Source organism: Bradyrhizobium sp. Ses1 (genome assembly GCF_059512365.1).
This window is the reverse complement of record NZ_JCAMOQ010000001.1, coordinates 113,611-169,601: the sequence shown is the minus strand read 5'-3', so window position 1 is coordinate 169,601 and position 55,991 is coordinate 113,611. Positions and strand designations below refer to the sequence as shown.

At 64.8% G+C, this 55,991-nt stretch carries 54 protein-coding genes and 1 tRNA gene (2 of these 55 only partly in view); 31 read left to right on the top strand and 24 right to left on the bottom strand.

Translation table 11 applies throughout. The annotated features are described in order from the left end of the window. From AC5ZG5_RS00780 to AC5ZG5_RS00770, 3 genes are all read right to left on the bottom strand, one after another. Nucleotides 1–13: the start of an acetyl-CoA C-acetyltransferase gene (locus AC5ZG5_RS00780; RefSeq protein ID WP_282532448.1), read on the bottom strand. It extends 1,196 nt beyond the left edge of the window; 13 of the gene's 1,209 nt are visible here — the first part of the coding sequence; it begins with the start codon at nt 11–13; the stop codon falls past the left edge of the window. Between the two features lie 74 nt (nt 14–87). After that, entirely contained in the window at nt 88–1,878 is a 1,791-nt protein-coding gene (locus tag AC5ZG5_RS00775) for an acyl-CoA dehydrogenase C-terminal domain-containing protein (protein WP_456640725.1), read from the bottom strand. A gap of 126 nt (nt 1,879–2,004) precedes the next feature. Then, nucleotides 2,005–2,436 (bottom strand): nuclear transport factor 2 family protein, encoded by a 432-nt coding sequence (locus tag AC5ZG5_RS00770; protein WP_456640724.1) that lies wholly within the window; start codon nt 2,434–2,436, stop codon nt 2,005–2,007. 144 nt (nt 2,437–2,580) lie between these two features. On the opposite strand from AC5ZG5_RS00770, the gene AC5ZG5_RS00765 reads away from it, so the two are divergent. From AC5ZG5_RS00765 to AC5ZG5_RS00745, 5 genes are all read left to right on the top strand, one after another. Continuing rightward, nucleotides 2,581–3,168 (top strand): PadR family transcriptional regulator, encoded by a 588-nt coding sequence (locus AC5ZG5_RS00765; RefSeq protein ID WP_130227279.1) that lies wholly within the window; start codon nt 2,581–2,583, stop codon nt 3,166–3,168. A gap of 234 nt (nt 3,169–3,402) precedes the next feature. After that, entirely contained in the window at nt 3,403–6,816 is a 3,414-nt protein-coding gene (locus tag AC5ZG5_RS00760; RefSeq protein WP_456640723.1) for a hypothetical protein, read from the top strand. A 242-nt stretch (nt 6,817–7,058) separates the two neighbouring features. Next, nucleotides 7,059–7,727 (top strand): COG3904 family protein, encoded by a 669-nt coding sequence (locus AC5ZG5_RS00755; protein ID WP_456640722.1) that lies wholly within the window; start codon nt 7,059–7,061, stop codon nt 7,725–7,727. 196 nt (nt 7,728–7,923) lie between these two features. Next, nucleotides 7,924–8,853: a sulfite exporter TauE/SafE family protein gene (locus tag AC5ZG5_RS00750; RefSeq protein WP_455996943.1), complete on the top strand. Its 930-nt coding sequence runs from the start codon at nt 7,924–7,926 to the stop codon at nt 8,851–8,853. Further along, nucleotides 8,850–9,632 (top strand): TIGR02186 family protein, encoded by a 783-nt coding sequence (locus AC5ZG5_RS00745; RefSeq protein WP_130231339.1) that lies wholly within the window; start codon nt 8,850–8,852, stop codon nt 9,630–9,632. The genes AC5ZG5_RS00750 and AC5ZG5_RS00745 overlap by 4 nt, the downstream gene beginning before the upstream one ends. A gap of 2 nt (nt 9,633–9,634) precedes the next feature. Here the strand turns inward: AC5ZG5_RS00745 and AC5ZG5_RS00740 are convergent, their stop codons facing one another. Continuing rightward, nucleotides 9,635–10,975 carry an NRAMP family divalent metal transporter gene (locus tag AC5ZG5_RS00740; protein ID WP_456640721.1) on the bottom strand — a complete coding sequence of 447 codons (1,341 nt, stop codon included), beginning with the start codon at nt 10,973–10,975 and terminating at the stop codon, nt 9,635–9,637. 92 nt (nt 10,976–11,067) lie between these two features. Then, nucleotides 11,068–11,988 carry a DMT family transporter gene (locus tag AC5ZG5_RS00735; RefSeq protein WP_456640720.1) on the bottom strand — a complete coding sequence of 307 codons (921 nt, stop codon included), beginning with the start codon at nt 11,986–11,988 and terminating at the stop codon, nt 11,068–11,070. A gap of 97 nt (nt 11,989–12,085) precedes the next feature. Here AC5ZG5_RS00735 and AC5ZG5_RS00730 point away from each other — a divergent pair, with 97 nt between their 5' ends. Beyond that, entirely contained in the window at nt 12,086–12,949 is an 864-nt protein-coding gene (locus AC5ZG5_RS00730) for a LysR substrate-binding domain-containing protein (protein ID WP_456640719.1), read from the top strand. Nucleotides 12,950–13,805: 856 nt separating this feature from the next. On the opposite strand, the gene pdeM is transcribed toward AC5ZG5_RS00730, so the two are convergent. The 4 genes from pdeM to AC5ZG5_RS00710 form a co-directional block, all read right to left on the bottom strand. Then, the gene (gene pdeM, locus AC5ZG5_RS00725) at nt 13,806–14,504 is read right to left on the bottom strand and encodes a ligase-associated DNA damage response endonuclease PdeM (protein ID WP_456641007.1); all 699 of its coding nucleotides are present in this window, start codon (nt 14,502–14,504) and stop codon (nt 13,806–13,808) included. A 128-nt stretch (nt 14,505–14,632) separates the two neighbouring features. Continuing rightward, entirely contained in the window at nt 14,633–17,368 is a 2,736-nt protein-coding gene (locus AC5ZG5_RS00720) for a ligase-associated DNA damage response DEXH box helicase (protein ID WP_456640718.1), read from the bottom strand. 203 nt (nt 17,369–17,571) lie between these two features. Then, on the bottom strand, nt 17,572–18,798 hold the full coding sequence (locus AC5ZG5_RS00715; protein ID WP_028167657.1) for an ABC transporter substrate-binding protein: 1,227 nt from the start codon (nt 18,796–18,798) through the stop codon (nt 17,572–17,574). Between the two features lie 361 nt (nt 18,799–19,159). Beyond that, on the bottom strand, nt 19,160–20,086 hold the full coding sequence (locus tag AC5ZG5_RS00710; RefSeq protein WP_456641006.1) for a class I SAM-dependent DNA methyltransferase: 927 nt from the start codon (nt 20,084–20,086) through the stop codon (nt 19,160–19,162). A gap of 144 nt (nt 20,087–20,230) precedes the next feature. Between AC5ZG5_RS00710 and AC5ZG5_RS00705 the strand changes: the two genes are divergently transcribed. The 5 genes from AC5ZG5_RS00705 (at nt 20,231) to AC5ZG5_RS00685 (ending at nt 25,410) form a co-directional block, all read left to right on the top strand. Beyond that, nucleotides 20,231–21,271, top strand: coding sequence for a ligase-associated DNA damage response exonuclease (locus AC5ZG5_RS00705; protein ID WP_456640717.1), 1,041 nt, complete (start codon nt 20,231–20,233; stop codon nt 21,269–21,271). Next, nucleotides 21,268–22,920, top strand: coding sequence for an ATP-dependent DNA ligase (locus tag AC5ZG5_RS00700; RefSeq protein ID WP_456640716.1), 1,653 nt, complete (start codon nt 21,268–21,270; stop codon nt 22,918–22,920). The genes AC5ZG5_RS00705 and AC5ZG5_RS00700 overlap by 4 nt, the downstream gene beginning before the upstream one ends. A gap of 99 nt (nt 22,921–23,019) precedes the next feature. Further along, complete coding sequence (locus tag AC5ZG5_RS00695; RefSeq protein ID WP_456640715.1) at nt 23,020–23,325, top strand: DUF6460 domain-containing protein; 306 nt, start codon at nt 23,020–23,022, stop codon at nt 23,323–23,325. A gap of 18 nt (nt 23,326–23,343) precedes the next feature. Continuing rightward, complete coding sequence (locus AC5ZG5_RS00690; protein ID WP_456640714.1) at nt 23,344–24,078, top strand: MBL fold metallo-hydrolase; 735 nt, start codon at nt 23,344–23,346, stop codon at nt 24,076–24,078. A 3-nt stretch (nt 24,079–24,081) separates the two neighbouring features. Further along, the gene (locus tag AC5ZG5_RS00685; RefSeq protein ID WP_456640713.1) at nt 24,082–25,410 is read left to right on the top strand and encodes an MATE family efflux transporter; all 1,329 of its coding nucleotides are present in this window, start codon (nt 24,082–24,084) and stop codon (nt 25,408–25,410) included. A 118-nt stretch (nt 25,411–25,528) separates the two neighbouring features. Here the strand turns inward: AC5ZG5_RS00685 and AC5ZG5_RS00680 are convergent, their stop codons facing one another. Both AC5ZG5_RS00680 and AC5ZG5_RS00675 read right to left on the bottom strand, forming a co-directional pair. Continuing rightward, a complete protein-coding gene (locus AC5ZG5_RS00680) occupies nt 25,529–26,626 on the bottom strand; it encodes a quinone-dependent dihydroorotate dehydrogenase (protein WP_456640712.1) in 1,098 nt (365 codons plus the stop codon). After that, complete coding sequence (locus AC5ZG5_RS00675) at nt 26,623–26,967, bottom strand: DUF952 domain-containing protein (RefSeq protein WP_130227538.1); 345 nt, start codon at nt 26,965–26,967, stop codon at nt 26,623–26,625. The genes AC5ZG5_RS00680 and AC5ZG5_RS00675 overlap by 4 nt, the downstream gene beginning before the upstream one ends. Nucleotides 26,968–27,151: 184 nt before the next feature. On the opposite strand from AC5ZG5_RS00675, the gene AC5ZG5_RS00670 reads away from it, so the two are divergent. Then, nucleotides 27,152–27,808: a S24 family peptidase gene (locus AC5ZG5_RS00670; RefSeq protein WP_196237382.1), complete on the top strand. Its 657-nt coding sequence runs from the start codon at nt 27,152–27,154 to the stop codon at nt 27,806–27,808. Between the two features lie 54 nt (nt 27,809–27,862). Then, the gene (locus AC5ZG5_RS00665) at nt 27,863–29,074 is read left to right on the top strand and encodes an NAD(P)/FAD-dependent oxidoreductase (RefSeq protein WP_456640711.1); all 1,212 of its coding nucleotides are present in this window, start codon (nt 27,863–27,865) and stop codon (nt 29,072–29,074) included. A 294-nt stretch (nt 29,075–29,368) separates the two neighbouring features. Here AC5ZG5_RS00665 and AC5ZG5_RS00660 read toward each other — a convergent pair whose 3' ends face one another. Further along, a complete protein-coding gene (locus tag AC5ZG5_RS00660) occupies nt 29,369–30,151 on the bottom strand; it encodes a class II aldolase/adducin family protein (RefSeq protein WP_456640710.1) in 783 nt (260 codons plus the stop codon). Nucleotides 30,152–30,389: 238 nt separating this feature from the next. Here AC5ZG5_RS00660 and AC5ZG5_RS00655 point away from each other — a divergent pair, with 238 nt between their 5' ends. After that, on the top strand, nt 30,390–31,322 hold the full coding sequence (locus tag AC5ZG5_RS00655) for a 2-dehydropantoate 2-reductase (RefSeq protein WP_456640709.1): 933 nt from the start codon (nt 30,390–30,392) through the stop codon (nt 31,320–31,322). A 181-nt stretch (nt 31,323–31,503) separates the two neighbouring features. On the opposite strand, the gene AC5ZG5_RS00650 is transcribed toward AC5ZG5_RS00655, so the two are convergent. From AC5ZG5_RS00650 to AC5ZG5_RS00630, 5 genes are all read right to left on the bottom strand, one after another. Beyond that, on the bottom strand, nt 31,504–33,144 hold the full coding sequence (locus AC5ZG5_RS00650; protein ID WP_130227542.1) for a lysine--tRNA ligase: 1,641 nt from the start codon (nt 33,142–33,144) through the stop codon (nt 31,504–31,506). Between the two features lie 176 nt (nt 33,145–33,320). Next, nucleotides 33,321–34,238, bottom strand: coding sequence for an ABC transporter substrate-binding protein (locus AC5ZG5_RS00645; RefSeq protein ID WP_456640708.1), 918 nt, complete (start codon nt 34,236–34,238; stop codon nt 33,321–33,323). A gap of 68 nt (nt 34,239–34,306) precedes the next feature. Continuing rightward, nucleotides 34,307–34,897 (bottom strand): SCO family protein, encoded by a 591-nt coding sequence (locus AC5ZG5_RS00640; protein WP_028167642.1) that lies wholly within the window; start codon nt 34,895–34,897, stop codon nt 34,307–34,309. 21 nt (nt 34,898–34,918) lie between these two features. After that, entirely contained in the window at nt 34,919–35,083 is a 165-nt protein-coding gene (locus AC5ZG5_RS00635; RefSeq protein WP_456640707.1) for a hypothetical protein, read from the bottom strand. Between the two features lie 226 nt (nt 35,084–35,309). After that, nucleotides 35,310–35,774: a hypothetical protein gene (locus AC5ZG5_RS00630; protein WP_028163486.1), complete on the bottom strand. Its 465-nt coding sequence runs from the start codon at nt 35,772–35,774 to the stop codon at nt 35,310–35,312. Nucleotides 35,775–36,045: 271 nt separating this feature from the next. On the opposite strand from AC5ZG5_RS00630, the gene AC5ZG5_RS00625 reads away from it, so the two are divergent. Both AC5ZG5_RS00625 and AC5ZG5_RS00620 read left to right on the top strand, forming a co-directional pair. Further along, on the top strand, nt 36,046–37,704 hold the full coding sequence (locus AC5ZG5_RS00625; RefSeq protein WP_456640706.1) for an FAD-binding dehydrogenase: 1,659 nt from the start codon (nt 36,046–36,048) through the stop codon (nt 37,702–37,704). Between the two features lie 65 nt (nt 37,705–37,769). After that, nucleotides 37,770–38,120, top strand: a complete 351-nt coding sequence (locus AC5ZG5_RS00620; protein WP_208830444.1) for a RidA family protein — start codon at nt 37,770–37,772, stop codon at nt 38,118–38,120. Nucleotides 38,121–38,218: 98 nt separating this feature from the next. On the opposite strand, the gene glk is transcribed toward AC5ZG5_RS00620, so the two are convergent. Continuing rightward, nucleotides 38,219–39,187: a glucokinase gene (gene glk / locus AC5ZG5_RS00615; RefSeq protein WP_456640705.1), complete on the bottom strand. Its 969-nt coding sequence runs from the start codon at nt 39,185–39,187 to the stop codon at nt 38,219–38,221. A gap of 202 nt (nt 39,188–39,389) precedes the next feature. Beyond that, complete coding sequence (locus AC5ZG5_RS00610) at nt 39,390–39,845, bottom strand: CBS domain-containing protein (RefSeq protein WP_028163482.1); 456 nt, start codon at nt 39,843–39,845, stop codon at nt 39,390–39,392. 304 nt (nt 39,846–40,149) lie between these two features. Between AC5ZG5_RS00610 and AC5ZG5_RS00605 the strand changes: the two genes are divergently transcribed. The 3 genes from AC5ZG5_RS00605 to AC5ZG5_RS00595 all read left to right on the top strand — a co-directional run bounded on the left by AC5ZG5_RS00605 (nt 40,150) and on the right by AC5ZG5_RS00595 (nt 42,130). Continuing rightward, nucleotides 40,150–40,986 (top strand): universal stress protein, encoded by an 837-nt coding sequence (locus AC5ZG5_RS00605; RefSeq protein ID WP_456640704.1) that lies wholly within the window; start codon nt 40,150–40,152, stop codon nt 40,984–40,986. Between the two features lie 241 nt (nt 40,987–41,227). After that, complete coding sequence (locus tag AC5ZG5_RS00600) at nt 41,228–41,899, top strand: helix-turn-helix domain-containing protein (protein ID WP_456640703.1); 672 nt, start codon at nt 41,228–41,230, stop codon at nt 41,897–41,899. 27 nt (nt 41,900–41,926) lie between these two features. After that, nucleotides 41,927–42,130 (top strand): hypothetical protein, encoded by a 204-nt coding sequence (locus AC5ZG5_RS00595; protein WP_456640702.1) that lies wholly within the window; start codon nt 41,927–41,929, stop codon nt 42,128–42,130. Nucleotides 42,131–42,157: 27 nt separating this feature from the next. Here the strand turns inward: AC5ZG5_RS00595 and AC5ZG5_RS00590 are convergent, their stop codons facing one another. Beyond that, nucleotides 42,158–43,312: an alpha/beta fold hydrolase gene (locus AC5ZG5_RS00590; protein WP_456640701.1), complete on the bottom strand. Its 1,155-nt coding sequence runs from the start codon at nt 43,310–43,312 to the stop codon at nt 42,158–42,160. 130 nt (nt 43,313–43,442) lie between these two features. On the opposite strand from AC5ZG5_RS00590, the gene AC5ZG5_RS00585 reads away from it, so the two are divergent. From AC5ZG5_RS00585 to amaB, 4 genes are all read left to right on the top strand, one after another. Then, nucleotides 43,443–43,652: a ChaB family protein gene (locus AC5ZG5_RS00585; protein ID WP_456640700.1), complete on the top strand. Its 210-nt coding sequence runs from the start codon at nt 43,443–43,445 to the stop codon at nt 43,650–43,652. A 185-nt stretch (nt 43,653–43,837) separates the two neighbouring features. Further along, nucleotides 43,838–44,203 (top strand): nuclear transport factor 2 family protein, encoded by a 366-nt coding sequence (locus AC5ZG5_RS00580; RefSeq protein ID WP_456640699.1) that lies wholly within the window; start codon nt 43,838–43,840, stop codon nt 44,201–44,203. Between the two features lie 266 nt (nt 44,204–44,469). Next, a complete protein-coding gene (locus tag AC5ZG5_RS00575; protein ID WP_456640698.1) occupies nt 44,470–45,528 on the top strand; it encodes a class I SAM-dependent methyltransferase in 1,059 nt (352 codons plus the stop codon). A 133-nt stretch (nt 45,529–45,661) separates the two neighbouring features. After that, on the top strand, nt 45,662–47,194 hold the full coding sequence (amaB, locus tag AC5ZG5_RS00570) for an L-piperidine-6-carboxylate dehydrogenase (protein ID WP_456640697.1): 1,533 nt from the start codon (nt 45,662–45,664) through the stop codon (nt 47,192–47,194). 10 nt (nt 47,195–47,204) lie between these two features. Here the strand turns inward: amaB and AC5ZG5_RS00565 are convergent. After that, nucleotides 47,205–47,278 (bottom strand) — tRNA-Gly (locus AC5ZG5_RS00565). A 145-nt stretch (nt 47,279–47,423) separates the two neighbouring features. Here AC5ZG5_RS00565 and AC5ZG5_RS00560 point away from each other — a divergent pair. The 3 genes from AC5ZG5_RS00560 (at nt 47,424) to AC5ZG5_RS00550 (ending at nt 49,210) form a co-directional block, all read left to right on the top strand. Beyond that, on the top strand, nt 47,424–48,263 hold the full coding sequence (locus tag AC5ZG5_RS00560) for a helix-turn-helix transcriptional regulator (protein ID WP_456640696.1): 840 nt from the start codon (nt 47,424–47,426) through the stop codon (nt 48,261–48,263). A 57-nt stretch (nt 48,264–48,320) separates the two neighbouring features. Next, the gene (locus AC5ZG5_RS00555) at nt 48,321–48,680 is read left to right on the top strand and encodes a VOC family protein (protein ID WP_456640695.1); all 360 of its coding nucleotides are present in this window, start codon (nt 48,321–48,323) and stop codon (nt 48,678–48,680) included. Between the two features lie 128 nt (nt 48,681–48,808). After that, nucleotides 48,809–49,210, top strand: a complete 402-nt coding sequence (locus AC5ZG5_RS00550) for an SRPBCC family protein (protein ID WP_456640694.1) — start codon at nt 48,809–48,811, stop codon at nt 49,208–49,210. A 10-nt stretch (nt 49,211–49,220) separates the two neighbouring features. On the opposite strand, the gene AC5ZG5_RS00545 is transcribed toward AC5ZG5_RS00550, so the two are convergent. Beyond that, nucleotides 49,221–50,666, bottom strand: coding sequence for an MATE family efflux transporter (locus tag AC5ZG5_RS00545; RefSeq protein WP_456640693.1), 1,446 nt, complete (start codon nt 50,664–50,666; stop codon nt 49,221–49,223). Nucleotides 50,667–50,872: 206 nt separating this feature from the next. Here AC5ZG5_RS00545 and AC5ZG5_RS00540 point away from each other — a divergent pair, with 206 nt between their 5' ends. Both AC5ZG5_RS00540 and AC5ZG5_RS00535 read left to right on the top strand, forming a co-directional pair. Further along, complete coding sequence (locus tag AC5ZG5_RS00540) at nt 50,873–52,210, top strand: PQQ-dependent sugar dehydrogenase (RefSeq protein ID WP_456640692.1); 1,338 nt, start codon at nt 50,873–50,875, stop codon at nt 52,208–52,210. 158 nt (nt 52,211–52,368) lie between these two features. Beyond that, nucleotides 52,369–52,695, top strand: a complete 327-nt coding sequence (locus AC5ZG5_RS00535) for a hypothetical protein (protein ID WP_456640691.1) — start codon at nt 52,369–52,371, stop codon at nt 52,693–52,695. A 39-nt stretch (nt 52,696–52,734) separates the two neighbouring features. Here AC5ZG5_RS00535 and AC5ZG5_RS00530 read toward each other — a convergent pair whose 3' ends face one another. Further along, a complete protein-coding gene (locus tag AC5ZG5_RS00530) occupies nt 52,735–53,346 on the bottom strand; it encodes a TetR/AcrR family transcriptional regulator (RefSeq protein ID WP_456640690.1) in 612 nt (203 codons plus the stop codon). Between the two features lie 101 nt (nt 53,347–53,447). On the opposite strand from AC5ZG5_RS00530, the gene AC5ZG5_RS00525 reads away from it, so the two are divergent. From AC5ZG5_RS00525 to AC5ZG5_RS00515, 3 genes are all read left to right on the top strand, one after another. Then, nucleotides 53,448–54,188 carry an SDR family NAD(P)-dependent oxidoreductase gene (locus tag AC5ZG5_RS00525; protein ID WP_456640689.1) on the top strand — a complete coding sequence of 247 codons (741 nt, stop codon included), beginning with the start codon at nt 53,448–53,450 and terminating at the stop codon, nt 54,186–54,188. A 122-nt stretch (nt 54,189–54,310) separates the two neighbouring features. Further along, entirely contained in the window at nt 54,311–54,616 is a 306-nt protein-coding gene (locus AC5ZG5_RS00520; protein WP_456640688.1) for a hypothetical protein, read from the top strand. 229 nt (nt 54,617–54,845) lie between these two features. Continuing rightward, nucleotides 54,846–55,169 (top strand): hypothetical protein, encoded by a 324-nt coding sequence (locus tag AC5ZG5_RS00515; protein WP_456640687.1) that lies wholly within the window; start codon nt 54,846–54,848, stop codon nt 55,167–55,169. Between the two features lie 87 nt (nt 55,170–55,256). On the opposite strand, the gene AC5ZG5_RS00510 is transcribed toward AC5ZG5_RS00515, so the two are convergent. Continuing rightward, on the bottom strand, nt 55,257–55,991 hold the 3' portion of the coding sequence (locus AC5ZG5_RS00510; RefSeq protein ID WP_456640686.1) for an adenylate/guanylate cyclase domain-containing protein. It continues 678 nt past the right edge of the window; only the last 735 of its 1,413 coding nucleotides appear in the window; its start codon lies beyond the right edge, outside the window; it ends in the stop codon at nt 55,257–55,259.

Sequence of the window (55,991 nt, the reverse complement as noted above, 5' to 3'; positions counted from 1 at the left end):
ATGCCTCAGGCATGACGCCCTCCTTAGATGAGGATCATAATATATAGCCGAACCGGCCGAAGCCGCGAGCCAGCTGCCGAAGATTCTTCAGAATGCTTCGGCCGCCAATTCCATCGTGGTACCGCTGCCGCTCTGGATGCGCGCGAGATGCACGGCCGTCTCCGGCAACAGCTTCTCCATGAAGAAGCGGCCGGTCACGAGCTTGGTCGAGAGGTAAGACGTTGCGCCGCCGGCGGCGATCTTGTCCTGCGTCACCTTCGCCATCCGCGCCCACATGTAGCCGAGCGCAACCAGGCCGAACAATTTCATGTAGTCGGTCGCAGCGGCGCCGGCATTGTCGGGCTTGGTCATCGCATTCTGCATCAGCCAGCCGGTCGCCTGCTGCAGATGGCCGAGCGCGGCCGAGAGCGGGGTCACGAACGGCTTCATGGCCTCGTCCGCGCCGTGCTCCTTGGCGTAAGCGCCGACTTCGCCGAAGAACGCCATCACCGCGCGGCCGCCGTCACGCGGCAGCTTGCGGCCGACGAGATCGAGCGCCTGGATGCCATTGGCGCCCTCATAGATCATGGAGATGCGTGCATCGCGCACGAACTGCTCCATGCCCTGCTCGGCGATATAGCCGTGGCCGCCATACATCTGCTGCGCCAGCACCGTGTTGGCAAAGCCGGTGTCGGTGAGCACGCCTTTCAGCACCGGCGTCATCAGGCCCATGTGGTCGTCGGCCTCCTGGCGATCCTTGGGTTCGTTGGAGCGGTGGGCGACGTCGCTCTTCAGCGCGGTCCAGATCACCATGGCGCGCGCCGCCTCGTTGAAGGCGCGGATGGTCAGCAGCGTGCGGCGGACATCAGGATGCACGATGATCGGGTCGGCCGGCTTCTCCGGCTCCTTCGCGCCGGTCAGCGAGCGGCCCTGCAGGCGCTCGCGCGCATAAGCCACCGCGTTCTGGTAAGCGACCTCGGACTGCGCGAGCCCCTGCACGGCGACGCCGAGCCGGGCCTCGTTCATCATCACGAACATGCCCTGCATGCCCTTGTTCTCCTGGCCGATCAGCCAGCCGGTGGCATTGTCGTAATTCATCACGCAGGTGGAATTGCCGTGAATGCCCATCTTGTGCTCGATCGAGCCGCAGGTGACGCCGTTGCGTGCCCCGAGCGAGCCATCGGCATTGACCATGAATTTCGGCACGACGAACAGCGAGACGCCCTTGATGCCGGCGGGCGCGCCTTCGATGCGCGCGAGCACGAGGTGGATGATGTTGTCGGTAAGGTCGTGCTCGCCGGCCGAGATGAAGATCTTGGTGCCCGTGATCTTGAAGCTGCCGTCGGCCTGGCGCACGGCCTTGGTGCGCAGCAGGCCGAGGTCGGTGCCGCAATGCGGCTCGGTGAGGTTCATGGTGCCGGTCCATTCGCCCGCCACCATCTTCGGAACATAGGTCTTCTTCTGCTCGTCCGTGCCGTGCACCAACAACGCCGCGGTCGCGCCCATGGTGAGGCCGCCATACATGGAGAACGCCATGTTGGCCGAGATCTGGAATTCGTTGACCGCCTGGCTCAACGTCACCGGCAGGCCCTGCCCGCCATATTCCGTCGGCGCCGAGAGTCCGAGCCAGCCGCCTTCAGCCACCTGCCTGTAAGCTTCCTTGAAGCCTTTCGGCGTCGTCACCGAGCCGTCGTCATGGCGCTTGCAGCCTTCGAGGTCGCCGACGCGGTTGAGCGGCTGCAACACTTCTTCGGAAAGCTTCGCCGCCTCGCCCAGGATCGCCTCGCGCACGTCGGCCGATGCATCGGTGAAACCTGGCAGGTTGTCGTAGCGGTCGATCTGGAAGACATCGTTGAGCAGGAAACTCACATCTTCGACTGGGGCTTTGTAGATCGGCATGGTGTGCTCCGGCAGGCAGTTTTTGAAGTTGGCGCCGCAGGCAAAACCCTCGCGACGCTGCGACCACTAAAGGTTCCCGAAACAGACCTTAGACCTTTCGGCGTTCCGGGAAAGCGAATATCGGGATCAGGATGGCGACTTAGGCTGCGACTTGGCGGCGCTGGCCTCGCCGGCCTGCCGCATCAACTCTTCTCCCATCAGCCGGTGCAGCAGGTTGATCGCCTTCAGCGGGCGCACCATCACCTTGAAATGCGTGATCCGTCCCTCCGCATCGAAGGTGATGATATCGACGCCGTTGATCTTGATGCCCTCGACCTCGTTCTCGAATTCGAGCACCGCGCCGTTGTCGCTGCGCCATTCGCCGCGATACGTGAAGCCCGGGCCGCCCAGCACCTTTTCTGCGCTCGACAGATATTTGAAGGTGATGTCACGTCCGCGCTGCGGCGTGTGTACGACGGGGCTTTCAAATACGGCGTCGGGGTGAAGCAGGTCCCAGAGAGCTGCGCGACCATGGGACTTGATGTAGGCGTACCACTTGTCGAGGCCGGTCATTGTCAAAGACGTCTCCTCTTGGCGGAACGTGCAATGGCCCGATATTGGGGAGCCCGTTAGGTCCTGACCGTCGATATGCACATTGACGCATATGCGCCTATGTGCATAAAGTCAAGGATGGTCGAGGAGGTAGAAAAGGAGTGGCGACCAGTGGCGCTGGGTGACGCGATCCTCGCATGCCTGACCGAACGTCCGATGACGGGTTACGAGCTCGCCAAGACGTTCGATGCTTCCATCGGCTTCTTCTGGAAGGCCGACCACCAGCAGATCTATCGCGAGCTTTCCAAGCTGCGCGACCGCGGCCATGTCCAGGCCCGCGAAGTCGTCCAATCGGGCAAGCCCAACAAGCTCGTCTACACGCTAACGCCTGAAGGCAAGGCTGCGCTGCGGCACTGGGCCGCGCGGCCGAGCGTCCCGGCATCGATCAAGGACGATCTCCTGGTGCGGCTCTACGCGCTCGACAGCGTCGATATCGAACCGCTGCGCACCGACCTGATGGCGCGATTGGAACACCACCGCGACCGCTACGAGCGCTATGAGCGCCTGCTCAACAAGCGGTTCCCGCAAGGCGTGGCCTCGCCGGCCGATATGGGCAAGCTGCTCGGGCTTCGTATCGGCCTTCGCCATGAGCAGGTCGTGGCGGAGTGGTGTGAGGAGGCCATCGATGCCCTCTCCGCCCTGGCCAATCGGACGACGGTTCAGCCGCTCAAAGCGGGCCAAGGCGACGACAAGGCGTAAGGCCGAACCGCCTCCTTCGTCGTCCCGGGACGACGGGCATCGCGACGCGAGTTCCGCGCAGAGGTAACTTTAGAGCCCCGCAGCGCCGTTCCTTAACCCGTTCTTTACCCTAACGCGAAAAAGTCGACGGCTAAGGCAGACGCCTCGCGCGGAATTCGATTGTCTGGTCAATCGGGACGTACGGGGAGGCTGCAGGCGTGGGTGTGGACGCCTTAGTCGGGACCGGACGGAATCATGAATTCGCGCGTATCGTGGAGTGTTGACGGCATTGATCCATCCGTCCGCGAGAGAGCCGAGGCCGCGGCTCGCCGGGCCGGCATGTCGCTGAACGACTGGCTCAATTCCACCGTGGGCGAGCCGGCGCCGCCGGATCTCCGCAATGACCAGGCGCGGCCCGCGATGCCGAGCCAGGCAAGCCGGGACGTCGCCGACATTCATCAGCGGTTGGATGCGATCACCCAGCAGATCGATCGAATCGCGCGGCCCGCGCCGCGCAATGATGCCCCGCGCAACGACGCTGCGCGCGGCCAGTCCAACGTCGCGCGCCAGCTCAACGACGCGATCTCGCGGCTCGATGCTCGGCTGTCGCAGATCTCAAACCCCGCCGCGGCGCGCCAGCCCCAGATGGCTGCGGCGCAGCAGCCCCCGATGCCGGAGCGGCAGCGCCAGGCGGAAGCCGTCGAGCGTGCCGCCGCAAAGGTCTACCGTCCTTCGCCGCCGCTAAGTCCCGCCTCCTTCGATTCCGCAATCGCGGAGATCACCGCGCGCCAGAACGAACTCGATGGTCCGCCGCCGCGGCAGATGCCGCCGCGCCACGCTCAGCCAGCGGGTGCAGCTCAGCCGACGGGCCCAAGCGTTCCGCCAATGGCCGCGCATGCTCCTCCGGTTGCACCGGCACCTGCCGCGCCGGCACCGGCCGGCCCGGACTTCTCCTCGCTGGAGCGTTATCTGATCAAGATCACGAGCCAGATCGAGGCACTGCAACGGCCCGATCATATCGAGCAATCGATCGCCGCGTTCCGGAGCGAGCTTGCGGAAATCCGCGCCGCGCTCACCGAGGCGATGCCGCGCCGCGCGATCGAATCGCTCGAAGGCGAGATCCGCTTGCTGTCGCGGCGCATCGACGACAACCGGCAGAACGGTGCCGACGGCCAGGCGCTCTCCGGCATCGAGCGTGCGCTGTCCGAGATCCGCGAGGTGCTGCGCTCGCTTACGCCCGCCGAGCAGCTCGCGGGCTATGACGAGGCGATCCGCAATCTCGGCGCCAAGCTCGATCTGATCCTGCGCGCCAACGACGATCCCTCGACGGTGCATCAGCTCGAGAGCGCAATCGCCGCGCTCCGCGCGATCGTCTCCAACATCGCCTCCAACGACGCACTGGCGCGGCTCGCCGAGGATGTGCAGACGCTGTCGGCCAAGGTCGACGAGCTCGCGCGCGCCGGCAATCACGGCGATGCCTTTGCGGTCCTCGAACAGCGGATCGCCGCCCTGGCCGCGACCCTGGAAAGCCGCGAACGCCCGGCACCGACCGAACACTCGCAACATCTCGAAGACGCCCTGCGTGCGCTGTCGGAGCGCATCGACCGCATGCAGGTCGGCAATGACAGCGCCTCGGCATTCGCCCATCTCGAACAGCGTGTCTCCTACCTGCTCGAGCGCCTCGAAGCCTCTCCCAATCCTCAGTCCGGCAATTTTGGCCGCATCGAAGAAGGGCTGCAGGACATCCTGCGCCATCTCGAACGCCAGCACGCCAATCTGGTGTCACTGGCCGAGGCGAGCCGCAACGCAGGCGCACCGGCGCCGCAGCCGCTCGACCCTAGCCTCGTCGACATGGTCAAGCGCGAATTGTCCGATATCCGCTACAGCCAGTCGGAAACCGACCGCCGCACCCAGGATTCGCTCGAGACGGTGCACAATACCCTCGGCCACGTGGTCGATCGCCTTGCGCTGATCGAGAACGATCTGCGCGACGTTCGCTCCGCGCCGGCCCCGTCAGCGGCGTCGGCCGAGCCGCGCGCCTCGATGCCGCAGCCAATGGCGCCGCAGCCCGAATTGCCGAATCCGGCGATGCAGCAGCGCTTCACGGCGCAGGAGCACTTCGCCGCGGCGCCGCGCGACTTCCATGCGGCTACTCCGCCGGAGGCTGTACCCGTTCCGCCGCCGTTGCCGCCGCGCGCCATCAGCGAGATCTTGGAGCCACACGCCGCGGTCCGCACCGCGCTCGAGCCGGACCTGCCGCCGGATCATCCGCTCGAGCCGGGCACGCGCCCGACCGGACGGGTGTCGACGCCCACCGAGCGGATCGCCGCGTCGGAGAGCGCGATCAGCGAGATTTCGACAGACAAGAAAGAGCCGGTCTCTACGTCGAGCTTCATTGCCGCCGCACGCCGCGCCGCCCAGGCCGCGGCCGCCCAGGCTGCCAATGAGAAGGGCGGGCGCGGCGGGGCCAAGGCCGCAGCCAAGGCCAAGCCGGTCGACAAGGCTCAGGGCAAATCCGAGGGCAAGGAGCCCTCGACCATCACGTCAAAGATCCGCTCGCTGCTGGTCGGCGCGAGTGTGGTGGTCATCGTGCTCGGCGCCTTCAAGGTGGCGATGATCCTGCTCGACAGCGGCGCCTCGTCGCAGATGTCGATGGAGAGGTCGAGCGACGCTCCCGCCTTCGCACTGCCGCCGGCCGACAGTGCGGCCGTCGCACCCGCGCCAGCGCCGGCACCCGCGGCGCCCTTGATGACCTCGCCAACCCCGCTCGGCCGGCAATCCAACAACAGCACCGCGCCGAACATGCTCGACGGCTCGCAGGTGACGATCCCGCCGGCGCCCGTGCCTTCGCCATCGCCCGTCGCGAACAACGACATCACCGGCTCGATCCGCGTGCCGTCCGCCGCGCCGATCGGCGGCAGGCTCACGATGGTGCAGGTGCCACCGAGCGAGCGGCTGCCTGACGGCATCGGCGGCCCGGTGCTGCGCGCCGCCGCGCTGAGGGGCGATCCGGCCGCCGCCTACGAGGTTGGCGTGCGCTTCGCCGAAGGCAAGGGCGTTCCGATCAACTATGACGAGGCCGCAAAGTGGTACGAGCGCGCCGCGCAGGCCGGCGTGATCCCCGCGGTCTTCCGGCTCGGAACCTTCTATGAGAAGGGACTCAGCGTGAAGAAGGATGTCGACACCGCGCGGCGTTACTACGTGCAGGCCGCCGAGCGCGGCAACGCCAAGGCGATGCACAACCTCGCGGTGCTCGATGCCGATGGCGGCGGCAAGGGCGCCGACTACAAGGGCGCGGCACAGTGGTTCCGCAAGGCCGCCGATCGCGGTGTCGCCGACAGCCAGTTCAATCTCGGCATCCTTTATGCACGCGGCATCGGCGTCGAGCAGAACCTGGCCGAGTCCTTCAAATGGTTCAGCCTGGCCGCAGCCCAGGGCGACGCCGACGCGAGCCGCAAACGCGACGATGTTGCCAAGCGCCTCGACGCGCAATCGCTCGCAGCGGCCAAGCTCGCGATCCAGACCTTCACCGCCGAGCCGCAGCCCGACGACGCCGTCAACGCAGCGACCCCGCCCGGCGGTTGGGACGCGGCGACGGTGCCGCCCAATGCGGCCAAGCCCGCGGCCCGGGCAGCGTCGCCGAAGCGCACGGCCTCGATCGCGCATTAAAATTATGACAGATGCACGACGCCGCGGTGCTGCGTCGCCATATGTATCTCAGCGCTGAAGCTGTGTAGAAAGGCCGCGCCCCCGCGGGGGTAGCTGCCAGCGCCGAGAGAACCAGTTTGTCAGCCCAAGACCACGAAGGTCGCTACCGAAGCTCGCCGACCGGCCCCCGCGTAGCACCACCACGCCAGTCGGTCGATCAGCCCAAAGCGCGGCCGCCTCAGCGGCCCGCCTGGCGGTGGTCGATGTGGTCGATTGTCATATTCGCCCTCCTGATCTCCGGCGTCGGCATCCGCGCCTATCGGGACTTGTCGCGGCCCGACGCCTGGGCCTATTGGAGAGACCAGTATTTCTCGCCGAGCCTGAGTTCGAAACTGATCGGCAAGACCGATCTCGGCGGGCCTATCGGCTCGCGGCCCGCTTTGGCCATCAAGGGAGAGATCGGCCCAGCCGCCGCAAACTGGTTCCGCGACAGGCTGGATGAGGCCCATCTGGCGCCCGGCGACGTTGTCCTTCTGTCATCTCCGGGCGGCGACCTCAATCAGGCGCTCATCATCGGCGAAATGATCCGTTCCCGCGGGCTGACGACCACCGTCGGCGTTGCCGATGCTTCGGGACAGGTCCGCCCGGCCTATTGCGCCAGCGCCTGCGTCCTCGTCTATGCCGGTGGCACCACCCGCTACGGCCTCGAGGGCTCGATGCTGGGCGTCCACCGGTTCGTCACCACGGCGCCGGTTGCCGACCCCGTCGCCGACACCCAGCGCGTCACCGGTGCCGTGCTGCACTACATGACCAGGATGGGCGTATCCTCCACAATCGTCGAGGCGATGTCACAAACCAGGGACATCCGCTGGCTCGGCACCAAGGAAGCCGAAGCGATGAACCTGGTCACCGATCCCATCGGCCGGCCGTAAGGCGCGGGCGCGACAAAAAACCCCGCATCGGCGGATTCTATAGTCCCTCGTCGCGGCGATTTCGGTTATTCAAGGGGGCGGCAACCGATCCGCGTCCGCTTCCGCGCCGGATTCCGCTGCCCGCAAGCTCGATCAGAAAACCGCGCCGTGGGCTGGCCATGCGCCAGCCCCGCGGCATTATAAGAAGCGACCGCGCGTGCAGCTCTACCTCCCGATCGCCGATATTCCCGTCAATATCTTCCTCGTGCTGGCGATGGGCGCGGCGGTCGGTTTCGTCTCCGGCATGTTCGGTATCGGCGGCGGCTTCCTGATGACGCCGCTGCTGATCTTCATCGGCATCGCGCCGGCGGTGGCGGTTGCCTCGGTCGCCAGCCACATCGCGGCCTCCTCCTTCTCCGGCGCGCTCTCCTATTGGCGCCGCCGCGCCATCGATCCGGCGCTGGCGCTGATCCTGTTAAGCGGCGGCACGATCGGCACCGCGCTCGGGGTGTGGACCTTCACCTATCTGCGCTCGCTCGGTCAGCTCGACCTGATGATCGGGCTGTCCTACGTCGTGCTGCTCACCGCGGTCGGCACGGCGATGGCCTATGAGGGACTGCGCGCGATGCTGCGCACCCGCCGCGGCGGCGCCGCCACGCTGCGCCGCCCGGGCAGCCATGGCTGGATCCACGGCCTACCGCTGAAGATGCGCTTCAAGCGCTCCAAGATCTATCTCTCCATCATTCCCGTCATCTTCGTCGGCCTCGTGATCGGCTTCATCGGCGCCGTCATGGGCATCGGCGGCGGCTTCATCCTGGTGCCGCTGATGATCTACCTCTTGCGGGTTCCGACCTCGACCGTGATCGGCACCTCGATGGTGCTGACGCTGGTGACGATGATCTTTGCGACCCTGCTGCACGCGGTCACCAACCACCTGGTCGATGCGGTGTTGGCCCTGATCCTGATGGTCGGCGGCGTCACCGGAGCGCAGTTCGGCGCCCGCGCCGGCCAGAAGATCCGCGGCGAGCATCTGCGGCTGTTGCTCGGGCTCCTGGTGCTTGCGGTCGGCATCCGCTTTGCGGTCGAACTCGTGATCCGCCCCGCCGATCTCTTCACCATCCGCGAATCCGGCGGGGCAGCGCCATGACCGCCCGCGCACTCCTCGTTCTCGCCGGCCTGCTCGGTGCGATCCTCGCCACCAGCCCGGCCTGCGCGGAACGGCTGATCGTCTCGGTCTCCAACCACCGCGTCACGGTGACGCCGAATTATGCCGGCGAGGAACTGGTGCTGTTCGGCTCGGTCGAGAGGGATGCCGACACCCCACCCGGCCGCACCAATTACGACCTCGTGGTGACCGTGGTCGGACCGCGCGCCGACATGGTGACGCGGCGCAAGGAGCGCAGATTCGGCATCTGGATCAACAGCGACTATCGTCAGTTCCTGCAGGTGCCGACCTATCTCGCGCTGTTCTCCAATCGCCCCTTCGACCAGATCGCTTCGCCGGAGGTGCAACGGCGTCAGCAGCTCGGGCTCAACAACGTGCTGCTGATGCAGCGCGTCAGCGGCGACTATGCCGACGTCGTCCCCGACGACGTCTTCCGCAGCGCCTTCGTGCGGTTGCGCACCGAGCACGGGCTGTACCGCGAGGAGACCTCGGCAGTCACCTTCCTGACTCCGACCCTGTTCCGCACCACGATTCCGCTGCCGGCGGAGGTGCCGATCGGCACTTATAATGTTGAGATCAAATTGTTCACCGATGGTGCGCTGGTGACCAAGGCCAATACCGCGTTCGAGATCGTCAAGGTCGGTTTCGAGCAGTTCGTCGCCAATACCGCGCGGCAGAACGGCCTTGCCTACGGCCTCGTCACCGCCGCCATGGCGCTCATGACCGGCTGGATGGCCTCGATCGTGTTCCGGCGCGATTGACGTCACGACGCGAACAGTCCGACGCCCATCGCAACCACGCTCAGCAGCATCGCCACGGTCGACAGCCACCCGAGCCAATAGAGCGGACCGGTGATGATGTACCGGTCCATCACGTCATGGCGGCGCGCCATCACCATCAGCAGCTCCATCACGGGAACGGCGAGCACGCCGTTGATGACCGCGCTCCAGTACAGCGCCGAGATCGGGTTGATCGGCGTGAAATTCAGCGCGATGCCAAAACCGGCCGCCAGCGCCAGCACGGCATAGAATGCGATGGCCTCCTTCGGCTTGCGCGCCAGGCCCACCGGCCAGCGACGTCCCTCACCGACAGCATAGGCGGCTGAGCCTGCGAGCACGGGAATGGCGAGCAGTCCGGTGCCGACGATGCCGAGCGCGAAGATCGCTTCCGCGAACGGGCCCGCGATCGGACGCAGCGCCTCTGCGGCCTGCGCCGAGCTCTCGATGTCGGTCTTCCCCGCCTTATGCAAGGTCGCGGCGACCGTGACGATGATCGAGAGCGCGATCAGGTTCGAGAACGCCATGCCGACAACGGTGTCGGCGCGGATCCGCGAAAACTCCTTCCGCGCTCCATAGTGCTTTTCGATCAATGGCTGCTTTTTGGCATCGACGCGCTGGTCTTCGGCTTCCTGCGAGGCCTGCCAGAAGAACAGATAGGGCGAGATGGTGGTGCCGAAGATCGCGACGATGGTGGTGAAATAGTTGTCGTTCCAGGCGAGCCTCGGAATCAATATGCCGGCGAGCGCCTCGCCCCAGGAGATGCGGGCGAAGGCAAGGGCCGCAACATAGGCGAACAGGCTGAGCGTCAGCCATTTCAGCACCGCGACATAGCGCTTGTAATCGAGGATGATCTGAGCGGCCACCGAGGCCACCCCAAAAAACAGCACGTAAAGGATGGGATGCCCGCCGACCAGCAGCGTTGTCGCATCCGCCATGGCGCCGAGATCGGCCGCGATGTTGATCGTGTTGGCGATGAACAAGAGCGTGACCACGATGTTGAGCAGCCACAGCGGATAGTGCCGGCACACATTGCCAGAAATGCCCTGACCGGTAACACGGCCGACACGCGCCGAAATCTCCTGGATCGCCACCATCAGCGGAAAGGTGAACAGCATGGTCCAGCCGATCCCGTAGCCGAACTGCGCGCCGGCCTGGCTGTAGGTGCCGATCCCGGACGGGTCATCGTCGGAGGCGCCGGTGATCAGTCCGGGGCCGAGCGATTTCAGGAAGCGCTTGAGCTCGAAGGGCTGGCGCGGCTTGGCATTCGGGGCCGGCTTATTGCCGGGCTTTAGGTGATTGCCTGTCGATACCTTGTGTTGCGTCATACCCGGTCCAGTCGCCGCGACAACGAACCGGAGGTGGTTCGGTTCCCGGCACTGTATCTGGCTTGTCGGTATGGCACAGGCAAGACATGTCGTCAGGCACGCGATGCCGGCGCGGCGGTGGGACGGGTCACGAGATAGATGCCCAGCGCGACCGGGATGATGCCGAGCAGATCGCGGGACTCGACATGCTCGCCGAGCACGAGGAAGGCGAACAGCATGCCGAGCGGCGGCATCAGGAAGTGATAGGCGCTCGCGGCAGTAGCGCCACACACTTTGAGCAGGTGAAACCATAGCGCGTAGGCCAGGATCGATCCGCCGAATACCAGGAAGGCGAACGCGCCCAATAGCCGCGCGCTCGGCACGATGTCGGAGACGCTGGAGAGCGTGAACGCGAATGGCAACAGCACAAGCCCGCCTGCGAGATTCTGGATGCCATTGCCGACCCACAGGCTGCCCTTGGGAGACAGCAGCTTGAACAGGATGGTGCCGGTGACAATGGAGGCGAGCGAGGCCAGCGTGAACACGATGCCTTCCATATGCTCGGTGCCGACGGAGAGCCGATGCCAGACGATGAAGGCGACACCGGCAACGCCGAGCATGAGGCCCGCGACCTTGCGCCAGGTCAGGACTTCGCCGAGGAACAGCGCCGCCAGCACCGCCGTGAACACCGGATTGGCCGAGACGATCAATCCGCCGATGCCGGCCGAGACCGTCTTCAATCCGGTATAGCCAAGCCCGAGATAGAGCGCGTTGTTGGCAACGCCGAGCACCGAATAAACAGCGACATCGCGCCAGGAAAGCTGCCAGCGCTCGCGGCGCAGCGCCAGAAAGCCGAGGATCAGGATGCCCGCGAGCGAAAATCGCGCCGTGAGCAGGATCAGCGGCGGACAATCGGTGACGCCGATCTTGCCGGCGATGAAGGCGTAGCTCCAGAGCAGGCAGAACAAGGCAATCAATAGCGGCAGCGGGTTGAAGCCCTGTCGGGGAGCCGCGATCGAAGGGGCGAGCGACATGAGAATTCTCCTTGGCCCTTCCATCTAGGCCCTCGCCTTCCCATTTGGAAATTAAATGATAGACTGGCAGCCAGTGGATTTTTGAATAGGTGCTGCCATGTTCGATTTGGAACTGCTGCGCAGTTTCGTCTCGGTGGTCGATGCCGGCGGCTTCACCCGCGCCGGCGAGCGGGTCCACCGCACCCAATCCACCGTCAGCCAGCAGATCAAGCGGCTGGAGGAGGATGTCGGCCAGCCGCTGCTGATCCGCAACGGCAAGGATGTCACCCCGACCGAAGCCGGCGAACGGCTGCTGTCCTACGCGCGGCGGCTGCTCGCGCTTGCCGAAGAGGCGCGCGATGTCGTGACGCGGCCGACCTATCAGGGTGCGATCCGGCTCGGCATCCCCGAGGATTTCGCCGCCTATCGGCTGGCAAAGCTGCTCGGCGCGTTCTCGCGTTCGCATCCGATGCTGCGGCTCGACGTGCGCGCCGACCAGAGCATGCACCTGCAGCGCGATCTCAATCGCGGCGAGCTCGATCTGGCGCTGCTCAAGCGCACCGCCGGCGAGAAGGGCGCGATCGCGGCCTGGCCGGAACGGGTGCACTGGGTCACCAGCAAGACGCATCCGCGCGACACCCGCAGCGGCTCGGTGCCGCTGATCGGATTTCCCGCCGGCTGTCTCTACCGGGCCGGCGCGATCCATGCGCTGGAGAGCGCGGGCCGCCCCTGGCATATGGCCTATACGTCCTCGAGCCTCTCCGGCATCCAGGCCGCGGTCGCCGCCGGCATGGGCCTGAGCATCCTGTCGGAGATCGCGATCCAGGCCGATCACCGCGTGCTCACGGCAAAGGACGGTTTTGCGCCGATCGACAGGACCGAACTCGCCCTGCTCGCCTCCCCCGCCGCCAGCCCCGCCACCCTGCGGCTTGCCGACAGGCTCGCGGAATTCTGCGACACAGTGCAGGCGAAAGCGGCGTAGGAGCCGTAGGGCGTGCGCCGTAGGATGGGTAGAGCGAAGCGAAACCCATCGCGACGGAGTAAGCCGCACGAATGATGGGTTTCGCTGCGCTCTACCCATCCTACGATTCTACGATTCCGAGAGGAGAGATCACGATTCAAATTTCAAACAGCGTGAGGATGTGAGTTCGCGTTCTCGCGGCGAGTTACGCCCGAGCTATGCGTCACTTTCCACCCTCTTCGATAGCAGAGGGCGCAGGGAAAGCCGGGTGCTGGTTGCACCCATGGGTCCCGTGCAACAAAAAGCACGGGGGTAGGACCACAGGTTCAACCGAAGCATTCCGGCTTTCCCTGCGCGATGGTGTTACGGTTTCCTTCGCGCTCTCCCCGGTGACCGGGCTTTCTTGCCACCGTCGCCCTTAGGGATGTTTCCATCCCGCAAGGACTTAGCGCCAGCGTCGGGGCGCCAGGACCACACGACTTCGCCGTCCGCGTTACCTGCGCTCGTCAGTCGCACGCATCGCGTCCACCGCATCTCACCGCAACGTTCGTGACGATCGCGACCCGCCCCTCATCCGCGCTGAGACGCGCGGAGTTAAATCACTGATTTGCCCGACGGCGGAAGCGGAATGTTTTTTGTGCGAGGGCTGGACAGCGCAAATCAGGTTGAAATCGCTGGCGAATTTTTCTCCGTCATTCCGGGGCACGCGTAGCGTGAGCCCGGAATCCATTTCTCCGCCAGCGCAAGTGGACGAATGGATTCCGGGCTCGCGACTTCGTCGCGCCCCGGAATGACGGAGAGTGAGGAGTTCGTGGCCCATCCCTCGGGACGCCGCTTGCGCGGCTTCTCGGGATAAGGGGGGCGCTTGTGGCAGCAATCAATAACAGCGGGAGGCGGCGATGGTGTGGAGCTTGGTGTCGCCGATGAGGTGGGCGGTGAAGGCGACCGTGCCGAAGAGTTTTGCGAAGGCGGCGTCGCGGATGCTGAGGCCACCGGCGTAGGCGCCGAAGGCGGGCATCACGGCGCGCTCGCCGTCGCTGGCGAAGCAGCGGCGTTCGACCGCGCGGCCGCGGGTCGAGATGCGGGCCTTGGGATGCAGATGGCCGGCGATCTCGCCGATGGCGCCGGTCGGCTCATGGCGGAATCTGATGCGGCCGATCGCGACTTCAGTGGCAACCATGCCGCCGAGATCGGACGGCAGGGCCGGATCGTGATTACCCGAAATCCAGATCCAGTCGCGCCGGGCCTGCAGCGCGGTGATGGCGTCGCGATCCTGCGCGCTCATCCGCTCGTGCGCACGCCGATCATGAAAGCTGTCGCCGAGCGCGATCACCATGCGCGGGTCATGACGGGCGATCACGGCGGCCAAACGACCGAGGGTCGCCGCGGTGTCGTAAGGCGGCAGCAGCACGCCGCGCGTGGCGAAGCTCGAACCTTTTTCCAGGTGCAGGTCGGAGACGACGAGCAGGCGCTGCTCTTCCCAGAACAAAGCGCCGGAGAGATCGGCGGCGAATGACACGCCGGCAACCTCCAAACTACTTGGGGGGTCCGCAGCTAGGGCAACTTGCTCCGTCATGGCCGGGCTTGTCCCGGCCATCCACGTGCTCGCCGCAGCAAGAAGTGCGTGGATGCCCGGCACAAGGCCGGGCATGACGACGTGGAGAGATCTGAGCTCCAAAACTTCATCTACTTTGCTACGATGTCTCATGACATCGCCTCTTTCACGAGTTCGTCGGCGGCTTCCGCCAAGAGCTCGTCGGATGCTTCGCCATAAACTGACTCGCGGCCGATTTCCAGCATCACTGGAACCGCGAGCGGTGAGACGTGCTCCAGTTCCCGGTGCGTGATTCGCCCCTGGATCCGCGCGAGCATATCGCCGAGCCGGCGCAGATCGAGCAGGCCGGTTGCGGCATCGGCACGGGCCGCGCGCAACAGGACATGATCGCCCTGATGCTTGCGCAGCACATCATAGACAAGGTCGGTCGAGAACAGCACCTGACGTCGCGATTTCTCCTCACCGGTATGGCGACGCGCGATTAGCCCTGAGATGATGGCGCAATTGCGGAAGGTGCGCTTCATCAACGCCGATTCGGCGAGCCATGCTTCGAGATCGTCGCCGAGCATGTCGGGATTGAACAGCGCGTTGAGATCGAGCTGGCCGTGCCGGATCATAAAAGAGAGGTCGCCGAGCCCCCAGATCGCCAGCGCATATTCATTGGCGATGAAGCCGAGCGGCCGGGTGCGGGCGCGCTCCATCCGTCGCGTCAGGAGCATGCCGAGCGTCTGGTGCGCGAGCCGGCCCTCGAAGGGATAGCAGACCAAATAATGCTTGTTGCCGCGTGGAAAGGTTTCGACCAGGAGCTCGCGGACCGCGGGCACGCGGGAGAAATCCTTCTGCAGCGACAGCCATTCATGGACCTGGTCCGGCAGCGCATTCCACGCCCGGCGATCGTCGAGCAGTTTGCGGACGCGCTCGGCGAGGTAGGTGGAGAGCGGGAATTTGCCGCCCATATAGGACGGCACTTTTGCATCCTTGTCGTTGGCGCGGGAGACATAGACCTGGTCCTCGACCAGTGCCTCGTAGCGCACCACCTCGCCGCCGAACACGAAAGTGTCGCCGGGCACGAGGCCCTCGATGAAGACTTCCTCGATCTCGCCTAGCATCTTGCCGCCGCGCGCGATTGCACCGGTCGAGCCGGAGCCGCCGGCGCGCGAGCGCACCAGCCGCACCTTCAGCATGGTGTCCTCGACGATGGTACCGACATTGAGGCGATAGCTCTGCCGCACGCGGGGATTGGCGACGCGCCAGCGGCCCTGCTTGTCCTGCTTGATGCGCGCGAAGCGCTCATAGGTCTTCAGCGCATAGCCGCCGGTGGCGACGAAATCGACGATGTCGTCGAAATCGGCGCGCGCCAGCGCGGCATAGGCCGCCGCCGTCCGCACTTCGTCATACAGCTCATCGGAAAAGAACGGCTCGCCGCAGGCGCAGCCAAGCACATGCTGCGCCAGCACGTCGAGCGCACCTGACCGAAGCGGCGGCGTGTCCTGCGCGTTCTCGGCGATCGCGTCGATCGCGACGCGGCATTCCAACACCTCGAAGCGATTCGCCGGTACCAGCACGGCGCGCGAGGCTTCGTCGAAACGGTGATTGGCGCGGCCGATACGCTGCATCAATCGCGACGAGCCCTTGGGCGCACCGATATTGATGACGAGGTCGACATCGCCCCAGTCGACACCGAGATCGAGCGAGGAGGTGCAGACCACGCCGCGCAGCCGGCCGGCCGCCATCGCATCCTCGACCTTGCGGCGCTGCGCGACATCGAGCGAGCCGTGATGCAGCGCGATCGCAAGCCCATCGTCGTTCATGCGCCAGAGATCCTGGAACAGCATCTCGGCCTGGCTGCGCGTGTTGACGAACACCAGCGCGGTCTTGTTCTGCTTGATCAATTCATAGATCTCGCCGAGCGCATGGCGCGCGGTGTGGCCGGCCCACGGCAGACGCTCGCGCGTATCCAGCATCTCGACGATCGGCGGCGCCGCGCCGCCGGCGGTGACGACATCGGCGGCGATCTGCGCGGCCGGTTGCTGCGGCACCAGGAAGCGCGCGAGCTGCTCCGGCTCGGCGACCGTCGCCGACAGGCCGATCGCGCGCATCTCCGGTGCGAGCCGCCACAGCCGCGCGAGACCAAGCGACAACAGGTCGCCGCGCTTGGAGGTCACCAGCGCGTGCAGTTCGTCGAGCACGATGCGCTTCAGCGAGGAGAACAGGAACGGCGCGTCGTCGGACGACAATAACAGCGCGAGCTGCTCGGGCGTGGTGAGCAGGATGTCCGGCGGATAACGCCGCTGCCGCTGGCGCCGCGACACCGGCGTATCGCCGGTGCGGGTCTCGATCTTGATCGGCAGCCCCATCTCGACGACGGGCGCCTCAAGGTTGCGCGCGATGTCGACCGCTAGCGCTTTCAGCGGGGAGATGTAGAGGGTGTGAAGGCCGCCGGCGCGCTTCACGCTGCGGCCGGTGGAGATCAGGTTGGAGCGCGAGGGGTTCGAGCGTGCGGCATGCGAGATCGCTCCCTCTCCGCTAGCGAGCTGGCCATTCTCCCTCCCCCTGAAAGGGGGAGGGTTGGGGTGGGGGTCCGCCACTTGCTCGGTGCCTGTGGCTGACCCCCACCCGCCACCCTTCGGGTGTCGACTTCCCCCTTTCAGGGGGAGGTGAGCAGGGTCGCTTAGTTCCACCAATGTCGGCAGAAATCCGGCCAGCGTCTTGCCGGCACCGGTCGGCGCGATCAGCAGTGCCGAGCGATTCTCGCGCGCCTTCGCCAACAGCGCGAGCTGATGCTCGCGCGGCGACCAGCCGCGGGCCGCGAACCATTGCTGGAAGCGGAGAGGCAGGAGGGATTCGGCCTCGGTCGGGGCCGCGGGCTGGGTCAGGGGTGGCACAAAATAGAGCTATGCCTTCGAGGACGCTTCGTCGAGGGGCGCTCTCCTCACCTCGCCCAGCCCTTCCGCGGGGAGAGGTCGGATTGCGAAGCAATCCGGGTGAGGGGCTCTCTCCGTGCACACGTCTCTCACCGCCTGCGCGGAGAGAGCCCCTCACCCCAACCCTCTCCCCGCAAGGGCGGGGAGAGGGAGACGAGGCACCGCTACTCCGTCACGGGCTTGTCGGAGATGTCCCAGTCCTTGCCGTTGAAGATGGAGATGTAGAGCGTCTTCATCGGCGTGTAGTCTTCGGGCGTGTAGCTGTAATTGATACCGTCGAGGAAATAGGGCGAGTGGAAGCCGGCGAGCGTGGTGGCGTGCTTCAGCACATTGGCGCGGGTGAGGTCGTCGCCGCAGCGGCGCAGGATTTCGGCCATGGTCGCGACCTGGCCGTAGCCGGCGAAGGCGATCGTGTTGTCGGGATCGACATTGGGCAGATATTTCTTCCGCAGCTCCTCGAAGGCGAGCACGTCCGGATCCTTCTCGAAGCGGGGCACGCCGACTTCCTTGGCGTAGCGGATCGCGACGATGCCGGTTGCGTTCTCAAGCCCCGCGGCGTTCAGGATCGAGCGGCCAGTCGAGCCCGCCGAGAGCAGATGCAGCGGCTTCCAGCCGAGCTCGGCGACCTTGCGGATCGACTGCGACGTCGCCTTGCCTGTCGTGATGTTGTAGAAGACATCGGCGCCGGATTTCGAGAGATTGATGAGCTGGGAATCGACGGTCGGATCGGTGAGATCGTAGGTCTGCTCCATGATGACCTGCGCCTTGCCACCGGCATCCGCCAGCACTTTCTTGAAGGGCCCTAAGAAGTCGCGGCCGAAATCATCGTTCTGGTAGAGGATGCCGACTTTCGCGTCCGGCTTCACGCTGACGACGTGTTTGGCCAGAATGCGAGCCTCGGTCGGGTAGAGTGGCAGGCCGGCCATGGTCCATTTGAAATTCTTCGGATCATTCCATTTCGACGCGCCGGTGTTGAGCAGCAACTGCGGCACGCCTTTGGAATTGAGATATTTGTGCACGGCGGTCTGCGGCGCGGTACCGAGCGAGCCGTACAGCGCCAGCACTTCCTCCTGCTCCACCAGGCGCCGCGTTGCCTCTACGCATTTCGGCGCGCTGTAGGCATCGTCCATGGTGAGGAACTTGACCTTGCGTCCATTGATGCCGCCCTTCTCGTTCAGCATCTGGAAATAGGCCTCGCCGACGCGACCGAGCACGCCATACAGCGAGCCGGGGCCGGAATGCGGCACGGTCTGGCCGAGCTTGATCTCGGTGTCGCTGGCGCCCGGATCATATTTCTTCTCGGCGGCCCAGAGATAGGGCGCGGACAGGCTTGATGCGGCGAACGCACTGATGGCGGTGGCGCAGAACTCGCGCCTGGTTTGCTTCTTCATTGTTGTTGTCTCTCCCTAGACGACAACAATGATCAACATTCCGCTTGGCTCGGCAATACCGAACTTTTGCCTTTGCGACGCAATGCCGCTCGAACAGTTCCGCGCGACGGAAAGGGTAGCGTCTAGACTCAAGTTTTGCTGATGCCGCAGCCGGTGAAGGTTTCGATTGGCGACCGGAGTTAATTCACTCCGGCTTCGCCACGCTCACTGCCGTCATTCCGGGGCGATGCGCAGCATCGAGCCCGGAATCCATTTGTCCGCCGTCACCCGGTGCGTGATGGATTCCGGGCTCGCGCTGTGCGCGCCCCGGAATGACGGCCGGTTATTGCTGCGGTCAAGAGCGCCCCCCGGGCTACGGCCGTTACGTCTTCGTGGCAATCACCACCAGGCCGGGGACGGGCACCTTGCCTTCGTTGCGCGTGGAGGCGGGCTGCAGCGCCGATAAGTTCAGGCCTGCGGCCTCGATCACGGCGCCGATGTAGGGCGCGCCGTGCGCATAACGCAGCCCCTCGCCGATCACGACGCCGTCGCCATCGTGCGTCTCGACGGTGAAGGCGACGGCGCCACCGGGTGCGAGCACGCGTCCAGCCTCCGCCAGAACAGGCGCGAGGTCGCAGACATAGACCATGGCGTCGGCCGCGAGGATGAAATCGGCGCTGGCGTCATCCCTGGCGCGCAGCCCGTTTAGCATGTCCTGGACCTCGAGCTCGGCATAGAGGCCGGTGGCGCGCGCCTGCTCGATCATGCCCGGCGAGAGGTCGATGCCGATGAAGCGATCGACGTTCTTGGCAAAGGCGGCAGCACCGAGCCCGGTGCCGCAGCCGAGATCGATGCCGCGCTCGAAAAAGGCCGGCTTGTTCGCGGCGGCGCGCGCCGAGAGCACCGCCTTGAACAACAGCGAGGGGCCGCGATAGCCGAGATCGCGCTTCAAAGCCTCGTCGAAGCGCGGCGCGTATTGATCGAACAGCGCCTGCACATAGGCCTTCGGCATGTCGGACAATCCTTCCGCGCCGAGCTGCATCAAATGCAGGCTGGCGCCGTGATGATCCTGTGGGTCGGCGTCGCGGGCGCGACGGAAGGCTGTGATCGCCGCCTCGCGTTCGCCGAGCTCCTGGCGGATCTCGCCGAGCACGAACCAGGCGGAGACGAAGCGCGGTGCGAGCTCGATCGCCTGCTCGAGCAGGTCGGCGGCGGCGGCGAGATCACCCCGCAACTGCAAATCGCGCGCGAATTCATAGCGGCGGTCGGCAACGAGATCGCCGGAGGACAGGAAGAGACGTCCGGACATCGCTTGGGGAACCAGTTCCGTCATTGCCGGGCTCGACCCGGCAATCCATCAATAGAAAGATGGAATCTTTAGAGAGATGGATGCGCGGGTCAAGCCCGCGCATGACGGCTAAACATCGGGTTAAGCCGGCTTATATACTGCGGCATGCGTCCGCAAGACATCCTGCTGCCAGTTGCTGCCGGTCTCTGCTGCAAACCGGGTGGCTTTCATATCGATCCGGTCCGCCCTGTGGAGCGCGCGGTCATCACCCATGGCCATTCCGACCATGCGCGAGCCGGCCATGGCGCGGTGCTGGCGACGCAAGAGACGCTCGACATGATGCGGCTGCGCTATGGCGACAATTTCGCCGGCTCCACGCAGGCGGTTCGTTACGGCGAGGAGGTCAGGCTCGGCGACATCAAGGTGAAATTCCATCCCGCAGGGCACGTGCTGGGCTCCGCGCAGATCGCGGTCTCCTGCAAGGATCTCTGCATCGTCGCGTCCGGCGACTACAAGGATGCGCGGGACCCGACCTGCGCGCCGTTCGAGCTCGTGGCCTGCGACGTCTTCATCACGGAGGCGACCTTCGGCCTGCCGGTGTTCCGGCATGGCGATGCGGCCGATGAGGTGAAGAAGCTCTTGGCATCGGTGGCGCTGTTTCCGGAGCGCGCGCATCTGGTCGGCGCCTATTCGCTCGGCAAGGCGCAGCGCGTGATCGCGCTATTGCGCGAGGCCGGCTATGACGCGGCGATCTATCTGCATGGCGCGATGGAGAAGATCACGCGCTACTACGAGAGCCGCGGGATTGCGCTCGGCGAGCTGCGCCCGGTGCGCGGCATGAAGAAGGCCGAGCTGGCCGGCACCATCACGCTGGCGCCGCCGACGGCGACCTCCGACATCTGGACACGGCGCTTTCCCGATCCCGTCACCGCGTTTGCCTCCGGCTGGATGCGGGTGCGCGCCCGCGCGCGGCAGCGCGGCGTCGAGCTGCCATTGGTGATCTCTGACCATGCTGACTGGGACGGGCTGACCGCGACGATCGGCGCGACCGGCGCCGGCGAGGTGTGGGTGACGCACGGTCAGGAAGACGCGCTGGTGCATTGGTGCAAGAGCAAGGGACTTGCCGCGCGGCCGCTCGATCTCGTCGGCTATGGCGATGAAGAGGAGACCGAAGTCGTGCTCGACGGCGAGGAAGGCGGGGCATGAACCGTTTCGCCGAACTATTGGACCGTCTCGCCTATGAGCCCGGCCGCAACAACAAGCTGAAACTGCTGACGGCTTATTTGCGCGACACCGAGGACCCCGATCGCGGCTACGCGCTGGCGGCACTCACCGGCGCGCTGTCGTTCAAGCACGCCAAGCCGGGCCTGATCCGCGACCTGATCATGGAGCGCACCGATCCGGTGCTGTTCGGATATTCGTATGATTATGTCGGCGATCTCTCCGAGACCGTGGCGCTGATGTGGCCGAAGGTCGCGCTCGCCGGCCACAACAATGCGCCGCCGCCGACGCTGACCGAGGTCGTCACGACGCTGCGCACGCTTGGCAAGACCGAGTTGCCGGCGCAGCTCGCGCGCTGGCTGGACGAGCTCGACGAGACCGGGCGCTGGGCGCTGCTAAAGCTCGTCACCGGCGCGATGCGGATCGGGATTTCGGCGCGGCTCGCGAAAACCGCGGCCGCGGCGCTTGGCGAGAAAGATCCGCATGAGATCGAATTGATGTGGCCGGGGCTGGCGCCGCCCTATCTCGATCTGTTCGCCTGGCTGGAGGGCCGGGCCGAAAAGCCTGTCAACCGCGACCCGGCGCCATTCCGCCCGGTGATGCTGGCGCATGCGATCGAGGATGCGGATTTCGCCAGTCTCGATCCGGCGGATTTCATCGCCGAATGGAAATGGGACGGCATCCGCGTGCAGGCCGTCTCGGGCCGCGACGAGCGCGGGCACTTGCAGGTGCGGCTCTATTCGCGCAGCGGCGAGGACATCACCAAGAGCTTTCCGGATTTGCTGCCGTCGCTGCATCTGCCCGGCGCGATCGACGGCGAGCTATTGGTGCTGCGCGAGGGGCGGGTGCAGACCTTCAACGTGCTGCAGCAGCGGCTGAACCGAAAGGTCGTCTCGCCGAAACTGATGAGGGATTATCCGATCCATCTGCGTGCCTATGACCTGCTCGGCGACGACGAGAACGATTTGCGCGAACTGCCGTTCGAGGAGCGCCGCACGCATCTGGAAGCCTTCATCAGGAAGCTCGCCGATACGCGCATCGACCTGTCGCCGACCGTCCCCTTCACCGATTGGCCCGCGCTGACCGCGGCGCGGGCCGATCCGGCCGGCGCCGGCGCGGGACTGGATGCGGAAGCGGTCGAGGGCGTGATGCTCAAGCGCCGCGATGCGCCCTATCTGCCGGGCCGTCCGAAGGGGCAATGGTGGAAGTGGAAGCGCGATCCGCACATCATCGACGCTGTCTTGATGTATGCGCAGCGCGGCCACGGCAAGCGCTCGTCCTATTATTCCGACTATACGTTCGGCGTCTGGACCAATGGCGGTGCTGGCGACGAATTGGTGCCGGTCGGCAAGGCCTATTTCGGCTTCACCGATGAGGAACTCTTGCAGATCGACCGCTTCGTTCGTCGCAACACCACCGAGAAATTCGGCCCCGTCCGCCATGTCGTGCACGAGCCGGACCAGGGCCTGGTGCTCGAAGTGGCCTTTGAGGGTCTGCAGCGCTCGCCGCGGCACAAATCGGGCGTTGCGATGCGGTTTCCGCGCATCAACCGATTGCGCTGGGACAAGCCGCCGCGCGAGGCCGACCGGCTGGAGACGCTGGAGCGGATGCTGAAGAGTGTGACGGCAAATTAAGGTTCCGCCCGTGGATGATAAGCATTGACGGCGCGGCGCGGGTTCCCCATGTGCATCGCCTTGCCTATAATGCGGATGCACACCCGCGAGGAGACAGCAATGCCCGACGACGTCCGTGACTTGCCGGCCAGCCAGAATGACGGTTTGTACCGCTTTCTCGGCGGCTCGCCGCTGTCGGTCGCCTTCCGGCTGATCCTCTTGTCGATCCTGGTCGGCGTCGTGCTCGCCGCGGTCGGATTCGATCCCTGGAATATCATCCACAGCATCCAACTGCTGTTCCGGCGGCTGTGGGACCTCGGCTTCGACACCATCAACTGGCTGTGGCGCTACTTCCTGCTTGGCGCCGTGATCGTGATCCCGGTCTGGCTGTTGTCGCGGCTGTTCGGCACGCCGCGCGGCCGCTAGCTGGCGCGGGCCGGGGCGATGCAACTGCGATTTATCGGCTGCGGCGACGCCTTCGGCTCCGGCGGCAGGTACAACACCTGCTTCCACGTCACCGGCGACAGCGTCAATTTCCTGATCGATTGCGGCGCATCCTCGCTACCGGCCATGAAGCGGCTCGACATCGTGCGCGATGAGATCGATCTGATCCTGATCACGCATTTCCACGGCGACCATTTCGCCGGCCTGCCGTTCTTCCTGCTCGATGCACAGTTCTCGCGGCGCAGCCGGCCGCTCGTGATCGCGGGGCCTGAGGGCATCGAGACGCGGCTGCCACAGGTGATGGAAACGCTGTTCGAGCATTCGTCCAAGACCAAGCAGCGTTTCGAGCTCTCCGTCGTGCCGCTGGTGCCCGAGCAAAGCCGCAGCTTCGGCGCGGTGACGGTGACGCCCTATCCGGTCGTGCATGGCGAATCCGGCGGACCGTTCCTGGCCTACCGGATCGAGACCGAAGGCCGCGTCATTGCCTACAGCGCCGACACCGAATGGACGGAGACGCTGATCCCGGCGGCGCGCAACGCCGACCTGTTCATCGCGGAAGCTAATACCTACGACAAGATCGTCAAGAACCATCTCAGCCTGACGACATTGGAAGCGCATCTGCCCGAGATCGGCGCCAAGCGGCTGGTGCTGACCCACATGAGCGACGACATGCTCGGCCGCGTGGACGAGCTGCCCTACACCGCCGCCAGCGACGGCATGGTGGTGGTGTTCTAGAAGATGCACGCACCAAACCCATCCGCGGAGGTCACGAGCCGGCAGGTATTCGCCATCGCAGGTCCCGCGATGATCGCGAACCTGACGACGCCGCTGATCGGGATCGTCTCCACCACGGCGATCGGACGGCTGGACGATGCGGCGCTGCTCGGCGGGGTCGCGATGGCCTCCGTGCTGTTCGACTGCATGTTCTGGCTGTTCGCGTTCCTGCGCATGAGCACGGTTGCCTTCACCGCGCAGTCGCTCGGCGCCGGCGAGACGCAGGAATTGCGTGCGATCCTGGTGCGCGGCTTCATCGTCGCGGCGGTGATCGGCGCCGCGCTGATCGTGCTGCAGGGGCCGCTGGCCGCGATCCTGCTCAGCGCGATGGGCGGCAGCGAAGGCGTGACGGCGGCGGCGAAGACCTATTTCCTGATCCGCATCTGGTCGGCGCCGCTCGCGCTCGCCAATTACGTCGTGCTCGGCTGGCTGATCGGCCAGGCGCGGGCGACATTGGCGCTGTCGACGCAGATCGCGATCAACGTCGTCAACATGGCGGCGACCATACTGCTGGTGCTGGTGTTCAATCTCGGCATCGCCGGCGCGGCGATCGCCGCTGTGATCGCGGAAACGGCCGGCCTGTTGCTCGGCATCCTCATTGCGCGGCATCTGACGGGAGGAAAGCTCGACATCCTGCCGGGCACGCTGTTTGCGCGCGAAAAACTGATGCGGATGCTCGCGGTCAACCGCGACATCATGATCCGCACCGCGGCACTGATCACGGCGTTCCTGTTCTTCACCGCGCAAGGCGCCCGCGCCGGCGACGTCACGCTGGCGGCGAATGCGGTGCTGAACAATTTCCTTTTGGTCAGCGCCTTCTTCCTCGACGGCCTCGCCAATGCCGCCGAGCAGCTCTGCGGCCGCGCCTATGGCGCGCGCGACCGCTATGCGTTTGCCGGCGCAGTGCGGCTGGTCATCGTCTGGGGCTTTGCGTTTGCGCTCGCAGTGATGGCGGCATTCGCGCTGTTCGGGCCTGTTCTGATCGATATCATGACCGCGAACACGGAGGTGCGGCAGGCCGCGCGCGCGTTCCTGCTGTTCGTGATCCTGTCGCCGCTGCTGGCGGTGTTCGCCTTCGCCTATGACGGCGTCTATATCGGCGCGACCTGGGCGCGCGACATGCGCAATCTGATGGTGCTGTCGCTCGTGATCTTCCTCACCGCCTGGTTTCTCTTGCGCCCCTTCGGCAATGCCGGGCTGTGGACCGCACTGCTGGTGCACTATGCCGCGCGCGGCGGATTGGAAGCGCTGCGCTATCCGGCGCTGTTCAGGGCATCGTTCGCGACGCCATAGTACGAACCGACTACGCCGTCATTGCGAGCGAAGCGAAGCAATCCATCTCTCCCGCGCGGCGGCATGGATTGCTTCGTCGCTATCGCTCCTCGCAATGACGGTGCAGGCCGGACATGGCTCACCGGACCGGCCAGTCCTCGGCCGTGATGGTGGCGGCATCGGCGCCGACGATTTCGGACAGCGAGTCGCGGCCGGTGCGCAGGAGCGTCGAGGAGAGATCGCGCTTGATATCATCGACGAGGCCGAGGCCCTTATAGACGAGCGCGGAATAGAGCTGGATCAGGCTGGCGCCGGCGCGGATCTTGGTCAGCGCGGCGCCGCCGGAATCGATGCCGCCGACGCCGATCAGGGGAAACGCACCCTCAGCGCGCACATAGGTCTCCGCCACCATCCGCGTCGACAGGCGGAACAGCGGCCGGCCGGAGAGACCGCCCTGCTCTTTGGCACGGGCCTGCTCGCGCAAGGTAGAGGGCCGCGCCAGCGTCGTGTTGGCGACGATCATGCCGTCGACGCGGCGCGAGCGCGCGATGTGGACGACGTCGTCGAGCTCGGCGAGGCTTAAGTCCGGCGCGATCTTCAAAAGCACCGGCGAATCGCCGGCATTCTTCCGCACCCGCTCCCGGATCTCGATGACCCGTGCCAGGAGATCATCGAGCGCGGCCGATTGCTGCAGATTGCGCAGGCCCGGCGTGTTCGGCGAGGACACGTTGACGGTGAAGTAGCTCGCGACCGGCGCAAAAGTCTCGATCAGCTTCACATAGTCGGCGGTACGATCCGGCGAATCCTTGTTGGCGCCGACATTGACGCCGACGATGCCGGAAAGATGGGCGCGGCCGGCGAGCCGCCGCAGCACCGCCGCCGCGCCGTCGTTGTTGAAGCCCATGCGGTTGATGACAGCTTCATCCCGCTCAAGCCGAAACAGCCTCGGCCTGGCATTGCCGGACTGCGGCAGCGGCGTCACCGAGCCGATCTCGACAAAGCCGAAGCCGAGCTTGAGCAGCGCATCAGGCGCCTCCGCGTTCTTGTCGAAGCCCGCGGCCATGCCGACCGGATTGGGAAAATTCAGTCCGAACGCGCGCACCGCGAGCTTCGGATCATCCGGCCGCTGGCGGATCGGCGGCAGGAAGCGCAGCCCCTGGATCGCCAGCCGGTGGGCGTCCTCCGGATCGAGCCAGCGCAGCAGCGGCAGCGAGACGGCATCGAAGGCGCGGATCACGGCAACGTCTCCGGGATCGCATGCGTGCCGTCGGCGCGCGCCGGCAGGTCGTAGACCGCAGTGACCGCGCCGAGATCGAGCTCGCCATAGAGATGCGGAAACAATTCATCGTGACGGGAAGGCTCCCAGCGCAAGGCGTCACCCAGCGCATCGGCATCGACCGCGATTAGAAACAGGCCGGTTTGGCCGGAAAAATGCTTCCGCGCGGTCCCGGCGACCTGGGATGCGGTGGAGAAGTGGATGAAACCGTCGCGCAGATCGTCGGCACTACCCCGATACACTCCGGCCCGCTCGGCCTCGCGCCAAGCTGAGGCAGGGCTGATTTTATAGATCGTGCGCACCTATCCGGTGTCCCATGCTTCACGCTTGAGTCTGTTGGGGTTTTTCCCGAAGCTGGCCGGGCCAGCGATGGACCGTATCGACGCCCGTGGCGCAACTCAAGCGCCACAGCAGGGCCGATTGGGGACATTTGCGGAAAGCCGCAGGTTCCGGCAATAATTCCTAAATCAGAACGGCGGAATTCCGATGGTCAGACCGCCCAAGCAATCGCGCCTGCTGACCCACGGCCAGGTCTGGGCCGCACTGGACCGGCTGGCGGAGCGCGCCGGATTGTCACCGTCCGGGCTTGCCCGGCGCGCCGGGCTGGATCCCACGACCTTCAACAAGTCCAAGCGCATCACCGCCGACGGCCGCGAGCGTTGGCCCTCGACCGAATCGGTTGCGAAGGCGCTCGCCGCGACCAACGTGTCCATAGACACCTTCGTGCAGTTGATCGGCGACGGCGGCGGCCGCGGCGGCCCGTCAGTGCCGCTGATCGGCCTTGCCGAAGCGTCGGCAAGCGATGCTTTCGACGACAGCGGCTTTCCGACCGGCAAAGGCTGGGACGAAGTGGCGCTACCGACCGTCCCCGACGAGCACGCCTTCGCGCTCGAAATCTTCGGCGACACGCTGCGGCCGGTTTTCCGCGAGGGCGATATCATCCTGGTGTCGCCGTCAACTCCGATCCGCCGCGGCGATCGCGTGGTGGTGCGGACCAAGGACGGCGAGATACTGGTGAAGGAGTGCAAACGCCGCACGGCGAAGACGCTCGAATTGCAGTCGCTCAATCCGGCGGAAGCAGATCGCACGCTCGCGGCCGAGGACGTCGCCTGGATCGCGCGGATCGTGTGGGTGAGGCAGTAACTCTCTGGTGTCGTCCCTGCGAACGCAAGGGACCCATAATCACAGGAGGTTGTTGTGGCGCGCATTATTGTCCTTGGTGCGGGATTCGCCGGCCTCTGGGCTGCCATCGGGGCTGCGCGCATGCGCGACGAGATCGGCCGGGCGGCCGAGGTCGAGATTCTCGTCATCGATCGCAATCCCTATCACAACATTCGAGTCCGCAATTACGAAGTCGACCTGAGCGAGGCGGCGATCCCGCTTGGCGAGGTGCTGGACCCTATCGGCGTCGCTCACAGACTTGCCGAGGTGCAAGCGATCGATGCGGTCAAACAGCAGGTGACCGTCGCAGCGAGCGACGGCCCGGAGGTTTTGACTTACGATCGGCTGGTGCTGGCGCTTGGCAGCGAACTGGCGCGCCCGGCGATTGCCGGCCTCGCGGCGAACGGCTTCGACGTGGACTCCTATGCGGCTGCCGTCCGGCTCGACGCACATCTCGCAGCGCTCGGCGCCGAGGCGCCATCGGAAGCGCGCTCCACGGTGGTCGTGGTCGGCGCCGGTTTCACCGGAATTGAGGTCGCAACCGAGATGCCGGGCAAGCTCGATCGAGCCGGCGTGACCGACGGGCAACGCATCGTTCTCATCGACCCCAATCCCGCGGTTGGCGTCACGATCGGGGATAATGCCCGCCCTGTCATCAATGAGGCGCTCTTGGCCCTCGGCGTCGAAACGCGACTGGGCGTGAGGGTTACCGCTATCGAGCCGAACGCGATCGCGCTCAGTTCGGGGGAGATCATTCCGACACGGACAGTCGTGTGGTGCGCGGGCATGCGCGCAAGTCCGCTGGCTGAGGCGCTGGATGTTGAACGCGACCGGTATGGTCGCGTCATCGTCGATCAATTCATGCGCGTGACCGGTGCAACAAATGTCTTTGCCGCCGGCGATGTGGCCTGCAGTTTCGTGGACGGCGTCCACGCCTCCGTGATGTCCTGCCAGTTCGCCCGGCCGATGGGCCGCTTCGCAGGCCATAACGTCGTGGCCGACCTGTTCGGGCAGCCGATGCTACCGCTTCATATTGATTGGTATGTCACCGTGCTCGATCTCGGCGCGTGGGGGGCTTTGTACACGGAAGGGTGGGATCGCCAGGTGCGTACCAGCGGGGCTGCCGCGAAATTGACCAAGCAGACCATCAATCACGTGCGGATCTATCCGCCGCGGACCGGTGATCGTGCGGAGATTCTCGCGGCTGCGGCGCCGACGCTGCAGGCGCCGCCGGCCGTGCGATCGTAAACGTCGGCTGCAGAAGCATCGCGCGTAGACTCGGCATTCTCGTCGTCCCCGCGAGGCGGGGACCCATAACCACAGGGAGCTGTTGTGGCGCGAATAAGCGGTTGCAGCGGAGCACATTACTGTGGTTGGGGTCCCGGCTACACCAAGCGGCTTCGCCGCGGCGCGCAAGCCCCGGACGACGCCGTCATTGCGAGGAGCGAAGCGACGAAGCAATCCACATCTCCACAAGCGGTGAGATGGATTGCTTCGCTTCGCTCGCAATGACGGCTTGGATGCAGTCGCGCAAACCTCACCTTACGTCGCGTAGTCCGGCTCCTTGCGGTCCAGCATGCGCTTGAGCGCATCGAAGTGCCGCTGCGCCGGGCTTGGGCCCTTGTAGAGGCTGGTGCCGCCGATATCGCGCATGGTCTTTTCGACCACGGGAGCAGGCAGCTTCTTCAGCGGCTGTCCGGTCCACATCGCATAGATCTGCACCTGCGCGGCGCGCTCGATGTAGTAGAGCCGGTCATAGGCCGCCGCGACGGTCTCGCCGACGGTCGAGATGCCGTGGTTGGCCATGAATAGAATGGTCTTGTCGCCGATCACCCTGGCGAGCCGCGCGCCTTCGGCCGGATCGAGCGCCGGGCCGGTGTATTCGTCGTCATAGGCGATCTTGCCGGCCATGCCGACTTCGGTCTGGCCGATCTCCTTGATGCGGGGATCCTCGAGCCGGGTCAGCGCGCTGGCAAACGGCATGTGGGTGTGAAACACCGCTTTGGCCTGCGGCAGCGCCTTGTGGATCGGGGCGTGGATGCAATAGCAGGAGCGCTCGACCTCGCCCTCGCCGCGCTTGACCTCGGCATCGTCGATGCCGACTTCCATGAAAGAGGAAGCGGTCACCTCCGACCAATGCATGCCGAACGGAATCTGATAGTAGCGGTCGCTGCGGCCGGGCACCACGAAGGTCAGATGGTTGAAGATGCCCTCGCTGAAACCCTGGATGAAGGCGAGCCGGTGCGCGGCGGCGAGATCGACGCGCGCCTGCCACTCTGCGGCGCCTTGATCGGTAAGCGTGTCCGGCGAAACCCTGAATTGCATGTTGATCCTCCCTTGCGCGCCTGTGCTGGCGGCTTGTTATTGGCGCAGTCTAGCTCAAATTGCCGCCGCCCCGATTGCAATTACCGTGCACCAACCATCCCAATTTCGCGAGGCGGGCGCGGCGCATTGGCGGCAGTTGGCAGCATGTTTTCGATAGAACAACGCGGCAAGACGCAGTTTGCGTTGGCAAAGCCGGCAATGTTCGCCCTACAGTTAAGGATGAGGAGACCTGTTTCGGATGACTGCTGGCACTGAAGGAAACCCGGATCGCAAAACCATTGCCGTCGTCGGCCTCGGAAGCATCGGCGGTATCATCGCCGGCCTGTTGCGCGCGGCGGACCGGCACGATGTGGTCGCCTGTGTCAGGCGGCCGCTCGATCGTCTCGTGGTCGAGCGTGCGGAAGGCGCAATCGATGTTCCGCTTCGCGCATTGACCGATCCGGAGCAGACGACGCCGGTGGACTGGGTGCTGTTCTGCACCAAGGCGCAGGACACGCCGTCAAGCGCGCCGTGGCTTGCAAGAATCTGCGGCGCCGGCACCCGGATCGCGGTCCTGCAGAACGGCATCGGACACAAGGACCGGCTGGCACCATTGGCCGGACACGCAACCATTATTCCCACGCTCGTCTATTACAATGGCGAGCGATTGGCGCCGGACCGCGTTCGCTTTCGACGTGCCGGCGACTATGAGTTCACGGTCGCGGACGATGCCGATGGACGCGCGTTCGAAGCCCTGCTCGAAGAAACCGGCATGCGGGTGCTGCGCAGCAACGACTTCGCCACACTCGCCTGGCGAAAGCTCCTGATCAACGCGGTCGCCAATCCGATCACCGCGCTGACCCTGCTGCGGCAGGCGGTGTTCCGGCGCGATGACGTCAAGGCGCTGTGTCTTGCCATCCTCGAAGAGGCTGTTGCCGTCGGGCGCGCCGATGGCGCTCGCCTCGAGGCAGATGAGGCCCAGCGAATGCTGGCGACGCTGCTCACCTATCCGCCCGACGCCGGCACCTCGATGTATTTCGATCGCTTCGCCGGCCGACCGTTCGAAGCCGACGCGCTCACCGGCGCGATCGTCGCGGCCGGCGAACGACATGGCGTGGCGACGCCGCTCAACGGTCTGTTGCTGACGCTATTGCGTGCGACGAGTGATGGGTTGCGGGATGCGAAGCGGTAGGGTGGGCAAAGCGAAGCGTGCCCACCATTCCTTGCGCCACGCTTGATGGTGGGCACGCTTCGCTTTGCCCACCCTACGGGACGATCATTGCCGCGCTTGACCCGCCAATCCATCGGCCAAAAGAATCTTGCGAAGCACGATGGATGCGCGGGTCAAGCCCGCGCATGATGGATTGAGAAAGCTACGACGACCTTGCCAGTGCGCCGTCGATCATGTTGACGGCGTTCTGGAGGCCGTAGACCGCGACGAAGGAGCCGAAGCGCGGGCCTTTCTCCTGGCCGAGCAGCACCTGGTAGAGCATGTTGAACCAGTCGAGCGAGACGCCGGGGCGGCCGTCCTTGCCCTTCTTCACGGGATCGAGGAACGGCTCGCGGCGGCCGATCTCGTAGACCACGTTCTGGATGTCCTCCGCGGTCGAGTCCGGCGGCATGTTGGAGAGCGCATCACGCAAATCCTGCAGCGCCGCCCGCTCGCTCTCGGTCGGCTCGCGGAACTGCTTCGAGGGCGCGACGAAGTCGCGGTAGTAGTTGATGGCATAGCCGACCATCGCATCCAGCTTCGGATGCGTCTGCGGCGTCACGCCCGGGCGATAGCGGCCGATGAAGCCCCACAAGGTCTCGGCATTCTCCGCATTCGACGACGACACCAGCGTCAGCAGAAGCTGGAAGGTGACGGGCATGTCCACCTTCGGCGGATGGCCGGAGTGGATGTGCCAGACCGGATTTTGCAATTGCTGCCGCCCTTCCTGGCGCGGGAAGGCGTCGACGAACTGCTGGTATTCGTCGACATTGCGCGGGATCACGTCGAAATAGAGCCGCTTGGCCGCCTTCGGCTCGCGATACATGAACAGCGACAGCGATTCCGGCGAGGCATAGCGCAGCCATTCGTCGATTGTGAGCCCGTTGCCCTTCGACTTCGAGATCTTCTGGCCTTTGTCGTCGAGGAAGAGCTCGTAGTTGAAGCCTTCCGGCGGCGTGCCGCCGAGCGCCGCGCAGATCTTGCCCGACAGCTTCACCGAATCGATCAGGTCCTTGCCGGCCATCTCATAGTCGACGCCGAGCGCATACCAGCGCATCGCCCAGTCCGGCTTCCACTGCAATTTGCAGCGGCCGCCGGTGACGGGCACCGTGACGCTCTCCTTCGTCTCGGGGTCTTCATAAGAGATGGTGCCGGCCTTGGCGTCATGTGCGGTGACCGGCACGTAAAGCACAAGCCCGGTGCGCGGGCAGATCGGGAGGAACGGCGAATAGCTCGCGGCGCGCTCCTCGCGGAGCGAGGGCAGCATGATCGCCATCACCTTCTCGATCCGCTCCAGCATCCGCAGCAGCGCGGCGTCGAAGCGGCCCGAGGTGTAGTAGTCGGTCGAGCTGGCGAATTCGTAGTCGAAGCCGAACTGATCGAGGAAGGCCCGCAGCCGCGCATTGTTGTGCTCGCCGAAGCTCGGATGCGTGCCGAAGGGATCAGGCACCTTCGTCAGCGGCATGCCGAGGTGCTGCTCCAGCAGCTCCTTGTTCGGGACATTGTCCGGCACCTTGCGCAGGCCATCCATGTCGTCGGAGAAGGCCAGCAGGCGCGTCTTGATCTTGTCCTCCGTGAGCACGCGGAAGGCGTGGCGCACCATGGTGGTGCGCGCGACCTCGCCGAAGGTGCCGATATGGGGCAGGCCGGACGGGCCATAGCCGGTCTCGAACAGCACCTCATCCTTCGGATTTTTTTTCAGCCGCGCGACAATCGCTTTCGCCTGCTCGAACGGCCAGGCGTTGGATTGTTCGGCGAGCGCACGCAGGTCGCTCGGGCTTGCGGCAAGGTCAGTCACGGACATCAGGGGTCTCCCAAGGCCGCGGAAACTAACGGCCTTCGCGGCAAAATGCAAAATGAAGCCAATATCCAGCCGTCATTGCGAGGAGCGACAGCGACGAAGCAATCCATGCTTCAGCAAGCGGGAAAATGGATTGCTTCGCTCCGCTCGCAATGACGATGGATGGCGCCAGCTGATTCCTAGAACGGGCTGACGGAAAAATAGCGCAGCCACAGATCGGTGTAGCGGCCTTTTTCCCAGAGCCGGAACAGCGCCCAGTTTAACGCCTGGCGGAGCAGGTCGTTGCCCTTGCGCACGGCAATGCCGATGCCCTCGCCGAAGAAGCGGCTCTCGACGAAGGGGCCGCCGGAGAAGGCGCAGCATTCGGCCGAATCGGTGCCGTTGATCCAGAACGCGAGCGCGATCGCGTCGCCGAAGATGAAATCGACTTCGCCGCGGCGAAGCGCCTGCCGGAGCGCATCGTCGTTGGGATAGGGGTGCAGCTCGGCGTCGGTGAACATCGCCTTCAGATAGGCTTCGTGCGCGGTGCCGCCGATGACGCCGACCTTCTTGCCTTCGAGATATTCCGGCCGCACCTCCGGCAGCACGGCGTTGCGCCGCGACACGAAGCGGGCCGGCGCGCGGTAATAGGGATCGGAGAAATCGACCCTTGTGCGCAATTGCGGCGTCACCGCCATCGAGGCGATGATGGCATCGCCCCTGTTGGTGGCGAGCGCATCCACCAGAGTCTCGAAGCGGCGCATCTGGATGGTGCAGGTGACCTTGATCTCCTCGCAGATCGCGCGCGCCAGGTCGACATTGAAACCGGCGGGATTGCCGTCGGGGCCGGTGAAGTTGAACGGCGGATAATCGGTTTCGGTCAGGAACCGGATCACGGTGATGCGCGACAGATCCGGCCGTTCCGGCCGCCGCCGCGGATCCCAGAAACCGGGCACCGCCTGCGGCGCCGCCTCGACGGGCGGCTTCGGCGGCGTTTGCGGCTGTGGGGTTTGTGCATTCGCCGCGCCGCTAAAAACAGCCAACGCCGCCACGACCAGCCATCCGGCCATGGCGCGGATAGAACGGGAGATGTCGAGCGGGGCGGTCTGATGAGGCATTCGGCCGGGCAATGTTGCGGAATTGGACGGCCTTATAGACCATCCGGGGCATGATGCGAGGCTTTAGCTCAGAGATAGCGCTTGAGGTCGGCCGCAGCTTCTTCCGGGCTGCGTTTGAGGTTGAACGGGGAGACGAACTTGCCGTCGCGGTCCATCAGATAGATCAGCGCGGTGTGGTCCATTGTGTAGTCGCCGTCCTTGAGCGGGACCTTCTTGGCGTAGACGCGATAGGCCGACAGCACCTTGGCGATGGCATCGGGGTTGCCGGTGAGGCCCTTCAGATGCGGGTCGAAGCTGGAGAGATAGTCCTTCATCGCCGCCGCGGTGTCGCGCTCCGGATCAACCGAGACGAAATAGGCGTTCACCTTGTCGGCGTCCGTGCCCATCGCCCGCAGCACTTCGGAAATCTCGAACAGCGAGGTCGGGCAGACGTCGGGGCAATGGGTGAAGCCGAAGAAGATCAGGGTCGGCTTGCCCTTCAGGCTCTTGTCGGTGATGGTCTGGCCGGCTTGGTCGGTGAGCTGGAACGGGCCGCCGATCGCCGACGGGGTGGTCATGCTGCGCAGGCCGCCCATGGTCCAGAACAACAGCAATAGCCCAATCGCCAGGCTGCCGGCGAAGGCAGCCACGATCACGAGCGGGCGGGTGGTCCGATCCATGAAAAAATTCCTCTTATTGGATCAGAAACAGGCCGAGACGCCGGCCGCGATGGTCTCGAAGAACACCGCCGTGCCGTAATGGAACCAGAGCGCGCCCGCGCCCAGCACGACGACCGCGCCCAGCCCCGCGGCACCCCAGGCGATGGCGGACGCCGCCTTGCCCTGTGCCGAGGCCGGCGCGGTCATTCCATGAGAGGCGGAAACCGGCTGAACCATGTGCTTGAAATAAGCCCGGTTCCGCCGCCCGGCAAGCGCAATGCTGCGGCGCGCCGTCACATCATGTGGAGGGAAATACCGAACTGTCGCCGCTCGTCATGCCCGGGCTCGACCCGGGCATCCACGTCTTCCTTGACGTCAAGAACGTGGATGGCCGGGTCAAGCCCGCCCATGACGGCAGAGGGCGACCGCGCCTCTAGCGCGCCCGGTTGGCGGAGGCCTGGGCGTCGAGGTAGCAGGGCCGGAACATGGCCTGCAGGGCCTTGCCGCGCAGGAAGATCATCCTCGGGGTGAGGCCGCCGCGGGAGGCGATCCAGCGGCGGATCGAGGTCGGGTACATCGAGTACAGCATCTGGGTCGCTTCGGGATTGGTGATGGCGCGGCCGTTGGCGCCGAAATCCCATGCAGCGTGGAAACCGAGATTGGCATGCGAGGTGACGCAGATCCGATTATGCGGAACCGCACCCAGCACGATGGTGCAGGCCGATGCGCAGAGGCCGTCGATGATGACGGTTTCGCCGGAACTGCGAAGGCCTTGATATCTGTCGACGTAAGTACCGATCCTGCCGCCACGATCGTCGGCGATCCGCACCACCGCATGCGAAGCCCCCATACCCGCCAGCAGGAGAACCGCCGCGAGCAACCCCGTCATCAACTTCATGGCCTGCCCCAGTCGAATATCGAATCCGTTGATCTTAGTGATGCAAGACTTTGGCCAGCGTGTTGCGGGTCTGGATTTTTGTCCAGCCGTCACAGCTCGATCAAAACAAATTCAAATCGAGTGTTGCGCACACGCTGCAGTTTGCGGATGAGAGGTCCCAAACTGAAACAACCTTACCGTGTCCTCGCGGAACGGCCGCCAAGCTCCCTTTGCCGTTGACCGCGCGCGAACGTGCAGGTCTCATTCAAAGGGAACTCGGGGGAAGAAAGACATGGCTGAGGATGTAGACGTCATTGTGGTGGGCGCGGGTCTGGCAGGCCTTGTTGCCGCCACAGAGATTACAGATGCCGGAAAACGCGTCATCGTGGTCGAGCAGGAAGGTGAACAATCGCTCGGGGGCCAAGCGTTCTGGTCATTCGGAGGATTGTTCCTGGTCGATTCGCCGGAGCAGCGCCGGCTCGGCATCAAGGACTCTCACGCGCTCGCGCTGCAGGACTGGATGGGAACCGCGGGCTTCGATCGCGACGAAGACCATTGGCCGCGGCGCTGGGCGGAAGCCTACGTCGCTTTCGCCGCGGGTGAGAAGCGCGACTGGCTGCGCGCGATGGGCCATCGCCTGTTTCCGATCGTCGGCTGGGCCGAGCGCGGCGGCTATGACGCGATGGGCCACGGCAATTCGGTGCCGCGCTTCCACGTCACCTGGGGCACCGGGCCGGGCATCGTCGAGCCGTTCGCGCGCCGCGCACGCGAGGCCGAAAAGAGCGGCAGGCTGATCTTCAAGTTCCGCCATCGCGTCGATGCGCTGTCGGTGACGAACGGTGCGATCGACGGCGTCACCGGCGCGATCCTCGAGCCGACCAATGTGGAGCGCGGCAAGAGCACCTCGCGCAATGTGGTCAGCGAATTCTCGCTGCGCGCGCCAGCCGTGATCGTGGCGTCCGGCGGCATCGGCGGCAATCATGACCTGGTGCGGCAGAACTGGCCGAAGCGATTGGGCGAACCGCCGCAGCACATGATCTCCGGCGTGCCCGCACATGTCGACGGCCGCATGATCGGCATCACCGAGGCGAGCGGCGCGCGGCTGATCAACCGCGACCGGATGTGGCACTACGTCGAGGGCATCCAGAACTGGAATCCAATCTGGCCGAAGCACGGCATCCGCATCCTGCCCGGGCCGTCATCGATGTGGTTCGATGCGACCGGACGGCGATTGCCGGCGCCGCTGTTTCCGGGCTCCGACACGCTCGGGCAACTGCAATATATCATGGGCACCGGCTATGATTATTCCTGGTTCATCCTGACCCAGAGCATCATCAAGAAGGAGTTCGCGCTCTCGGGCTCCGAGCAGAACCCCGATCTCACCGGCAAGAGCTGGCGCATGACGATCAAGCGCGCGACCAACAAAGGCGCGCCGGCGCCGGTGGAAGCGTTCAAAAAACACGGCGTCGACTTCATCGTGCGCGACAGGCTCGAGGATCTCATCGCTGCGATGAACCAGCTTTCCGGCGACAACCTGTTGAAGCTCGATCACATCCGGACGCAGATCGAGGCGCGTGACCGCGAGATCACGAATCCTTACGTGAAGGACGCGCAGGTGATGAACCTGCACAATGCGCGCAAATATATCGGCGACCGCCTGATCCGCACCGCCGCGCCGCATCGCATCCTCGATCCCGCGCATGGACCGCTGATCGCGGTGAAGCTCAACATCCTCACCCGCAAGACACTCGGCGGATTCGAGACCGATCTCGATTCACGTGTGTTCGGCCACGACGGCGAGATCACCCGGGGACTCTACGCCGTCGGCGAAGCCGCAGGATTCGGCGGCGGCGGCATGCACGGCTATCGCTCGCTGGAGGGGACTTTCCTCGGCGGCTGCCTGTTCTCCGGACGAAACGCGGGACGCGCCGCGGCGAAGGCGGTGGGATAAATCGCGACTCGCCAGTGTTAAGCGACTGCGCTAGGTAGTCACCCGCCAATCAACGGGAGAACAATATGACCATTCAGCGTTTTGAAACCGGGCCGCGGATGAGCCAGGTCGTCGTGCATGGCGACACGGTGTATCTGGCCGGCATCGTCGCCAACAAGACGGCCGGTGAAAGCGTGACGAAACAGACCGAGGAGATCCTCTCGATCATCGACGGCCATCTGGCAAAGGCCGGCACCGACAAATCGAAATTGCTGACGACGACGATCTACATCACCGACATGAAGACGTTTCCCGAGATGAACGCCGTGTGGGACCGCTGGGTGTCGGCAGGCAACACACCGGCGCGCGCCACCGTCGAGGCCAAGCTGGCGGCACCGCAATACAGTGTCGAGATCATGGTGACCGCGGCGAAGTAAGCGCGCCTTACTCGAGAATGGCGATGCCGGCCGTGACGCGCGGCCGGCATCGTGCATTTCGTCGAGCGTGATCGAGCGACTTCTATCGTCGAAGCGACCTATGCGGCGGCGACGTTGGTCTCGAAGAACGCCTTGAGCCCGACAAAAGTCACATCGGGCCTGGTGATGACATGGACCGGAATCTCCCGCAGATAGGCATCGAACCGGCCCTTGCTGGTGAAGCATGTGCCAAAACCCGATCCCGCCAGATGATCGACGAAACGAGGCACGATGCCGCCGGCGATATAGACGCCGCCGCGGGCGCCGAAGGTCAGCGCCAGATTGCCGCAGACCATGCCGAGCATCGCGCAGAACATGTCAAGCGCCGCCCGGCTCGTCGCGCAGCTCCCGTCAAGCGCGGCCTGCGTGATCGAGGCCGCATCGCGCGCGGGCGCGCCGGCGCCGTCGATGGCGTTCAAGGCATCATAGAGATTGGCGAGGCCGGACCCCGATAGCACACGTTCGATCGAGACGTGACCGAAGCGCCCGCGCAGGTGATCGATCACCCGCTCCTCCCGTTCCGACGTTGCCGGCAAGGTGGCATGGCCGGCTTCGGTGACAACTGCCACGGGCGGCTTGCTCGCCGGAACCAGGCAGGACGCGCCAAAGCCGGTCCCCGGCCCGACCACGAGCATGGGAGCGCCGGCGACCGGAGTTCGGCCGCCGAGCGACACCACGTCGGAAGCCCCCAGCGCCGGCAGCGACCAGGCCAGCGCCTCGAAATCATTGAGCAGATGCACAGCCGTGAAGGCGAATTGCTGGCGTAGGCTGGCCGCATCGAACATCCACGGGCTGTTGGTCAGCACCACGCGGTTGTTCTCGATCGGGCCCGCGATGCCGAAAATCGCCGCAGTGGCAACGCCGCCCGTCGCGTGGCGGGCGAGGAAGGCAGCGATCGCCTCCGCCGAGGTCGGATAGTCGGCGACCTTGACATGTTCGATGGGGCCGATCTGACCACCCCTGACGAGCGCGAAACGCGCATTGGTGCCGCCGATATCGGCGAGCAATGCTTGGCTGGTCCCGGTCATTGACTCCGTTCCTGTCGAGTTCCGATCAGCACGCGCCCATCTTTCGCCGCAGCCGCTTGCCGGTTCCCGTCCGTGCCTGCCGGCTGGCTCGCGGCGATGAGGTCCGAGTACCACTGCACGGCGGTTTTGGGAATCGGTCGCTGCGTGGGTTTATCAACGCAACCCAGGCCGAAAACGCTGCGAATAGCCCGCCGCCCCTTCGTCAGTGTTGCGGGCTCAAACAACGTTCGAGCGCAATGAGCAACTGCGTCCGGCCAACGATTCCGATGGGTTTGCCGTCGCGGACCACCAGCACCTGCGATATCTGGTGCGCGTCCATTCGCGTGACGACATCGTCTACCGTCGCGGTCTCATCCACGCGCACGGGATCCCGCGTCATGACGGCATCGACGCGCAACGCGTGCGTCCGCTCACGCATCAGATGACCCTCCGCTCTTCCGAGCATCAATTCGAGCAAGAACCCTGCGGGGCCAGTCACGCCCAGCTCCTGGCGATGCAGGAAATCACCTTCGGAGATGATGCCGACCAAAGATCCATCATCGTCGATCACAGGCAAGCCACGCTGGGTGGTTTCCAGGAGCAGGTGGACGGCATCGAGCAGCGGCGCGTTCGGCTTTATGGTGGCGAAGCAGGTTCGCATGACATCCGTTGCCAGCATTGTTTCTCTCCAAACAGGCTCGGGTCGCGAGAGCGTTTTCGAGCGAAGCATGCTCTCGGACTTGATCCGAGGGGTGGGCACCGGTTCGCGTGAAGAAAACGCGTCAAAGCAAAAATCTAGAGCTTCGGCTCTGGTTCAATCAGAACCTAAGCTCCAGCGTGCACCGGCGAGCCAGCCGGACCTTGATGTGCGTCAAAATGACGACGGCGCCCTCTGACCTGGATCAATACCTGGATCGGCCGTTGTGCTCTTATGGCTGCGTCCAATTCGGGCCGATTGCCACCAATTGTGGGGGAGAATGACGATGTTCAAGAACCTATTGGTGCTTATCCCTTCCGAACGTCCGGCGCGGCCGGTGATTGACGGCGCCGTGCTGCTGACCATGATGTACGGCGCCCACCTCGACGCGCTGTCCGTCGCCTACGAGACCGCCGATGTTCCGATCGCCGCGGCCGGCGGCGCTGCGGTCGCCATGATCGTCGAGGAGACCCGGCAGCACGCGCTGGAGCGCGCAGAGGCCGCGATGCTCGTTTTCGAGGTCGAGGCGAAGCACGCAGGGATTTCGTATACCTGCCGCACCATGAGCGCGACACCAGGCGAGGCAATCGCGATCGCCGGCGCCAGCGCCCGGCTTCATGATCTCACCGTCGTCCTGCAGCCGGAACCCGACCGCGATACATTCGACAACGATGTTCCGCAGGAAGTCCTGTTCCAGTCAGGCGGCCCGGTCTTGTTCATGCCCTATACCTTCCGCGGCGCATTTGCGGCGCGGCGCATCGGAATTTGCTGGGACGGAAGCCGCCTTGCCGGCCGTGCGCTGCGGGATGCCATGCCGCTGCTGCGGCACGCCGACGCGCTCACGATCATTTCCATCGGCAATCCGGGGGCGATTCCCGACGAAGCAAGCCCGCAGCGCCTCGTCGAACATCTGGCGCGGCTTGGACTGCCGGCCAAGATCATGGCCTTCCCGGCCGCGCACTCCGAAATCCAGCCGGCCATCCTGTCCGTTGCGGCCGACGAGAGCCTCGATCTGCTGGTGATGGGCGGTTACGGGCATTCGCGGCTGCAGGAACGGCTGCTCGGCGGCGTCACCCGCGAAATGCTCCAGTGCATGACGGTACCGACCCTGATGTCGCATTGAGCTGGCTGGCGGGCCTCCGCCGTCGCGTATCGTCCGTCATTGCGAGCGCAGCGAAGCAATCCATCGTTCCGCACGTGGAGCCATGGATTGCTTCGCTACGCTCGCAATGACGATTGTCTGGGTCCCAGCCCTCCGTAACATTCCTTAGGGTCCGTAATCTTCCTTAGGGAAGGGCTCCGAATTTTCAGGCGCGGTGCAGGCGGGCATTCTGGCTCCATCAGATGATTTGAAGGAGCCCGCCATGCACACCGACGCTTCCCGCCCCGTCATCCAGGCCGCGAGCACGCCGCACCGTCTCGGAAGCCCGGCCATGCAGGGACCGCTTGCGCTGATGGGCACGCGCTTTCAATATGCGCGCAATGCCGAGATCTACGGCGAAGGTGACGAAGCCGAATATCTCTATCAGGTAGTCTCTGGCACCGTTCGCACCTACAAGGTGCTGGAAGACGGCCGGCGTCAGATCGGCGGCTTCTATCTGCCGGGCGACATCTTCGGCTTTGAGGCGGGCGAAACGCACTCGTCTTCCGCCGAGGCCGTGAACGGGGCGCAGGTCCTGATCGTCAAGCGCAGCGCGGTGATGCTGCGTGCCGAGCGCGAGAAGGATCTGTCGCAGCAGCTTTGGGATGCCACCACGCGCGAACTGCAGCGCTTCCGCAATCACATGCTGCTCCTGATCAAGACGGCCGAGGAGCGGGTCGCGGGATTCCTGCTCGATATCGCCCGCCGCACCGCCAGCACGAATTCGGTCGAACTTGCGATGTCGCGCCAGGACATTGCCGATTACCTCGGCCTCACCATCGAGACCGTGTCGCGCACCTTCACCCAGTTGGAACAATCCGGCGCCATCACGCTGGCGACCTCGCGCCGGATCGAATTGCGGAACCGGGCTGCGCTAAACCGGCTGAACGCCTGACGAGGATAGAATCGACCGAGGTGTGCCATGAACCATTCATTGATCAGCGCGGATCGTGGCACCCATCGCAAGATCATTGCGCTTGGTGCTGCTGCCGCACTCGCGATCATGCTGCTGGCGGTTCATGGCCGAAGCAGCGACCGGACCGAAGCTTCGCGCCGGCAGCCCATTGTCCAGCATATTGCCGCGCCCGATGCGATGCGTCCGCTCGCACTAGCCGAGTTGAGATAGCCCGGCTCCCCGCCGAAAGCTTTCGTTTCACGCCCTGATCCTGGGCCTTGGTTCCGCAACATCGTCACCACCGGCCTGGAGCCAGCGGATGATCCGGCGCCACGAACGGCTCAAGCTCTCGCGCCCCATGAAAAGACCGAGGTGACCGCACGGCTCGGAGGACTGCTCCAGCCATTGCGGCGGCGTGCCGAGCAGGCGCGCCGTGGCGAGTGCCTGCTCGAGCGGCACGACAATGTCCTTCTCTGCTGCCAGCAGGAAGACCGGAACCGTCACATCGGCGAGATCGATCTTGTGGCCAAGCGCGATGAATTGTCCCTGGGCGATCCGGTTCTCGCGGAAGATCCAGTTGGTCGCCTCGATATAAAAGGTTCCCGGCAAATCCAGCAGCTTGCGATCCCAGCGCTCGAAGCGTGCCAGCAGTGCCGCCCCCTGTTCGGATCCATCGCCGACATCCCTCTGCAAGGTCGCTTCGACGTCCTGGGGGGTGAGCGGCATGCTCCAGAAGCGAAGCGTATGCTTGCCGCTTATGATGCCCTCTCCCTGGTGCACCAGCTCGTCGAACGCTGCCTCGGGCACACTTGCCACCATCCGCGACAGATCTGAGGGCACGGAGACATCGACCGGCGCACCGGCGAGCACGAGCCGCCGCACCTTGTGCGGAAAACGGGCGGCATAGACCAGCGACAGCCACCCGCCCTGGCACAAGCCGATGAGATCGACCGGTGCGCCGATGTCATCGACGGCCACGTTGAGGTCGGCGAGATAGCTGTCGATCGAAAGATAGCGCATCTCTGATGTCGCCGAGCACCAGTCGGTGACATAGATGCGATCCATGCCGCCCTGTTGCAGGGCCTGCACCAGGCTATGGCCGGGCGCGAAATCGGCGACCAAGGCCTCGTGCAACGAAAAGGGGGCACAGATCAGAAGCGGCTGGCCCGTCGCCTTGCGTGAAAAATCCCGCAGCCGCATCGAGGCGAGCTGCAGCGCGATCACGTTCGGCGTGGACCAGGGGGGCGGCGTTTCGTTCTCCGGCTCGGACGGCGTGGGCTCGCGACCAGCGAACCAATGCAGATAGGCTTCCAGCGCCAATCGCGTGGCTGCCATTGGCCATAGCAGCGTCTGCACCGCCCAATCCGTGTCGGCGCTCGGCTTCTCTTGCGGTGGTCTGCTCTTTTCACTCAAGCTCACCCCCTTTGCTCGCCGGCGCCATGGTCGGACAGGCATCAGCGGAAGGTTTGACCTCGATCAAGCGTGGACAATATAGGACCAGCATATTAGCGCTGGCCAGAGCGGGTTAGCAGGGGAGTTGTCCATGCCCTATCCCTCGAATGCGGATCTGCCATTTCCGGTTCGCAGCCATTTGCCTCCGCATGCCCAGGACATCTATCGCGAAGCCTTCAACCATTCCTTTGCCGCGCATGCGGGCGACATCAGGCAAGAGGAGATCGCACACCGGACCGCCTGGGCGGCGGTGAAGCGATCCTATGAGAAGGTCGGCGATCATTGGATCCAGAGAATCTAGAACCTGAAGAGTTTTGTTCGAATTGCTCTAGCGCGAAACCAACGGCTGGCACGTGATCCGGTTTCGCGCACCACCGCAGATTTCCAAGCGGCCGGCGATGACCTCGGAGGTAATCGATTAGCTCACGCCAACATCCGATAGTCCGCAGCAGCCGATCCATTCGGCGACACGCGAAGGAGAGCAAGATGACCGACCACAAAACCATCGCAAGCCGCTATATTGAACTGTGGAACGAGCGCACGCCGAGCCGGCGCCGCGAGATACTGGCCGAGAACTGGACCACGGACGCACGCTATGTCGATCCGCTGATGAGCGGCGACGGCCATGAAGGCGTCGATGCGCTGATATCGGGCGTCCAGGAAAAATTTCCGGCCTTCAAATTCAAACTGATCGGCGAACCCAACGGTTTCGGCGATCATCTCCGCTTTTGCTGGGGCCTTGGTCCCCAAGGCGCCGACGGCCCGATCAAGGGCACGGACTTCGCGGTGCTGAAGGACGGCCGCATCAAGAGCATCACCGGCTTCCTCGACCAGGTGCCGCAGGGCGCGTGATATGATGCGGTGCATGGCGGTGTTGCCGACGCAACATCCGTCAGCCTCGCTGCCATGCACTGCCGAGAAGAAAGAATAGAGCGGAGCAAGTTTGCGTTACCGCTCGCGCGCTTGTGACGGCGATCTCGCTGTCGTGAGAAGTAACGCCTCACCTCCCACACCATTATCGCGCGCTGCGATGAAGCGGTTTTGCATCTCGCAAGGGTCGCTTTGCGCAGCGTCGATGTGACAGTTTCGGTGAAAAGCAATTTCAACGGAGGCATATCATGGAAGTTGATACTGACCGCCTGAACTCTTTCATGGGCAAGATGATTGGTGACATCGGCGCCGCGATGAACGCGTCGCTGATGCTGATCGGTGACAGGCTCGGCCTCTACAAGGCGTTGGCCGAGAAGGGACCGATGAACTCCGCAGAGCTGGCGGAAGCGACAGGCACCGCGGAGCGCTATGTGCGCGAGTGGCTGTCGGCGCAAGCCGCCTCGGGCTACGTCGAATACGACACCAAATCCGGAAAGTTCTCGATGCTGCCGGAACAGGCCATGGCGCTGGCCGACGACGAAAGCCCGGTTTTCCTGGGCGCGGTCGGCAACGTCGTAGCGGCGACATTCCTCGACGAGCAGAAGATTTCCGACGCCTTCAAGACCGGCAAGGGCGTCGGCTGGAACAAGCGCAGCGAATGCCTGTTCTGCGGAACGGCGCGCTTCTTTCGCACCGGCTACAAGCATCATTTGGTGCAGGAATGGCTGCCTTCGCTCGAGGGCGTCGTCGACAAATTGAAGCGGGGCGCGAAGGTCGCCGATGTCGGCTGCGGCCATGGCATATCGACCCGGCTGATGGCGGAAGCGTTTCCGAAATCCACATTCTTCGGGTTCGACTATCACGAGGGCTCGGTCCAGGTCGCGCGCGAGCTGGCGCGGGAGGCGGGACTGTCCGATCGCATGCACTTCGAGACCCACACCGCGAAGACTTTTCCTGCCAACAGCTACGATCTCGTGTGCTTCTTCGACTGCCTGCACGACATGGGCGACCCGGTCGGTGCGCTCAAGCATACCCGCAGCACCATGGCCAAGGACGGCACCTGCATGCTGGTCGAGCCCTTCGCCAACGACCGGCTGGAGGACAATCTCAATCCGATCGGGCGGGTCTACTATGCGGCCTCGACCATGGTCTGCACGCCGGCCTCCCTGGACCAGGAGGTCGGGCTCGCCTTGGGCGCGCAGGCTGGCGAGGCCAGGTTGCGCGAGATCGCCCGCGAAGCCGGCTTCACCCGGTTCCGGCGCGCCACCGAAACGCCGTTCAACCTGATCCTGGAAGCACGGCCGTAACACCTCGGCACTGGCAGCACGCAATGCCGCCGCGCGAAGTTTCTTCGCGTGGCGGCGGATGGACTTGACGCCGACGAGCGCTTGCGGGACTTGCTAGAGCATATGCGCGACCGCTGATCCGAGGACATCCGCCATGAGCACCTCCACGCCAAGCTCCCCCGTCGCGAACGAAGCCATCGATCTCTTGACGAAGCTGCGGGCTCTTCCGACCTTCGTCGCCGACGGCAGCTTGATCGCCCGCTCGCCGATCGACGGTCAGGTTATCGGGCGTCTCAAGCCTGGAAGCGATGATGACATGCGCGCGGCGATTGCTCGCGCGCGGAGTGCGTTCCTGGCATGGCGAACCGTTCCAGCCCCGCGCCGCGGCGAACTGGTGCGCCTGCTCGGCGAGGAATTGCGCGGTTCGAAAGACCTGCTCGGGCGGCTGGTGACGATCGAGGCCGGCAAGATCCTCTCCGAGGGACTCGGAGAGGTGCAGGAGATGATCGACATCTGCGACTTCGCCGTCGGGCTATCGCGCCAGCTTTATGGATTGACGATCGCGTCCGAACGCCCCGGTCATCGGATGATGGAGACCTGGCATCCGGCCGGCGTGTGCGGCATCATCACGGCGTTCAACTTTCCGGTTGCCGTGTGGTGCTGGAATGCAGCGCTTGCGCTGGTGTGCGGCAACGCCGTGGTGTGGAAGCCTTCGGAGAAAACGCCGCTGACCGCCTGCGCGGTGCAGGCGATCATTGAGCGTGCGCTCGCGCGTTTCGGCGATGCGCCGCAGGGTCTCGCCGAACTGGTGCAGGGCGACCGCACGATCGGCGAAGTCCTGGTCGATCACCCCGACGTCGCCATTCTGTCGGCCACCGGATCGACGCGCATGGGCAAGCAGGTCGGCCCGCGCGTCGCCGCGCGCTTTGGCCGGGCCATTCTCGAGCTCGGCGGCAACAACGCCGCGATCGTCACGCCCTCCGCCGATCAGGACCTCGCTCTGCGCAGCATCGCGTTCTCCGCGATGGGCACCGCCGGCCAGCGATGCACCTCGCTGCGCCGCCTGTTCGTGCACGAAAGCATCGCCGATGATTTCGTCTCGAGGCTCAGCCGCGTCTACCGTTCCGTCACCATCGGCGACCCGCGCGAGTCGCGCACTTTGGTCGGCCCGCTGATCGATGCAGCCGCCTTCGAGGCGATGGGCCGCGCGCTGGAGGAAGCAACCTCGCTCGGCGGCGAGGTGCATGGCGGCACCCGCGTGGATCATCAATCACAAGCCGCCTATTACGTTGCGCCTGCCCTGGTCGAGATGCCGGCCCAAACCGGCCCGGTGCCGCGCGAGACGTTCGCGCCAATCCTGTACGTGATGCGCTACCGCGATCTTGCCGAGGCGATCGCCAGCCACAATGCGGTGCCGCAGGGGCTCGCATCGTCGATCTTCACAACCGACATCCGCGAGGCCGAGACCTTCTTGTCCGCGGTCGGCTCGGATTGCGGCATCGCCAACGTCAATATCGGCCCGTCGGGCGCCGAAATCGGCGGCGCGTTCGGCGGCGAGAAGGAAACCGGCGGCGGCCGCGAATCCGGATCCGACGCCTGGCGCGGCTACATGCGGCGGGCCACCAACACCATCAACTATTCGCGCGAACTGCCGTTGGCGCAGGGCGTCAAATTCGATGTCGGGTGACGCGAGGGATTGGAGCGGGCGAAGGGAATCGAACCCTCGTATGCAGCTTGGGAAGCTGCCGTTCTACCATTGAACTACGCCCGCGGATCTCGCTTTGCGCACCTGATTAGCCGAGACTGGGGCTTTCGCCAAGCCGCCTCTGGCGTTCTCCTTAACGGAAAACGTCCAGATTCCGAGTGGGCTGCTTGGGGCGTTGCGCCGCGGCGGGCGCATCGCTAAGTCTTCAGGCATGATCCGAAGGCCGCTGTTGCAGCGTGAGCGCATTGCCGTGAACGAGTTCCGCTGCACCGCGGTGCCCGGCGAGAAACCGTTTGCCGAACAATATGATGCGCATTCGATTTCCTATGTCCGCAAGGGCAGCTTCGGCTGCCATTGCCGCGGCCGTTTCCATGAGCTGGTGACCGGCGCGATCCTGGTCGGCCATCCGGGCGACGAATATACCTGCACCCATGACCATGTCGGCGGCGACGAATGCCTGTCGTTCTACCTGCATCCGGAGCTGGTGCAGGCGATCGGCGACAGCCGCGCCGTCTGGCAGATCGGATCGGTGCCGCCGCTGCCGGAATTGATGGTGCTCGGCGAGCTCGCGCAAACGGCAGCAGATGGCAACAGCGACATCGGCCTTGACGAGGCCGGCCATCTCTTGGCCAACCGCTTCGTCGAGGTGGTGTCGGGGCGCGCGGCGAAGCCGGTGACAGCCGCCTTGCGCGATCGGCGCCGCGCGGTCGAGGCCGCACTGTGGATCGACGCGCATTCGCAGCAAGAAATCGGGCTGGATGATGCGGCGGATCAGGCCGGCATCAGCGCGTTCCATTTCCTCAGGCTGTTCTCGGACGTCCTCGGCGTGACGCCGCATCAATATCTCGTGCGCTCGCGGCTGCGCCACGCGGCGCGGCGGCTGGCCGACGACGACAGCCCGATCACCGATATCGCCTACGACGTCGGTTTCGGCGATCTCTCCAATTTCGTGCGCACGTTCCGCCGCGCCGCCGGCGTCTCGCCGCATGCGTTCCGAAAAGCATCGCGCGGCGACCGCAAGATTTTCCAAGAACGGCTGGCGCTGCACTAGCTAGCCTCCTCCAGTCCAGCGCGTCATCAGGCGCGCTTAAAGCACTGGAGAACGATCATGTATGACCATATCGGACTGCGCGTCGGCGATCTCGACGCCAGCGTGCGTTTCTATACCGCGGCGCTTGCCCCGCTCGGCTATGTCCTGTGCTCGCGCGATGACAGTGGCGCCGGCTTCGGCCCGAAGGGCGAGCCGGCGCTGTGGCTGCATCTGCACAAGGGCAAGAGCAATGGCGGCGCCCATGTCGCATTCCGCGCGCCGAACCACGAGGCGATCAAGACATTCCACAGCGAAGGATTGAAAGCCGGCGGCCACGACAACGGCGCAGCCGGCCATCGCAAGGATTACAGCCCGACCTATTACGCGGCGTTCCTGATCGACCCCGACGGCAACAATGTCGAGGCGGTGTGTGCGTAAGCAACCGCCATCTCCGCCGTCATTGCGAGCGGAGCGAAGCAATCCATGGTGCCACTTGCGGAGGCTTGGATTGCTTCGTCGCTTCGCTCCTCGCAATGACGAACTCCACATGCAAGAGGAATTCACCCATGGCTTCCATCCACAAGGAATTCATCATCGACGCGCATCCCGACCAGGTCTGGGATGCCTTACGCGATTTCGGCGCGCTGCATACGCGCCTGGTGCCGGGCTTCGTGCTCGACAGCAAGCTCGACGGCGATGCCCGCATCGTCACCTTCTCCAACGGCACGGTCGCGCGTGAACTGTTCGTCGACTGCGACGACGCGCGGCGACGGCTGGTCTATGCCGTCGTCAGCGAGCGGCTGAAGCAGCACAGCGCATCCATCCAGGTGTTCGCCGACGGCGGCTCCCGCAGCCGCGTGACATGGATCGCCGATGTGCTGCCGAACGAGATCGCGCCCTACATCTCCTCCCAGATGGATCTCGGCGTCAGTGCGATGCAGAACAAGCTCGGGCGAGAGGCGCCGTGATGAACCCGTGTCAGGACAGCGCGGGACTTACCTTCGCAATCGGCGCGCGCTTCGGCCCCCAGCGTGTCAGCACCACGCTTAAGCATGAGAGCACGCCGAGCACGACCATCGAGGCGGCTGCGAGCATGAAGAAGTTCTGCGCGGTCGCCTCATGCGTCGAGAGCCACCAGCCGCCGGCGGCGATGAACAGCAGACGCGCGGTCTGCGCCAGCACCGGGCCCAGCACCTTCGCCGCGCCTTGCGAGGAGAAAAACATCGACATCGCCAACCCGATGAAAGCGTACATCGGCGCCGCCGTCGACAGATATTGATGGCTGGCCAGGCGCACGGCGGGATCACCCGTGAAGAGGTTGACCCAGAGGTCGGGGAAGATGGCGAGGAAGGTGCCGATCGCACCGACCGAGACGAACGACACCGTGCCCGCGGTCCAGGCGATCCGCCGCGCCCGCGCAATACGGTCGGCGCCGACCGCCATGCCAATCATTGGCACTGAGGCGATGCCGGTCGCGAACGCGAGCGACGTCAGCATGAATTCGAGCCGCGCGCCGATGCCGTAACCGGCCAGGATCGCGGTGCCGAAATTCGCCAGCATGTGGGTGAAGATGCTGATGGTCAAAACCGACTGCAACGGCGAGAAGCAGGAGATGGCGCCGACCTTCAGGATGTCGATGAACATCGCCCACTGGATGCGCAATCCCCTGAGCTTCGGCACGACGCGGCCGCGGCCGGAGAACAGGTACCAGCCCATCACGGCAATGCTGATTGAATAGGCGATCAGCGAACCCGCCGCGACGCCGCGCATGCCGAATTGCGGGATGGGGCCGAGGCCAAGGCCCAGCGTGCCGCCCAGGATGATCTGCCACACCGCGGACGACAGGATCATGGTCGAGGGCAGCTTCATGTTGCCGGTGCCGCGGAGCACGCCCGCCATGGTGTTCATCAGCCACGGCAGCACGGCGCCGCCGAAGAAGATCTGGCTGTAAGCAATCGCCTGCGCCAGCACGTTGCCGCGGCCGCCGAGCAATTCCAGAAGATGCGGCCCGAAGATCAGCATGCCCAGCATGAAGACCAGCCCGAAGCTGATGCCGATCAGAAGCGCATGCGCCGCGAGCGTCGAGGCACGCTCGACCTCGCCGGCGCCGAGCGCCCGCGCGATCGCGGAGGCCACGCCGCCGCCCATGGCGCCGCCCGACATGGTCATGGTCAGGATCACGCAGGGAAACACCAGCGCCATCGCGGCCAGCGATTCGACGCCGAGCCGGCCGATATAGGAGGTCTCGGCGATCACCACGCAGGTGCCGGCCGAAAGCGCGATCACGTTGGGCCAGGCGAGCCACAACAGCGTGCGCAGGATCGGCCCGTCGAGCAGGCGGTTGCGCGCCGGGGCGGTCACCGGCGGTGGCAGCGGGCGCTCTTCCTCGTCGACAGGTATTTCGGCAACCGCAATATCGGGCATTTCCACTCCGACGCCCGCGGTCTGAATGCCGCGGCGCGGGTGCTTCCCTACCACGGCCGCGATCAATCCCACGTGCGCCCGGCGCAGGGGCCCCCTGCACGATTGTAGGTGGGTAGCCTTTCCCACCACACGAAATTCACGCCGAACGATAAGAACATTCGACCGCGCAACGGATTGTCCCTGCACCATCTTTAGGGAGCCCACCCATGCGCAGGAATCTGCTCGTGGCAATCTCGATCGGCGCGTTGGCGCTGTCGCTTTCCGCCTGCAATGACCCGGAGGACACCAAGACCGTCGCACAGAGCTACGGGGCCGCGCCGGCGCTGCCGCCGCCCGAACATTCGCTGATCCCGACCGTCGATATCGCCACGCCGAATCCGTGGCCCGCCGGCACCAAACCGATGGCCGCCAACGGAATGGCCGTCAACGCCTTCGCGACCGGGCTCGATCATCCGCGCACGGTCTACGTATTGCCGAATGGCGATGTGCTGGTGGCCGAAAGCAACGCACCGCCGAAGCCGGACGACGGCAAGGGCATCAAGGGCTTTATCTACAAGCAGGCGCAGAAATGGGCCGGCGCCGGCGTGCCGAGCGCCAACCGCATCACGCTGCTGCGCGACGCCGACGGGGACGGTGTCGCCGAAACCCGCAGCATTTTCCTGAAAGACCTGAATTCGCCCTTCGGCATGGTGCTGGTCGGCAATGATTTCTACGTCGCCGACTCCGATGCGATCATGCGCTTCCCGTATCACGAGGGAGATACCAAGATAGACGCGGCCGGCGTGAAGCTCACCGAGCTGCCCGCTGGCACCATCAATCATCACTGGACCAAGGACCTGACCGCGAGCCCCGACGGCAGCAAGCTCTATGCGACCGTCGGCTCCAACAGCAATGTCGGCGAGAACGGCTTGGAGGCCGAGGCCAATCGCGCCGCCGTGCTCGAAGTCGATCGCCAGAGCGGCGAGTGGCGTGTGTTCGCCTCCGGTCTGCGCAACCCGAACGGCCCATCATGGAATCCGCAGACCGGCGAGCTCTGGGTCACCGTCAACGAGCGCGACGAGCTCGGTAACGATCTGGTGCCCGACTACATGACCTCGGTGAAGGATGGCGGCTTCTACGGCTGGCCCTACAGCTATTTCGGCCAGCATGTCGACAGCCGCGTCGATCCGCAGCGGCCGGACCTGGTTGCAAAGGCGATCGTGCCGGACTATGCGCTCGGCGCGCATACCGCCTCGCTCGGGCTCACATTTAACACTGGGAATCTTTTTCCGCAGGACATGGCCGGCGGCGCCTTCATCGGCCAGCACGGCTCGTGGAATCGCAAGCCACGCTCCGGCTATAAGGTGATCTTCGTGCCGTTCGCGAATGGCAAGCCCGCAGGGCCGCCGCGGGATATCCTGACCGGCTTCCTCAACGACAAGGGCGAGGCCCAGGGCCGTCCCGTCGGCGTCCGCATTGCCAAGGACGGCGCGCTCCTCGTCGCCGACGACGTCGGCAACACGATCTGGCGCGTGACGCCGGCGACGCATTCGGCGGCGAAATAGCGATCGGATCGATCAGAGCTTCGGTTCTGATTGAATCAGAACCGAAGCTCTGGATTCCTGTTTTGACGCGTTTTCTTTACGCGAACCGGTGTCCACTTCGCTCGAAAACGCTCTGGCCAAGGTTCCCACTGTGGCTTTGCTGCACGCGAACGCAAACATTGCCCGCGGCCGTCGCATCCTCGCCCAAATGGCTTCTCGGTCTCGCCACGAATTCGGTTCACGAAGCATCGACCATACTTGGGGAGATGGTTATGCGGGCGACCAGACTATCTGCGCCGGTGGTGTCCACCGACGCCACGGCAGAGATCGCGCGGCTCCAGAATGAGCTGACCGGCTTCAATGACCGTATCACCGAACTCGAAAGACAACATCCCGAGGCCTCGAAGCTGGAAGCGCTGAGGGCGAGCGCGTTGCTGCTGGCCCGGCAAATCGATGAGCTGCGCTGTTCGAGCTCGACCGACCTGACCGAGCTGCTCGCAAAGTAGGTCGCACCCCGAAAGAAGACGGGGACGATTGCCGGCGAATTAGCCAGGCGCGCTGGTCAAGGGCTTCCATGCTGCGAGCGCCGCACGCGCAACGCGTTCAAGCTCTCGCCGCGTCGCGCCGTCGCGCGCCTGGATCGACATGCCCTGTTGCACGGTGACGTAGTATCGGGCGATCGCCGCGAGATCGGCGCTTGCCGATATCTCGCCTGATACCACGCCCTCCTGCAGGCGCTGCCGCAGATCCTCGACGTTTTTCGTGCGCATCGCCATCAGCTCGCGCCGCACCGTTTCGGACTGCTCGGTCGCATGCAGCGCCGATAGCACCACCAGGCACCCCGTCGGCCGGTTCCGTCGCGTGAACGCCCTCGCCGTCTGCATGAGATAGCTTTCCACCGCCTCAAAAGCAGTCGGCGCGCGGGCGATGCCATCCCAGATCTCAGGCCCCTCGGTGGCGCTATACAATTGCAGCGCGTGCCGGAACAGTTCTTCCTTGCAGCCGAAGGCCGCATAGAGGCTTGGCGAAGCAATCCCCATCGCCGTGGTGAGATCGGTCATCGACGCCCCTTCATAGCCCTTGACCCAAAACACCTCCATGGCGCGCGCGAGCGCCGCATCCTTGTCGAAGCCCCTGGGGCGACCTCGTTCGACCATCCGTCCACCCAATTTCTGTGTTGTTCGCTACATAATCAGCTTGACCGCCCGGCACAACCAGCCTATTTCTGTATCGGTCAACACAGAAATGGAGATGGAACATGAGCGCATTGCAGGGAAAGCGGGCGTTGGTGACGGGCGCGAGCCGCGGGATTGGCGCCGCGATCGCAAGGCGGCTCGCCGCCGATGGCGCGAACGTTGCGATCACCTATGAACGTTCGGCCGACAAGGCGCAGGCGGTAGTCGCCGAGATCGAGCGTTTGGGCCGGCGCGGATTTGCGATCAAGGCCGACAGCGCCAACGCCGCTGCGGTCAAGGCGGCCGTGGATCAAGCCGCCGAGGCGCTCGGCGGTCTCGATATCCTCGTCAACAATGCCGGCATCTTCAGGGGCGGACCGATCGACGAACTCAGCCTCGAAGACATCGATGCGACACTCGCGGTCAACGTCCGCGCTGTGGTGGTCGGATCTCAGGCGGCGGCAGCGCACATGGGCGAAGGCGGCCGCATCATCTCGATCGGCAGCAATCTGGCGACCCAGGTGCCCGGTCCCGGCATGAGTCTCTACTCGATGAGCAAATCCGCGCTGATCGCGTGGACAAAGGGCCTGGCGCGCGATCTCGGCGGCCGCGGCATCACGGTCAACATCGTGCATCCGGGCTCGACCGACACCGACATGAATCCCGCCGAAGGCGAGCAGGCGGCCGCCCAGCGGGCCCGGATGGCGATCCCCCGCTACGGCAAGGCAGAGGACGTCGCAGCGCTGGTCGCATTCGTCGCTGGGCCGGAGGGGCGCTCGATCAACGGCACCGAGCTTACCATCGACGGCGGCGCCAACGCGTGAGCGGCCACCCCGCATCGCCAGCGGGTGACTGCAACGGGCCCTGATCGTACTTGCAAGGGCACCAATTGAGGCAAACGCCGCCGGGAGACTGCATTTCGAGCCCGGCGGCGGAGTTTTGTGAATTGCCGAACGCTCAGAGCGAGCTGATTGAAAGCTTCATAAAGGCGTCAAGCAACGACGGTATTTTGGTAGCCTCAAAATTGATTTCTTTTGCATATGGATGCTCGATGACCGACGAGAGAGTCGCCCGTCTGCGGGCCCATGACAGCAACATCAGCCGATACCGACGGCTGCTGGGGACCAATCTTACGGATCTTGAGCGTGGGTTTGTCGAAAGGCGGTTGAACGAGGAATGGTCGGCCGTGCAAAGCTTGGCCAATCCTCAAATTTCAACTTGTCGCTTCGACTGGAGCGGCCCGCCAATGTGATCGCGGCGGGCTCTCGCCAGGGCTGACGGAGTTCGCCAAATTCCTTGACGGTCGTTTCCAAGACAGATTTTGCGCGACTCCCCGGGCCCAAGGCCGCGCGGGTCGCCGGGGCCCGGTCCGATGCCGGCCATAATCTATCGCGCGCATCGACGGGACTTGAGAAACTGCTGCTATAAGAGCATCGCTGCCGCCACGGCCCGGTGGTCCTTATTGTGCCGGAGGGGAGTCTATGAAGCTCATCTATGCTGGCCTACTGTTGGCCGCGGTATTCTGCCAATCTGGCAACCGCTGCTATGCCCAGCAGGGCTCGTTGGGCCCCACCGATATAGACGGCTTCTATCAGCCTCCAACGGAAGCCATCCCTTCTCTTCCGCAGCAACGGACGACCCGCAAGCGGAAGGACGAAACGGCGCAAGGCTCGGCGTCAAAATCCACGAACTGGGAGGAAGAAGCAGCGCGCCAGCGGGCTGATGACGATCAGCTCAGGCGCAAACTGAATATCTGCCAGAACTGTGTTTCGCCGAACCAGAAAGGCAAGCCGGCAGGCTTTTAATCTGTGAAGCCCGTCCGACGTCGGTCCCCGGCCGCAACGGAAAGGGCCATGTCGCCGCTGGCGGCCAACCGGGCTAAAGTGCTCTGGTCAGCTTATCGCGAAGATGGGCATGCGCTCGCCGACACCGCGGAGCGTCATCACCTGAGGTTGGGGATCCACCCCGCGCGACGAAATGAGTCGGGCCGATTCCGGATCCTGCACCACCGCCTGGGTGGCGAAGATGCTGTCGCCTGTGGCCAAAGCCTGCACCCGCGATGCGATGTTCACCGTCTGGCCGAAGTAATCCTGCCGGTCGTTCAGGTTCACGGCAAGGCAGGGCCCCTCGTGAATCCCGATCTTCAGGATCAGTTCCTCCGCGCCCCGCCGGACATTCAGCGCTCGCATCGAATCGCGCATCTTGAGGGCGGCGGAGACGGCGCGGTGCGGCACCGGGAAGGTCGCCATTACGGCGTCACCGATGGTCTTGACCACGGCGCCGGATTCAGACGCCACGATTTCGTTCAGGATCTGGAAGTGCGAGCGCACCAGATCATAGGCGACGAGATCGCCGACCCGATCGTACAGGTCGGTCGACCCCTTCAGGTCCGTGAACAGGAACGTCAGGCTCATGATCTTGAGCCGCTGCTCGACGTCGAGGGTCTCGGTCCGATAGAGGTCGCGGAATGTCTGGTTCGTCAGCAATCGCTTGGCGGTAAGGAATGGGCGCCGGCCGCCGATCAGCCGCTCCAGCTCCGGGCCCGTCACATAGACGCCGACCAGAATCCGGCGCTCCGTTCGGTTATCCAGCAGAAGACGCAATGGACCCGGAGACAGGGTGATGCG

Excerpts from the sequence above, each read along its gene's own strand:
- AC5ZG5_RS00775 (WP_456640725.1), bottom strand. The coding sequence starts at position 1,878 with ATGCCGATCTACAAAGCCCCAGTCGAAGATGTGAGTTTCCTGCTCAAC.
- AC5ZG5_RS00760 (WP_456640723.1), top strand. The coding sequence starts at position 3,403 with ATGAATTCGCGCGTATCGTGGAGTGTTGACGGCATTGATCCATCCGTC.
- AC5ZG5_RS00755 (WP_456640722.1), top strand. The coding sequence starts at position 7,059 with ATGTGGTCGATTGTCATATTCGCCCTCCTGATCTCCGGCGTCGGCATC.
- AC5ZG5_RS00745 (WP_130231339.1), top strand. The coding sequence starts at position 8,850 with ATGACCGCCCGCGCACTCCTCGTTCTCGCCGGCCTGCTCGGTGCGATC.
- AC5ZG5_RS00740 (WP_456640721.1), bottom strand. The coding sequence starts at position 10,975 with ATGACGCAACACAAGGTATCGACAGGCAATCACCTAAAGCCCGGCAAT.
- AC5ZG5_RS00735 (WP_456640720.1), bottom strand. The coding sequence starts at position 11,988 with ATGTCGCTCGCCCCTTCGATCGCGGCTCCCCGACAGGGCTTCAACCCG.
- AC5ZG5_RS00730 (WP_456640719.1), top strand. The coding sequence starts at position 12,086 with ATGTTCGATTTGGAACTGCTGCGCAGTTTCGTCTCGGTGGTCGATGCC.
- pdeM (WP_456641007.1), bottom strand. The coding sequence starts at position 14,504 with ATGACGGAGCAAGTTGCCCTAGCTGCGGACCCCCCAAGTAGTTTGGAG.
- AC5ZG5_RS00715 (WP_028167657.1), bottom strand. The coding sequence starts at position 18,798 with ATGAAGAAGCAAACCAGGCGCGAGTTCTGCGCCACCGCCATCAGTGCG.
- AC5ZG5_RS00710 (WP_456641006.1), bottom strand. The coding sequence starts at position 20,086 with ATGTCCGGACGTCTCTTCCTGTCCTCCGGCGATCTCGTTGCCGACCGC.
- AC5ZG5_RS00705 (WP_456640717.1), top strand. The coding sequence starts at position 20,231 with ATGCGTCCGCAAGACATCCTGCTGCCAGTTGCTGCCGGTCTCTGCTGC.
- AC5ZG5_RS00700 (WP_456640716.1), top strand. The coding sequence starts at position 21,268 with ATGAACCGTTTCGCCGAACTATTGGACCGTCTCGCCTATGAGCCCGGC.
- AC5ZG5_RS00695 (WP_456640715.1), top strand. The coding sequence starts at position 23,020 with ATGCCCGACGACGTCCGTGACTTGCCGGCCAGCCAGAATGACGGTTTG.
- AC5ZG5_RS00690 (WP_456640714.1), top strand. The coding sequence starts at position 23,344 with ATGCAACTGCGATTTATCGGCTGCGGCGACGCCTTCGGCTCCGGCGGC.
- AC5ZG5_RS00685 (WP_456640713.1), top strand. The coding sequence starts at position 24,082 with ATGCACGCACCAAACCCATCCGCGGAGGTCACGAGCCGGCAGGTATTC.
- AC5ZG5_RS00670 (WP_196237382.1), top strand. The coding sequence starts at position 27,152 with ATGGTCAGACCGCCCAAGCAATCGCGCCTGCTGACCCACGGCCAGGTC.
- AC5ZG5_RS00660 (WP_456640710.1), bottom strand. The coding sequence starts at position 30,151 with ATGCAATTCAGGGTTTCGCCGGACACGCTTACCGATCAAGGCGCCGCA.
- AC5ZG5_RS00655 (WP_456640709.1), top strand. The coding sequence starts at position 30,390 with ATGACTGCTGGCACTGAAGGAAACCCGGATCGCAAAACCATTGCCGTC.
- AC5ZG5_RS00650 (WP_130227542.1), bottom strand. The coding sequence starts at position 33,144 with ATGTCCGTGACTGACCTTGCCGCAAGCCCGAGCGACCTGCGTGCGCTC.
- AC5ZG5_RS00645 (WP_456640708.1), bottom strand. The coding sequence starts at position 34,238 with ATGCCTCATCAGACCGCCCCGCTCGACATCTCCCGTTCTATCCGCGCC.
- AC5ZG5_RS00640 (WP_028167642.1), bottom strand. The coding sequence starts at position 34,897 with ATGGATCGGACCACCCGCCCGCTCGTGATCGTGGCTGCCTTCGCCGGC.
- AC5ZG5_RS00635 (WP_456640707.1), bottom strand. The coding sequence starts at position 35,083 with ATGACCGCGCCGGCCTCGGCACAGGGCAAGGCGGCGTCCGCCATCGCC.
- AC5ZG5_RS00630 (WP_028163486.1), bottom strand. The coding sequence starts at position 35,774 with ATGAAGTTGATGACGGGGTTGCTCGCGGCGGTTCTCCTGCTGGCGGGT.
- AC5ZG5_RS00625 (WP_456640706.1), top strand. The coding sequence starts at position 36,046 with ATGGCTGAGGATGTAGACGTCATTGTGGTGGGCGCGGGTCTGGCAGGC.
- AC5ZG5_RS00620 (WP_208830444.1), top strand. The coding sequence starts at position 37,770 with ATGACCATTCAGCGTTTTGAAACCGGGCCGCGGATGAGCCAGGTCGTC.
- glk (WP_456640705.1), bottom strand. The coding sequence starts at position 39,187 with ATGACCGGGACCAGCCAAGCATTGCTCGCCGATATCGGCGGCACCAAT.
- AC5ZG5_RS00610 (WP_028163482.1), bottom strand. The coding sequence starts at position 39,845 with ATGCTGGCAACGGATGTCATGCGAACCTGCTTCGCCACCATAAAGCCG.
- AC5ZG5_RS00605 (WP_456640704.1), top strand. The coding sequence starts at position 40,150 with ATGTTCAAGAACCTATTGGTGCTTATCCCTTCCGAACGTCCGGCGCGG.
- AC5ZG5_RS00600 (WP_456640703.1), top strand. The coding sequence starts at position 41,228 with ATGCACACCGACGCTTCCCGCCCCGTCATCCAGGCCGCGAGCACGCCG.
- AC5ZG5_RS00595 (WP_456640702.1), top strand. The coding sequence starts at position 41,927 with ATGAACCATTCATTGATCAGCGCGGATCGTGGCACCCATCGCAAGATC.
- AC5ZG5_RS00585 (WP_456640700.1), top strand. The coding sequence starts at position 43,443 with ATGCCCTATCCCTCGAATGCGGATCTGCCATTTCCGGTTCGCAGCCAT.
- AC5ZG5_RS00580 (WP_456640699.1), top strand. The coding sequence starts at position 43,838 with ATGACCGACCACAAAACCATCGCAAGCCGCTATATTGAACTGTGGAAC.
- AC5ZG5_RS00575 (WP_456640698.1), top strand. The coding sequence starts at position 44,470 with ATGGAAGTTGATACTGACCGCCTGAACTCTTTCATGGGCAAGATGATT.
- amaB (WP_456640697.1), top strand. The coding sequence starts at position 45,662 with ATGAGCACCTCCACGCCAAGCTCCCCCGTCGCGAACGAAGCCATCGAT.
- AC5ZG5_RS00560 (WP_456640696.1), top strand. The coding sequence starts at position 47,424 with ATGATCCGAAGGCCGCTGTTGCAGCGTGAGCGCATTGCCGTGAACGAG.
- AC5ZG5_RS00555 (WP_456640695.1), top strand. The coding sequence starts at position 48,321 with ATGTATGACCATATCGGACTGCGCGTCGGCGATCTCGACGCCAGCGTG.
- AC5ZG5_RS00550 (WP_456640694.1), top strand. The coding sequence starts at position 48,809 with ATGGCTTCCATCCACAAGGAATTCATCATCGACGCGCATCCCGACCAG.
- AC5ZG5_RS00545 (WP_456640693.1), bottom strand. The coding sequence starts at position 50,666 with ATGCCCGATATTGCGGTTGCCGAAATACCTGTCGACGAGGAAGAGCGC.
- AC5ZG5_RS00540 (WP_456640692.1), top strand. The coding sequence starts at position 50,873 with ATGCGCAGGAATCTGCTCGTGGCAATCTCGATCGGCGCGTTGGCGCTG.
- AC5ZG5_RS00530 (WP_456640690.1), bottom strand. The coding sequence starts at position 53,346 with ATGGTCGAACGAGGTCGCCCCAGGGGCTTCGACAAGGATGCGGCGCTC.
- AC5ZG5_RS00525 (WP_456640689.1), top strand. The coding sequence starts at position 53,448 with ATGAGCGCATTGCAGGGAAAGCGGGCGTTGGTGACGGGCGCGAGCCGC.
- AC5ZG5_RS00515 (WP_456640687.1), top strand. The coding sequence starts at position 54,846 with ATGAAGCTCATCTATGCTGGCCTACTGTTGGCCGCGGTATTCTGCCAA.